At 64.7% G+C, this 56,106-nt stretch carries 52 protein-coding genes and 1 riboswitch (2 of these 53 cut by a window edge); of the genes, 16 read left to right on the forward strand and 36 right to left on the reverse strand.

Features of this window, described 5'->3' with window-relative positions:
- From QM672_RS01370 to QM672_RS01380, 3 genes are all read right to left on the reverse strand, one after another.
- Positions 1-414: the 5' portion of an ATP-binding cassette domain-containing protein gene (locus QM672_RS01370; RefSeq protein WP_394310576.1), read on the reverse strand. 402 nt of this gene lie to the left of the window's left edge; only the first 414 of its 816 coding nucleotides appear in the window; its start codon is at positions 412-414; its stop codon lies off the left edge, out of view.
- Positions 415-698: 284 nt separating this feature from the next.
- Positions 699-1,640: a substrate-binding domain-containing protein gene (locus QM672_RS01375; RefSeq protein ID WP_311942541.1), complete on the reverse strand. Its 942-nt coding sequence runs from the start codon at positions 1,638-1,640 to the stop codon at positions 699-701.
- A gap of 137 nt (positions 1,641-1,777) precedes the next feature.
- Positions 1,778-2,398, reverse strand: a complete 621-nt coding sequence (locus QM672_RS01380) for a cupin domain-containing protein (protein WP_415080406.1) — start codon at positions 2,396-2,398, stop codon at positions 1,778-1,780.
- Positions 2,399-2,535: 137 nt separating this feature from the next.
- Positions 2,536-2,717, forward strand: a riboswitch (cobalamin riboswitch).
- A 42-nt stretch (positions 2,718-2,759) separates the two neighbouring features.
- On the opposite strand from QM672_RS01380, the gene bluB reads away from it, so the two are divergent.
- Both bluB and QM672_RS01390 read left to right on the forward strand, forming a co-directional pair.
- On the forward strand, positions 2,760-3,497 hold the full coding sequence (gene bluB / locus QM672_RS01385; protein ID WP_415080407.1) for a 5,6-dimethylbenzimidazole synthase: 738 nt from the start codon (positions 2,760-2,762) through the stop codon (positions 3,495-3,497).
- 68 nt (positions 3,498-3,565) lie between these two features.
- On the forward strand, positions 3,566-4,201 hold the full coding sequence (locus QM672_RS01390; protein WP_415080408.1) for a TerB family tellurite resistance protein: 636 nt from the start codon (positions 3,566-3,568) through the stop codon (positions 4,199-4,201).
- Here the strand turns inward: QM672_RS01390 and QM672_RS01395 are convergent.
- Positions 4,194-5,453 (reverse strand): hypothetical protein, encoded by a 1,260-nt coding sequence (locus tag QM672_RS01395; protein ID WP_415080409.1) that lies wholly within the window; start codon positions 5,451-5,453, stop codon positions 4,194-4,196. The two genes, QM672_RS01390 and QM672_RS01395, sit on opposite strands and share 8 nt — an antisense overlap.
- 135 nt (positions 5,454-5,588) lie before the next feature.
- Positions 5,589-6,404, reverse strand: a complete 816-nt coding sequence (locus QM672_RS01400) for a DUF975 family protein (protein WP_367624297.1) — start codon at positions 6,402-6,404, stop codon at positions 5,589-5,591.
- Between the two features lie 427 nt (positions 6,405-6,831).
- Between QM672_RS01400 and QM672_RS01405 the strand changes: the two genes are divergently transcribed.
- Positions 6,832-7,485, forward strand: a complete 654-nt coding sequence (locus QM672_RS01405; protein ID WP_311942524.1) for a tetratricopeptide repeat protein — start codon at positions 6,832-6,834, stop codon at positions 7,483-7,485.
- Between the two features lie 61 nt (positions 7,486-7,546).
- On the opposite strand, the gene QM672_RS01410 is transcribed toward QM672_RS01405, so the two are convergent.
- A complete protein-coding gene (locus tag QM672_RS01410) occupies positions 7,547-9,724 on the reverse strand; it encodes a malate synthase G (RefSeq protein ID WP_415080410.1) in 2,178 nt (725 codons plus the stop codon).
- Positions 9,725-9,988: 264 nt separating this feature from the next.
- Positions 9,989-11,437 carry an MFS transporter gene (locus tag QM672_RS01415; RefSeq protein ID WP_415080411.1) on the reverse strand — a complete coding sequence of 483 codons (1,449 nt, stop codon included), beginning with the start codon at positions 11,435-11,437 and terminating at the stop codon, positions 9,989-9,991.
- Positions 11,438-11,560: 123 nt separating this feature from the next.
- On the opposite strand from QM672_RS01415, the gene QM672_RS01420 reads away from it, so the two are divergent.
- Positions 11,561-11,905, forward strand: a complete 345-nt coding sequence (locus tag QM672_RS01420; protein WP_394310559.1) for an ArsR/SmtB family transcription factor — start codon at positions 11,561-11,563, stop codon at positions 11,903-11,905.
- Positions 11,906-12,047: 142 nt separating this feature from the next.
- Here the strand turns inward: QM672_RS01420 and QM672_RS01425 are convergent, their stop codons facing one another.
- From QM672_RS01425 to QM672_RS01475, 11 genes are all read right to left on the reverse strand, one after another.
- Positions 12,048-13,091, reverse strand: a complete 1,044-nt coding sequence (locus tag QM672_RS01425; RefSeq protein ID WP_415080412.1) for an alpha/beta hydrolase — start codon at positions 13,089-13,091, stop codon at positions 12,048-12,050.
- 99 nt (positions 13,092-13,190) lie between these two features.
- Positions 13,191-14,486 carry a glycolate oxidase subunit GlcF gene (glcF, locus tag QM672_RS01430; protein WP_415080413.1) on the reverse strand — a complete coding sequence of 432 codons (1,296 nt, stop codon included), beginning with the start codon at positions 14,484-14,486 and terminating at the stop codon, positions 13,191-13,193.
- A 135-nt stretch (positions 14,487-14,621) separates the two neighbouring features.
- Complete coding sequence (gene glcE / locus QM672_RS01435; RefSeq protein WP_415080414.1) at positions 14,622-15,797, reverse strand: glycolate oxidase subunit GlcE; 1,176 nt, start codon at positions 15,795-15,797, stop codon at positions 14,622-14,624.
- On the reverse strand, positions 15,794-17,260 hold the full coding sequence (locus QM672_RS01440; protein ID WP_311942501.1) for an FAD-linked oxidase C-terminal domain-containing protein: 1,467 nt from the start codon (positions 17,258-17,260) through the stop codon (positions 15,794-15,796). Before QM672_RS01440 ends, glcE begins: the two co-directional genes overlap by 4 nt.
- A gap of 120 nt (positions 17,261-17,380) precedes the next feature.
- Complete coding sequence (locus QM672_RS01445) at positions 17,381-18,094, reverse strand: type 1 glutamine amidotransferase (RefSeq protein WP_415080415.1); 714 nt, start codon at positions 18,092-18,094, stop codon at positions 17,381-17,383.
- A gap of 90 nt (positions 18,095-18,184) precedes the next feature.
- Positions 18,185-18,841: a hypothetical protein gene (locus QM672_RS01450; protein WP_415080416.1), complete on the reverse strand. Its 657-nt coding sequence runs from the start codon at positions 18,839-18,841 to the stop codon at positions 18,185-18,187.
- A gap of 74 nt (positions 18,842-18,915) precedes the next feature.
- Entirely contained in the window at positions 18,916-19,797 is an 882-nt protein-coding gene (gene copD, locus QM672_RS01455) for a copper homeostasis membrane protein CopD (RefSeq protein WP_415080417.1), read from the reverse strand.
- Entirely contained in the window at positions 19,797-20,186 is a 390-nt protein-coding gene (gene copC, locus QM672_RS01460; RefSeq protein WP_415080418.1) for a copper homeostasis periplasmic binding protein CopC, read from the reverse strand. Before copC ends, copD begins: the two co-directional genes overlap by 1 nt.
- A 93-nt stretch (positions 20,187-20,279) precedes the next feature.
- Entirely contained in the window at positions 20,280-21,650 is a 1,371-nt protein-coding gene (locus tag QM672_RS01465; RefSeq protein WP_415080419.1) for a PepSY-associated TM helix domain-containing protein, read from the reverse strand.
- 88 nt (positions 21,651-21,738) lie between these two features.
- Entirely contained in the window at positions 21,739-22,140 is a 402-nt protein-coding gene (locus tag QM672_RS01470) for a DUF2946 family protein (RefSeq protein ID WP_415080420.1), read from the reverse strand.
- A 158-nt stretch (positions 22,141-22,298) separates the two neighbouring features.
- Complete coding sequence (locus tag QM672_RS01475) at positions 22,299-24,395, reverse strand: acetoacetate--CoA ligase (protein ID WP_415080421.1); 2,097 nt, start codon at positions 24,393-24,395, stop codon at positions 22,299-22,301.
- Positions 24,396-24,648: 253 nt separating this feature from the next.
- Here QM672_RS01475 and QM672_RS01480 point away from each other — a divergent pair, with 253 nt between their 5' ends.
- Positions 24,649-25,323 carry a hypothetical protein gene (locus tag QM672_RS01480; protein ID WP_311942476.1) on the forward strand — a complete coding sequence of 225 codons (675 nt, stop codon included), beginning with the start codon at positions 24,649-24,651 and terminating at the stop codon, positions 25,321-25,323.
- 278 nt (positions 25,324-25,601) lie between these two features.
- Entirely contained in the window at positions 25,602-27,467 is a 1,866-nt protein-coding gene (locus QM672_RS01485) for an AsmA family protein (RefSeq protein WP_311942475.1), read from the forward strand.
- Between the two features lie 8 nt (positions 27,468-27,475).
- Here QM672_RS01485 and QM672_RS01490 read toward each other — a convergent pair whose 3' ends face one another.
- The 7 genes from QM672_RS01490 to QM672_RS01520 all read right to left on the reverse strand — a co-directional run bounded on the left by QM672_RS01490 (position 27,476) and on the right by QM672_RS01520 (position 35,317).
- Positions 27,476-28,381 carry a sugar ABC transporter permease gene (locus tag QM672_RS01490; RefSeq protein ID WP_311942472.1) on the reverse strand — a complete coding sequence of 302 codons (906 nt, stop codon included), beginning with the start codon at positions 28,379-28,381 and terminating at the stop codon, positions 27,476-27,478.
- A gap of 63 nt (positions 28,382-28,444) precedes the next feature.
- Entirely contained in the window at positions 28,445-29,740 is a 1,296-nt protein-coding gene (locus tag QM672_RS01495; RefSeq protein WP_415080422.1) for an extracellular solute-binding protein, read from the reverse strand.
- A 73-nt stretch (positions 29,741-29,813) separates the two neighbouring features.
- Positions 29,814-30,647 carry a carbohydrate ABC transporter permease gene (locus QM672_RS01500; protein WP_394310538.1) on the reverse strand — a complete coding sequence of 278 codons (834 nt, stop codon included), beginning with the start codon at positions 30,645-30,647 and terminating at the stop codon, positions 29,814-29,816.
- Positions 30,644-31,792 (reverse strand): ABC transporter ATP-binding protein, encoded by a 1,149-nt coding sequence (locus QM672_RS01505; RefSeq protein ID WP_415080423.1) that lies wholly within the window; start codon positions 31,790-31,792, stop codon positions 30,644-30,646. Before QM672_RS01505 ends, QM672_RS01500 begins: the two co-directional genes overlap by 4 nt.
- A 574-nt stretch (positions 31,793-32,366) precedes the next feature.
- Positions 32,367-33,185, reverse strand: coding sequence for an ABC transporter permease subunit (locus QM672_RS01510; protein WP_311942460.1), 819 nt, complete (start codon positions 33,183-33,185; stop codon positions 32,367-32,369).
- On the reverse strand, positions 33,182-34,120 hold the full coding sequence (locus QM672_RS01515) for an ABC transporter permease subunit (protein WP_311942457.1): 939 nt from the start codon (positions 34,118-34,120) through the stop codon (positions 33,182-33,184). The genes QM672_RS01510 and QM672_RS01515 overlap by 4 nt, the downstream gene beginning before the upstream one ends.
- 9 nt (positions 34,121-34,129) lie before the next feature.
- Positions 34,130-35,317: an ABC transporter ATP-binding protein gene (locus tag QM672_RS01520; RefSeq protein WP_367624277.1), complete on the reverse strand. Its 1,188-nt coding sequence runs from the start codon at positions 35,315-35,317 to the stop codon at positions 34,130-34,132.
- Positions 35,318-35,786: 469 nt separating this feature from the next.
- Between QM672_RS01520 and QM672_RS01525 the strand changes: the two genes are divergently transcribed.
- The 3 genes from QM672_RS01525 to QM672_RS01535 all read left to right on the forward strand — a co-directional run bounded on the left by QM672_RS01525 (position 35,787) and on the right by QM672_RS01535 (position 40,206).
- On the forward strand, positions 35,787-37,220 hold the full coding sequence (locus tag QM672_RS01525; protein WP_415080424.1) for a glutamine synthetase family protein: 1,434 nt from the start codon (positions 35,787-35,789) through the stop codon (positions 37,218-37,220).
- A 91-nt stretch (positions 37,221-37,311) separates the two neighbouring features.
- On the forward strand, positions 37,312-38,601 hold the full coding sequence (locus tag QM672_RS01530; protein WP_415080425.1) for an NAD(P)/FAD-dependent oxidoreductase: 1,290 nt from the start codon (positions 37,312-37,314) through the stop codon (positions 38,599-38,601).
- 387 nt (positions 38,602-38,988) lie between these two features.
- The gene (locus tag QM672_RS01535; RefSeq protein WP_311944752.1) at positions 38,989-40,206 is read left to right on the forward strand and encodes an SGNH/GDSL hydrolase family protein; all 1,218 of its coding nucleotides are present in this window, start codon (positions 38,989-38,991) and stop codon (positions 40,204-40,206) included.
- Positions 40,207-40,565: 359 nt separating this feature from the next.
- Here QM672_RS01535 and QM672_RS01540 read toward each other — a convergent pair whose 3' ends face one another.
- The 3 genes from QM672_RS01540 to QM672_RS01550 are packed head-to-tail and all read right to left on the reverse strand — an operon-like array spanning position 40,566 to position 43,085.
- Entirely contained in the window at positions 40,566-41,813 is a 1,248-nt protein-coding gene (locus QM672_RS01540; RefSeq protein WP_415080426.1) for a Zn-dependent hydrolase, read from the reverse strand.
- A complete protein-coding gene (locus tag QM672_RS01545) occupies positions 41,810-42,340 on the reverse strand; it encodes an L-2-amino-thiazoline-4-carboxylic acid hydrolase (protein ID WP_311944749.1) in 531 nt (176 codons plus the stop codon). The genes QM672_RS01540 and QM672_RS01545 overlap by 4 nt, the downstream gene beginning before the upstream one ends.
- A 25-nt stretch (positions 42,341-42,365) precedes the next feature.
- The gene (locus tag QM672_RS01550; protein WP_311944748.1) at positions 42,366-43,085 is read right to left on the reverse strand and encodes an aspartate/glutamate racemase family protein; all 720 of its coding nucleotides are present in this window, start codon (positions 43,083-43,085) and stop codon (positions 42,366-42,368) included.
- 182 nt (positions 43,086-43,267) lie between these two features.
- Here QM672_RS01550 and QM672_RS01555 point away from each other — a divergent pair, with 182 nt between their 5' ends.
- Positions 43,268-43,732, forward strand: a complete 465-nt coding sequence (locus tag QM672_RS01555) for an Lrp/AsnC family transcriptional regulator (RefSeq protein WP_415080427.1) — start codon at positions 43,268-43,270, stop codon at positions 43,730-43,732.
- A 5-nt stretch (positions 43,733-43,737) separates the two neighbouring features.
- Here QM672_RS01555 and QM672_RS01560 read toward each other — a convergent pair whose 3' ends face one another.
- The 5 genes from QM672_RS01560 to QM672_RS01580 all read right to left on the reverse strand — a co-directional run bounded on the left by QM672_RS01560 (position 43,738) and on the right by QM672_RS01580 (position 46,918).
- Positions 43,738-44,298, reverse strand: coding sequence for a TetR/AcrR family transcriptional regulator (locus QM672_RS01560; protein ID WP_367624321.1), 561 nt, complete (start codon positions 44,296-44,298; stop codon positions 43,738-43,740).
- 96 nt (positions 44,299-44,394) lie between these two features.
- On the reverse strand, positions 44,395-44,868 hold the full coding sequence (locus tag QM672_RS01565; RefSeq protein ID WP_415080428.1) for a DUF1348 family protein: 474 nt from the start codon (positions 44,866-44,868) through the stop codon (positions 44,395-44,397).
- A gap of 147 nt (positions 44,869-45,015) precedes the next feature.
- Positions 45,016-46,086: an Ldh family oxidoreductase gene (locus tag QM672_RS01570; RefSeq protein ID WP_367624275.1), complete on the reverse strand. Its 1,071-nt coding sequence runs from the start codon at positions 46,084-46,086 to the stop codon at positions 45,016-45,018.
- A complete protein-coding gene (gene yacG, locus QM672_RS01575) occupies positions 46,083-46,298 on the reverse strand; it encodes a DNA gyrase inhibitor YacG (protein WP_394310521.1) in 216 nt (71 codons plus the stop codon). The genes QM672_RS01570 and yacG overlap by 4 nt, the downstream gene beginning before the upstream one ends.
- A complete protein-coding gene (locus tag QM672_RS01580; RefSeq protein ID WP_311944740.1) occupies positions 46,295-46,918 on the reverse strand; it encodes a Maf family nucleotide pyrophosphatase in 624 nt (207 codons plus the stop codon). Before QM672_RS01580 ends, yacG begins: the two co-directional genes overlap by 4 nt.
- Before the next feature lie 301 nt (positions 46,919-47,219).
- On the opposite strand from QM672_RS01580, the gene QM672_RS01585 reads away from it, so the two are divergent.
- Positions 47,220-47,714, forward strand: a complete 495-nt coding sequence (locus QM672_RS01585) for a hypothetical protein (protein ID WP_415080429.1) — start codon at positions 47,220-47,222, stop codon at positions 47,712-47,714.
- Positions 47,715-47,793: 79 nt separating this feature from the next.
- Here the strand turns inward: QM672_RS01585 and QM672_RS01590 are convergent, their stop codons facing one another.
- The 3 genes from QM672_RS01590 to QM672_RS01600 all read right to left on the reverse strand — a co-directional run bounded on the left by QM672_RS01590 (position 47,794) and on the right by QM672_RS01600 (position 50,733).
- Positions 47,794-48,645, reverse strand: coding sequence for an oxidoreductase (locus tag QM672_RS01590; protein ID WP_415080430.1), 852 nt, complete (start codon positions 48,643-48,645; stop codon positions 47,794-47,796).
- A 136-nt stretch (positions 48,646-48,781) separates the two neighbouring features.
- The gene (locus QM672_RS01595) at positions 48,782-49,768 is read right to left on the reverse strand and encodes a Gfo/Idh/MocA family protein (RefSeq protein ID WP_367624272.1); all 987 of its coding nucleotides are present in this window, start codon (positions 49,766-49,768) and stop codon (positions 48,782-48,784) included.
- Positions 49,765-50,733 carry a Gfo/Idh/MocA family protein gene (locus tag QM672_RS01600; protein ID WP_367624271.1) on the reverse strand — a complete coding sequence of 323 codons (969 nt, stop codon included), beginning with the start codon at positions 50,731-50,733 and terminating at the stop codon, positions 49,765-49,767. The genes QM672_RS01595 and QM672_RS01600 overlap by 4 nt, the downstream gene beginning before the upstream one ends.
- An 89-nt stretch (positions 50,734-50,822) precedes the next feature.
- Between QM672_RS01600 and QM672_RS01605 the strand changes: the two genes are divergently transcribed.
- From QM672_RS01605 to QM672_RS01625, 5 genes are all read left to right on the forward strand, one after another.
- On the forward strand, positions 50,823-51,563 hold the full coding sequence (locus tag QM672_RS01605) for a FadR/GntR family transcriptional regulator (protein ID WP_367624320.1): 741 nt from the start codon (positions 50,823-50,825) through the stop codon (positions 51,561-51,563).
- Positions 51,564-51,608: 45 nt separating this feature from the next.
- Positions 51,609-53,186: an ABC transporter substrate-binding protein gene (locus QM672_RS01610; RefSeq protein WP_415080431.1), complete on the forward strand. Its 1,578-nt coding sequence runs from the start codon at positions 51,609-51,611 to the stop codon at positions 53,184-53,186.
- Positions 53,187-53,480: 294 nt separating this feature from the next.
- Complete coding sequence (locus QM672_RS01615; RefSeq protein WP_415080432.1) at positions 53,481-54,440, forward strand: ABC transporter permease; 960 nt, start codon at positions 53,481-53,483, stop codon at positions 54,438-54,440.
- Between the two features lies 1 nt (position 54,441).
- The gene (locus QM672_RS01620) at positions 54,442-55,323 is read left to right on the forward strand and encodes an ABC transporter permease (RefSeq protein ID WP_415080433.1); all 882 of its coding nucleotides are present in this window, start codon (positions 54,442-54,444) and stop codon (positions 55,321-55,323) included.
- 18 nt (positions 55,324-55,341) lie between these two features.
- Positions 55,342-56,106, forward strand: partial view of a dihydrodipicolinate synthase family protein gene (locus QM672_RS01625; protein WP_367624268.1) — the 5' portion only. Its footprint extends 165 nt past the window's final position; only the first 765 of its 930 coding nucleotides appear in the window; it begins with the start codon at positions 55,342-55,344; the stop codon falls past the right edge of the window.

A 56,106-nucleotide genomic window follows, 5' to 3' on the forward strand; every position in this document is an offset into this window, starting at 1 on the left:
GCCGAGCTTGTCGAGCATGTCACGGGCCTCCCCATGCATGCGGCGCTGGTCGAGGAAGGGCACGCCGAGGATGCGGTGCCGGGGCTCGCGGCCGAGGAAGAGATTGCCGGCAACGTCGACGCTGTCGCACAGCGACAGGTCCTGATAGACCATCTCCACCCGCGCGGCGCGGGCATCGGCGGGGGAGGCGAAGGACTGCACCTTGCCGTCGATCTCGATCGTGCCGGAATCGGGGATCACGGCGCCCGAGAGCACCTTGCTCAGGGTCGATTTGCCGGCACCGTTGTCGCCGACCAGTCCCAGCACCTCGCCGGGCCTGAGCATCAGCGATACGTCGTCCAGGGTCTGGATCGTGTTGTATCGCTTGGAGATACCGGTCATCTTGACGCGGTAGGGTTCGCCACTGTCCATCATGGTTCCGCCTGGCAATGAAAAGTCCGTCCCGAGGCTTCGGAAATGAGACTTCACAAATCTCGAAAGCTCGTGCTGCCCCTCACCTTACCTCTCCCCGTAAGAACGGGGCGAGGGCGCGCAAGCGTTGTGATCGATTCTTGAGCCCTGTCATCTCGCCCAACGGTTGGGCGAGATGAGATCTTTTCGGTATGAAATGCGCGATCGAAGTCCCCTCGCCCCGTTCTTACGGGGAGAGGTAAGGTGAGGGGCAGCGCGACCTTAATCAGGAAATCGCCGTCGGCCCGTTACTTGAACATGCCCCGGAACTTGTCGACGTTCTCCTTGGTGACGATCGTCACGGGAACGTTGATGATCGGCTCGATCTTCTCGCCCTTCTTGAGCTTGGTCAGGGCTTCCACCGCAGCCTTGCCTTCACCGGCCGGGTCCTGCTGGATCACGCCGGTCACCCAGCCCTGGTCGATGCCTTCGATGGCCTGCTTGGTCAGGTCCCAGCCGAAGACCTTGACGCCGTCGGTGCGCCCCTGGCTGGTCACGGCGGAGACGGTGCCGAGCAGGGCGGGCTCGCCGGTGGCGTAGAGCGTGGTCATGTCGGGGTTGGCCGTCATCAGGTTCTCGGCGGCACTCAGCGCCACGTCCTGCACGTTCTGGCCGTCGACGGTGTCGAGGAAGGTGACCTTGAGGCCGCTCGCCGTCACCGCCTTCTTGAAGCCGTCCAGCCGCTGGTTCTGGATATAGGAATTGAGGGCGCCGACCACGCCGATCTTGGCGGTGCCATTCAGCTTGGCCTTGACGTAGTCGGCATAGAACTTGCCGATGTCCTCGCCCGCCTTGAGATTGTCGACGCCGACGAAGGAGACATTGTCGCCGTCGGGAATCTGGGCATCGATGGCGATGACGGGGATGCCGGCCTTCTTGGCGGCGGTGATGGCGGGCTTCACGCCATTGACGTCGATGGCGATCAGGATGATGCCGTCGACCTTCTGGGTGATGTAGTTCTCGATCGCGTCGTTCTGGGCGCTTGGAACATTGTTGGCGTTGAAGATGACGAGCTTGGCGCCGGCCGCCTTGGCGGCGGCTTCAGCGCCTTCGTTGATCTGGTTGAAGAACAGGGCCTGCTGGTTGATGGTGACCAGGGCGAAAGTGTCGGCCGAAGCGGACACCGATCCGAGGGACAGCGCCAGGGCTGCCGCCGCCGCGCAGCCGGCGAGATATTTTGAAAGCCGCATTTCAATTCCCTTCATGGATGGCCCGTGCCGGGCTCATTCTCAGTTCTGACATCCGCATCATTCAAGAGACTTGAATTCATGTCAAGTTACTTGAATGGCGGTTTCGGGGATTCTTGAAACGCCGACGGCGTAAAGCCTCAGAAGGTGGCGGGCGTGTTGACCCAGAAGATGCTGGCGCGCTCGGTTCCGGTGTTGCGATACCAGTGCGGCAGTTCCGACTTGAACACGAAGGTATCGCCGGCGGAGAGCTTGAAGGTGCGCTCGCCGACCATCAGCTCCACGGTTCCGGCCAGCACATAGCCGACTTCCTCGCCCTGGTGCTGGATCGGCCCGGCGCTCTCGCCGCCGGCCTCGATATGGTGGATGTTGCACTGGAGAAGGTGGCCGGGCGAATAGGGGATCACCCGTTCCAGCGAAATGCCTTCGCCGCGCCGGAGCGGGTCCAGCGAGATCAGCGGGCGCGTGCCGGCGCGAAAGACGATGCCCTCTTCGCTATCCGATTCCTCGAACATCCAGCCGATATTGGTGCCGAGCACCTCGACGAGGCGATGCAGCATGGGCAGGGAAGGGGAAGCCTTGCCGTTCTCGATCTTGGACAACAGGCTTTCCGAGCAGTCCGCGGCCGTGGCCAGGGCCTTTAGCGTCAGCCCCCTTGTCTGCCGGGCCAGGCGAAGGCGGGTGCCGAGCCGCACGGGATTGGCCTGTTCCAGGGGATCGGGCTGATCGCCGGCGCGCCGTTTGAGATCGATTTTGTTCATTTCGCGATTGCCAGGATGCGTCATTGCCCGAAAGCCTAGCCGACGATTCTAGGCCACAAGCCTGCACCCTGTCCACTTCGCCGCTGGCAGCTCGGCATCGGCGCCCCAAACGGCTGGGCAGCCGGCACCTGCCATGCTACACCCGCAAGACCTTCGGTGCCCGCTTGCGGGAGAATCGGGAACGCGGTTTGAAGCCGCGACGTGCCCAACGCTGTAAGGGGGACTATCCGGGCAGGTTTCAGGCCACTCGTTCTGCGGGGAAGGCGTCCGGATGGGTGGATCCCGAGTCAGAAGACCGGCCGGAGGCGATAGATCGGCGTGCGCGGACGGCGCGGCGATTGCCATCGCAAGGGGAATGACGATGGACCCATCCAACGAGGCGCTCGCGCCCTCGGGGCCGTTTTCGCCGGCCGAACGTGAAGCCGTCTATCGCGCTATCTTCACCCGGCGGGACGTTCGCAGCCAGTTCAGCCCGCAGCCTGTGCCGGATGATGTCCTCGCCCGCATCCTCACGGCCGGGCATCACGCGCCCTCGGTCGGCTTCATGCAGCCCTGGAGTTTTCTCGTGCTGCGCTGCCCCGAAACCCGGCGCAAGGTGCAGGCTCTGTTCGAGGAAGCCAATGCCGAGGCCGTGGCAATGTTCCCGCCTGAAAAGCAGGCGCAATATCGCGCGCTGAAGCTGGAAGGCATCATCGATGCCCCGGTCAATCTGTGCATCACCTGCGATCCCGACCGCGCCGGCCCGGTGGTGCTTGGCCGCACCCATGACATGGCGATGGACCGCTATTCCACCGTCTGCGCGGTGCAGAATATCTGGCTGGCTGCACGGGCCGAGGGGGTCGGGGTCGGCTGGGTCAGTATCGTCGATCCGGCGCGCCTGCGTGAGGCGCTGGGCATTCCCGCGCGGGTGGTGCCGGTCGCCTATCTGTGCCTGGGCTATGTGCACGAAGCCTATGCCCGGCCCGAACTGGAGGTGAAGGGCTGGCGCCAGCGCCTGCCGCCGGAGGCTGTGCTGAGCTTCGACGGCTGGGACGGCCGGCAGCCCGGCCATCCCTTGCTCGCCGCCATGCGGGCCGCTATGGGAGATGCAGCTTCATAGAGCAAAGCACAAAATGCTTTGGGGTGGCCGGCGCAGATATGCGCCGTCCCGATCGGATGATACGGGCGATGGATTTCCTGCGTAAGAATGCGATCTGGATCATTGCTCTGCTGATCACCAGCCTGGTCCTGCTGGAGGGGCCGAGGGCGATCCTGATCGGAGCGTTCGTGGCCGCCGTCGTCGGCCTGTTCTGGCTGTTGCGCGGCAAGGCCCGCAAGCCGGCGGCAGCACGCCGGCTCGAGGCCGTCCCGAAGGTGGTTCCCCTCCCGCTCGACCGGGGTGCCGACACGGTCCGGCCTCAGGCGCTGGAGCGTGTCTCGCTCAAGGCCATCGATGATCCCAGGCTCGCTGCCGTCGTCCTGATGATCCAGCTCGTCCGCACCAATGGGTTGCTGACCCGGGCCGAACGGGACACCATCCTCGCCCTGATGAGCGACCCGCTCGGGATCGGCGACCGCGAGCGTATCTATGAGCAGGCCTTGCAATTGACGGATCGCGGCCGGGTGTTCACGCCGGTTGCCGAGGAATTGGTGCCGCTTTTCCGCGCCCGCCTGTCTTTGCCCGAGCGCCAGCAGCTCATCGACATGCTGACCGAGGTCGCCAATGCCTATGGTGAGGCCAGCGATTTGCAGCGCGAGGCGATCGTTCGCCTGAAGCGGCACCTGCTCGCGCCGGATGCCGCAGCCGGGCGCTCGCTCAATTGAAATAGAAGGCGTAGCTCGCGACGTCGCCGCCGAAGATGCGCGTGGCCTGTCCCCAGGCCTCGGCGTCCATCACCTTGCCATTGTCGAGGTAGGGCAGGGCCCCCGGGCCGGTGATCCACAGCACCAGGTCGAAGTTGCCGGGCTGCTCGAACACCCTGGCGAGATTGATGCCCTTGGCAAAGCGCCAATGCGGCATCAAAAGCTTGCCGTCCAGCACCTCGTCGACCTGCCCGAGCAGCGCGAGCCACGAGTCGATGCGCTCCTGCGTCACTTCGAGGGAGGGGAGCACGCCGCTCTTCTGCCGTGGGCCGGGAAGCCATTCGTGGTCGTCGTCGGTTTCCTTGGCGATCAGTCCCCAGGTCTCACGATTGAGCCGGATCACCGTCTTGAAATGGCCGCGCACTTCCAGCCACATCGCCTTGTCGGCCACCGGCCAGTCTATGGTGTGCACCAGGCTGATCAGGTCGGCGATGGCATCGGTATCGCGCTTGCTGGTGCCGAACAGGGTCATGCCCAGTCCGTCGTCACCATCGACGCCATTGGCCTTGGCAAGGCCGCTGACGGCGCGCGGAAACAGGCTGCCGAAGCCGGCGTCCCAGCTGCGCGACATGTCGTGTGACAAGAGGGTCTTGGTCAGGGCCATCAGGAAGTTGCAATAGCCGCGCAGCCATTTGGCGTCGGCCGTGTCGAAGGCGACGATGAAGGGTTTGGGCTTGCCGGCATCGTCGAGGCCCGAGATCGCTGCGCCGATATGGTCGCGTTCGTCGATGGTGCCGTCGCCGTTCCAGTCGAAATGGGTGACGGAGAGATCGACCGTCAGCTTGGCCTCGACATCGCCGACTTCAGCCAGGGTCTGGTCCGCCCTTTCGAGATCGGCCAGGAACGTGGCGAGGATGCCGCGAAAATCCTGATAGGTGATCGGCTGCGGCTCGGGATTGGTGCTGAAAACGGTCCCGGACAGGCCGAGCAGGCGCATGGCCGGTATTTCGGTGGCGAAGCCATATTTGTAGAGGGCCTGCGACAGATGTTCGAGCGCGCGGGCGGTGCGTACCATGCCGAGGCCGAGCCTAGCGTCGGCATTGCCGCTGGCCTTGGTGGCGAGGGCCAGCATCTGTTCGTCCGCCTCGCTGATGCGGCCCTTGCCGAGATAGCTCTGGAACAGGGCCGAGGCCGTATTGTCGGCCTTGGCCGGCACGAAAGAGACCGCCACCGTCATCGCGGCGGCCATGGCCCATGTCAGCAGATAGCGCATCGTCATTCCCGTGCAGGCGCGGCATTCACCGGGAATCGGATGGAGCCTGCCTGAAAGATCGTTGGATAGGGCAGAGGCCGCGAACGCCGCAACGGCTTTGCGGCGCCGGGGATAGAGCTTTTTCAGTACGGGGCCTCAGTCGAACACATCAGCCACGCTGCCGGTCAAATCGACGCCATCCTTGAGCACCCGCAGGCGATAGGCGGCAATGGAATAGACCCCGATCAGCCAGGCATACATCAGCGGCAGGACGAGCAGCATCATGATCAAGGCGGCAATGCCGCCGCTGGGCCCGAATATCCGCGCCAGAACATTCACGATCAGGAGGTAGGCGAACCAGATCACCCAGGTCAGCAGCATCATGCCGAACAGAGGCCAGCGATATCCCGCGCTGAGATAGCGGCTGCGGCCAAGCGCGCGGATCGGTCCGATATCCTCGTTGATGCAGATGACGAAGGAAAGCAGATAGGGAAAGACCAGATAGAGGGCGAAAATACCGGCGATCAGCATGGCGACGATGACGAAGCCGGGCGGGGCGCCAATGCCGAAGAAGACCAGTCCGAGCAAAGCGGCAACCAGGTAAAGCGCGATATAGGCCAGCAAATAGATCAGCAGCAGGCCAAGGGCTGGCAAGAATCGCCTGGCACCGGCGATGCAGGCCGCCATCACGGGCTTGGCCGGATCCACGTGGCGATCATGGATCAGACGGATCAATGCACAATAAAAAGCGAGCGACAGGAAACAGGCCGCGAGGAGCAGGAGGTAGAATATTCCGATGCTTCTTGCGATAGCCGACTCGACGGCGAGCTGGTCACCATACAAGGCGGACCAGAAGAACGAGCCAAGCAAGCCGAAGAATATGGCGAAGACTGCCAGCTGCAGCAGGAGAGACCAGCCGTAGTTTCGCAGGCTGACGCCAAAGGCATCGGAGATGATCTGCCCGATGCCCAAGGGACTGCTTCCTGGATGTTCGGATGATGGCGAGGCGACTGACATGAGAGCTCCCCTTGCTCATGATCAACACAATCGGATCTTCGATCCGGCCGGCACGATTGAAAGGTCAAGGCTTCAACAGAAATGGCTGTCCTTTTCGGCAAGTAGAGTGCAATGACGCACGCTATCCTAGCGGCCTCGATTCAGAAACGGAGTCCCGTGCGTCACACCTGATACTGCGGGGAAAACCGATCTGTGTCGTCATGGCAAGACGCGCTCCAACGTTTGCGCCTGTCTGCTCCAACGCCTTGTTTGGCTGTGCCTTTGCGTTTCTCAGGGAATCCACCAGATCGCAAAACGCCTTGATGCGGGCCTGGATTGACCTTTGTAGCCCGATCCGCCACAAGGTCCGGCAATTCCTCCCGCCCCATCCGGACAACGCAGCATGGCCGCCGAAGCAAAGTTGAAGAAAGCCGTCGAGCATCATCGCGCAGGCCGGCTCGATGCCGCCGAGGCCGCTTATCGCGAGATCCTGGCCGGTCGCGCCGGGGACTTCAACGCCCTGAACCTGCTCGGTACGCTCCTGCTGCAGCGGGGCGCCAATGACGAGGCCGAGAAGGTGCTTCGCCGGGCAGTCGAGGTCAATCCCGGCAGCGCCGACGCTCAGATGCGGCTGGGGCTCGCCAATCGTGGCCTCGGCAATGAGTCGCGTGCGGAATATTGCTTCCGCTCCTCCCTGAAGCTCGACCCCAAGGCGGCCGATACCCATTATAACTACGGTAATTTGCTGGCTTCGCTCGAGCGCGGTGACGAGGCGCTGCAGGCCTATCTGACCTGCCTGAAGCTCGAGCCGAACCATGTCGAGGCCCATATCGGCCTGGGCGACCTCCTCCTGCACAACCAACGGGCCGAGCCGGCCGCTGCCCATTACCAGCAGGCCGTGGCCTTGAGGCCCTCCTCGCCGGAGGCCCTTGTTGGCCTTGGCCGTTCGGCCCGCGCTCTCGGTAAAACCGAGGAGGCCCGCAAGATTTTCGAAAGACTGGTCGAGCTCGATCCCGAGCATGCCGAGGCCAGGCACACCCTGGCCGAACTGGGGTAATCGTCGTTCCTCACCCTCCCTTTCAGGGGAGGGTGAGTTCTCATTTTACAGCTCGACGGAACTAGGCCTGCGCCGCCTTGAATTCGCGCCGGCGCGCGTGGAGCAGCGGTTCGGTATAGCCCGATGGCTGCGAGCGGCCCTCGAAGACCAGATCGCACGCCGCCCGGAAGGCCACCCCGTCGAAACCAGGAGCCATCGCACGGTAGTGGGGATCGCCGGCGTTCTGGCGATCCACGACCTCCGCCATGCGACGCATGATCTGCCTGACCTCATCTTCATCAACGATGCCGTGGTGGAGCCAGTTGGCGACATGCTGCGCCGAGATGCGGCAGGTCGCGCGGTCCTCCATCAGTCCGACGTCGTTGATGTCAGGCACCTTCGAACACCCGATGCCCTGGTCGATCCAGCGCACCACATAGCCGAGGATGCCCTGCGCATTGTTCTCGACCTCGCGGCGGATCTGCTCGGGCGTCCACTTCTGGTAGCTTGCGACCGGGATTTCGAGGATCGTCTCGACATAGGCCCGCCTGCCGCCTTTCGCCAGCGCGGCCTGCACCGCGAAGACGTCGACCTTGTGGTAATGCAGGGCGTGGAGCGTGGCAGCCGTCGGGCTGGGGACCCAGGCGCAATTGGCGCCCGCCTTGGGATGCTCGATCTTGGCTTCCAGCATGGCCGCCATCTTGTCCGGCATCGCCCACATGCCCTTGCCGATCTGAGCCTTGCCCGAAAAGCCGCATTGCAGGCCGATGTCGACGTTCTGGTTCTCGTAGGCGCCGATCCAGTCCTTGCGCTTGATGAAGTCCTTGCGGCTGAACGGGCCGGCCTCCATCGAGGTATGGATCTCGTCCCCGGTACGATCGAGGAAGCCGGTATTGATGAAGACGATGCGATGCTTCGCCGCCCGGATGCACTCCTTGAGGTTGACGCTGGTGCGCCGTTCTTCGTCCATCACCCCCAGCTTGACGGTATGCTTGGGCAGGCCGAGCACCGTTTCGACATGGGTGAAGACCTCGTCGGCGAAGGCGACCTCGGCAGGCCCGTGCATCTTGGGCTTGACCACATAGACCGAGCCGGTGACCGAATTGCGCAGGCCCTCGGACTTCTTCAGGTCATGCATGGCGATCAGCGTGGTCACCATCGCATCCATCAGGCCTTCGAAGATCTCTCCGCCATCCTGGTCGAGGATGGCCGGATTGGTCATGAGGTGGCCGACATTGCGCACCAGCATCAGCGCCCGGCCCTTGATCGAGACTTCGCCGCCATTCGGTGCGGTGAAGGTCAAGTCCGGGTTGAGCTTGCGCGTCATTTCGACCCCATCCTTGCGGAAGGTCTCCGTCAGGCCACCCTGCATCAGTCCAAGCCAGTTGCGATAGGCGACCACCTTGTCCTCGGCATCGACGCAGGCAACCGAATCCTCGCAATCCATGATCGCCGAGATGGCGCTTTCCAGCCGGATGTCGGCGAGGCCCGCCTGGTCGCGGCTGCCGATCGAGTGGGCCCGGTTGAAGATCAGTTGGACGTGCAATCCGTTGTTGCGAAGGAGCACGGCGTCGGGCGCGCGTGGATGGCCGCGATAGCCGATGAATTTCTCCGGTTCGAGCAGCGGCATGTCGTCGACCAGAAGTGCGCCGTTGCGGATATGATAGCGCCGGGCATCCGCATGGCTCGTACCCTCGAGCGGGAAGGCCTCGTCGAGGAAAACTCGCGCCCTTGCCACGACGCGCGCGCCGCGGCCGCGGTTGTAACTGCCGGCGGGCGGCGGGCCGCCGCCCGCGTCGGTGCCGTAGAGGCTGTCATAGAGGCTGCCCCAGCGCGCATTGGCGGCGTTCAGCGCGAAGCGTGCATTGGTGATCGGCACCACGAGCTGGGGACCTGCGACCGTGGCGATCTCCGGATCCACATTCTCGGTCGCGATGGTGAAATTGTCGCCCTCGGGCAAGAGATAGCCGATCTCGGTGAGGAAAGCCTTGTAAGCATTGCGGTCATGGGGCTGGCCATGGTGGGCGAGGTGCCAGGCATCGATCTGGGCCTGCAGTTCGTCGCGCCGCTGCAAGAGCGCCTTGTTGCGCGGTCCGAATTCACGAACCAGCGCAGAGAAGCCATCCCAGAAAGCCTGTGCCTCTACCCCCGTGCCGGGCAGTGCCTCCTGCTCCAGAAAGGACACAAGCTCGGGCGCGACGAGCAGGCCGCCGCGTGCCACGCGTGTGGCCGAGTGTCCGGCTTCAGCCTTGTCGTTCATGGTGATCCCTTATCAGTCAGCAATTGTCATGATCATGGCGAGTCTGGTTGTGGATACGCCAAACATCCCCGGTTGGGTATCGAATTTCCATCTGATGGCAATGCTGAGACGGTCACACTTTCACAGACCCAGAACAATAGGCGTTGCGGCCAAACGGCCTCTTGGCAACGGATTCGAGGTGGGCTTCATCCAGGCTGCCCACCCTTTTCTCACGGTTTGCCGGTGCGGCGGGACGCTCGCCGTCGCACATGACTGGAGGCTGCCTTACGATGTCGGCATGCGTTTGATGCACAGCGCGCCGAGCAGCAGGGCGATGAGGAGACCGAACGCGGCGACCCACATGGCCGTGCTCATGCCGGAAAGGGAACTGCCGCCGGCACCGATCACGCCGAACACCGCAACGCCGACCGCGCCTCCGGTCTGGCGGAGGGCGTTGAGAACGCCGGAGGCGATACCGGCCCGGGTTTTCTCTACGGTGGCGAGCAGGGCGCCGATCATGGCAGGCACGGCGAGCGCCATGCCGAAGCCGATGAGCAGCAGCGGCCACCAGATATGAGCGTAGCCGGCATCCCCCCGCAGCTGCAGTGCCAGGGCGACGAAACCGAAGGTGTCGATGGCGAGGCCGAGCACGATGGGCAGCCGGTTACCCCAACGCACGGCGACGCGTCCGGACATGATGTTGGTGATCGCGATAAGGCCGGTCATCGGCAGGAAGGCAAGTCCAGCGCTCAAGGGAGACATGCCGAGCCCATCCTGGAAATACAGGCTGAGCAGGAAGATGGCGCCGTAGAAGCTGACATTGAGCAGAGTGCCGATCAGGGCTGCAGCCGTGAAGATCGGGTTGCGGAACAGGCTCAGCGGCATCATGGGCTCGGCCGTTCGGGATTCCACGGCCAGGAATAGCGCGCCTGCCAGGAGGAAGACGGCGATGGCGCCGAGAATGGCGGGATGGCTCCAGCCCAGGGGCTCGCCCTCGATGATCGCAGCCGTCAGCGCCACCACCGTAAGGATGCCGAGAATCTGGCCCGGCAGGTCGATGGCGCGCACATGGCGCTCGGTCGTCTCCTCGGTGAAACGCAGTGCCATCCACAGTGCGAGCAGGCCGACGGGCAGATTGATCAGGAAGATGCTGCGCCAGCCGAACAGGGCGATCAGCAGGCCGCCGAGCACGGGGCCTGCCACCATGGCCAGGCCACCGACGGAGCCCCAGACGCCGATGGCCTTGGCGCGCTCGGACGGGTCGCGATAGGCATGGACCACCAGGGCCAGCGACGGCGGCATCAGCAGAGCGGCGCCGATGCCTTGCAGAACGCGCGCGGCAATCAGCGCTGTGCCGCTCGGCGCAAGGCCGCAGGCCAGCGAGGCGAGGGTGAACAGCGCCAGGCCGAGAAGGTAGAGACGCTTGGCTCCGAACCGGTCCCCGAGCGCACCGCCGGTGAGGAGCAGGCCGGCGAAGGCGAGCGTATAGCCGTTGACCACCCATTGCAGCCCGGCGACGCCGTCCGCCATCAGGCCACGCATCTGGTCGAGCCCGACATTGACGATGCTGACGTCGAGCTGCACCAGCGCGACGCCGAGGCTGAGAGCGGCCAGGCGGGCCGCCGGACGGACCGGCCTTCGCAGGCCGGAACCAGCCGGTTCCGCCGCGGAGGTCCAAGTCGTCTCGCTTCCCGTGCTGCATGGTTCCGGTACGGCCGGCTGCAGACTGGTCATGATGAAATCTCTTCTTGGGTAATTATCGCGTCGGCGATGTCATTTAAGTATGATATTATTCATACCTAGAAGCGGTTCGATTGGCAATCGACCAATGCAGGATCCCCTCTCGACAGGGAGCGGATGGCAAGGGAGGCGGCAATATCCGACCAGGACGATCACCCCAGCCGGGAGGAGATCACTCTCGGCCCCATCTTGGCAGCGCTTGCCGATCCGCATCGGCGGCGCGTGGTGGCGACCCTCGTGCTCGCCCCCGACGGCACGGAGATCGGCTGCTCGTCCTTCGGCCTGCCCGTGACCAAGGCCACGCGCACCTATCATTTCCGCATGCTGCGTGAGGCGGGCCTGATCGGTATGATCGACTATGGCAATTGCCGCAAGACCTATCTGCGCCGGGCGGATATCGAGGCGAAGTTCCCGGGCTTGCTCGCCTGGGTCGTTGCCGAGGCGGAGGCTGCATCGGGTTGAGAATCCGCCTTCGAGAGCTGGGCGGAGATTTGAGGCTGGGTCCATCCATGGGGCAGCTCCGAGAGCGCGATGCGCTTGAGACACCCTGATTTAGCAGCATGGAGGCCAGGATGCTTCGGCGGTAGCCGAAACATGCCTGTCGTCAGGGCGAGGCCTTCGCCGTGGGGCAGCCCGGCTGGTCGAACAGGGCAGCGAGCCCGCAGGACGAAGTCAGCATCTTGTCGCCGTTATGGCCCACGCCCTCGACCAGCCACAGGCTGTGGCGGGGCGTGCCGCCGTCGCGCTGGCGCATCGCCGAGACATAGGCCTCGCCACGAGCCAGGCGATAGGGGCCTTGGGCTTCGGCCATGCAGGTCTTGTCGAGTGCGGGGTGGTTGGGATCGGTGTCGGCGGTGCCAAGCAGGTAGATGACGCGCCGGGCGGTATAGGTCTTCTCCAGCGCATCCGGCGAGGGCGAGGCGAGATAGGACGGGCGGGCCTGCATGCCGTATTTCCAGTCGTCGAAGCCCCGGCAGGCGGCGGCAACATCAGGCGCCGGCCGCTTGGGAGAGAAATAGGCATAGGAGGAGGGGTTGGCGACGACATAGCGTACGCCGATGCCAGCGGCGGCGAGCGTGCTTTCGCCCTTGCCGGCAATCGCGTAGCGCTGCACGACCTGCCCACCGCCGGAATGGCCGGCGACCACCACCTCCCGCAAATGCGGGAACAGGCGGCGATCGGCAAGGCGGGCGAGAATGGCGTCGAGGGCGGCAAAGGAACTCACAGGCTTGGGGGCGAGGGCGTCCTCGCCCCCCTGCCAGCTCGTCAGGGTCCAGCGCAGCACTTCAGGCGGCAGGCCGAAGGCCTCGACGTCCACCTTGGCGAGGAATTGCGGCGCGACCATCAAGGTGGTTTGCCCGGCGGCGCCCGCAGCGGCCTGAGCCTTGAGAGCCGAGCGGAAATAGACGTCGGCGTCCCGCAGCCGGCCATGCAGCACCAGGACGGCGCGATCGACCTGCGGCAACGGCTTGGACCAGTCGGCCGAAACGTAGAGCGGCAGTTCGCCGCCACCGGGCACGGCGATACGCCCGTCGGCGATGACTTTCACCGGCTTTTCGTTGGGCGCCCGCTCGTCCTGGGCAAGGGCCGGGTTCGGCAACGTGAGGAATAGGGCCAAGAGGAGGCCACCGGGTTTCAGAATCGGCATCTCCGTTGATCTCCTGGGACCGCAGGCGTCGCGCCTGCTCTTGGAAGCTCTGAGCGTGTCGGAAAGGAAGAGCAGGCGAGACGCCTGCGATCCCAGGGGTCACAATCCTCTCGGTTTTGGCCCTCCTGTCGCCCAATCCAGGAGTTCCACGGTATGCACGATCGGCGTCGTGGTCCCCTGCGCCAGTTGCGTCATGCAGCCGATATTGCCGGCAGCGATGATCTCGGGCTTGGTGGCGGCGATATTGCCGAGCTTGCGCTCGCGCAGGCGCTCCGAGATCTCAGGCTGCAGCATGTTGTAGGTGCCGGCCGAGCCGCAGCACAGATGGGCTTCCGCCGCCTCCTTCACCTGGAAGCCGGCGCGCTTGAGCAAGGTCTTGGGCGCCGTCTTGATCTGCTGGCCGTGCTGCAGCGAGCAGGCGGCGTGATAGGTCACGCTCTGTCCGGTCTCGACCGTCACCGGCAGGGCCGGCAGGGTTTCCAGATATTCGCTGATGTCCCTGGCGATGGCCGAGACGGCGGCGGCCTTCTGCGCATAGGCGGGATCGCCGCGCAGCATGAAACCGTAATCCTTGATGGTGGTGCCGCAGCCCGACGTGGTGATCAGGATGGCGTCGAGACCTTTGGCCATCTCGGCGGTCCAGGCGTCGATATTGGTCTTGGCATAGGCGAGGGCGTCGTTTTCCTTGCCCATGTGGTGGACGAGAGCACCGCAGCAGCCTTCGCCCTTGGGCAGCACCACCTCGATGCCATGGCGATTGAGCAGGCGGATCGCGGCCTCGTTGATGCCTGGGGCGAGTTCGGCCTGGGCGCAGCCGGTGAGGAGCGCGACGCGGCCTTTCCTGGCCGTCTTCGGCGCGAAACTGCCGGGGCGCGTGGCGGAGGAGGCGGAGGGCAGCGAGGCCGGGGCCAGGGCCAGCATGGCAGCGAGACGCTTGCCCTGCGGCAGCCTGGCTGCGAGGCCCGCGAAGGGACGGCCGAGCCGCGCCAGCGCCATGCTCCAGCGAAAGGCCCGGCGGTTGGGCAGGACCTTGGCCATCAGCGTGCGCAGCAGGGCTTCGCTGGCCGGGCGGCGATAGGTCTTGTCGATATGGGCTCGGGCATGGTCGACCAGATGCATGTAGTTGACGCCCGAGGGGCAGGTCGTCATGCAGGACAGGCAGGACAGGCAGCGGTCGACATGCTTGACCACCTCGGCGGTGGCCGGCTTGCCGCCTTCCAGCATGTCCTTGATCAGGTAGATGCGCCCGCGCGGGGAATCGAGCTCGTCGCCGAGCAGCACATAGGTCGGGCAGGTGGCGGTGCAGAAGCCGCAATGCACACAGGTGCGCAGGATCTGCTCCGATTCCTTCATATGCGGATCGGCGAGCTGGGCCGGGGAGAAATTCGTCTGCATGCGTTGATCCGGTCCAGTTATGCCGTCATTGCGAGCGCAGCGAAGCAATCCACGGGCCTGCAAGCACCGTATCCGGGGCTGCTGGATTGCTTCGCTGCGCTTGCAATGACGCGATACAGATTATGTTTTTGCTGCTCATCCCAGCCGCCCGGTATTGAGGATGTTGGCAGGGTCGAAGGCCTGCTTCACCCTGGCGCTCAGGGCGGCGAGCGGCCCCTCCTGGGCGCCGAAATGGAAGGAACCGGCCCGGAAATCGGCGCTGGCCTTGATCAGCATGGCATGGCCGCCCTCGGCCTTGGTGGCCGAGACGATCGCCTTGGCAAATTCCGCCGTCTCGGGCGCCAGCAGCCAGATCAGGCCGCCGCCCCAATCGTAGAACAGCTTGATCTCGCCGAGCCAGCGCAGCGAGGCGCCCAGCGCGGCAGCCTTGGAGGGAGCCACCGAGAGACGCCAGATCATGCCGTCCTGCTGGGCCAGCGGCGCGACGTCGGCGATGTCGAACCAGAAGCTGCGGCAATCCTGCTGCTCGAGCACGGCATGGTCGCCGAAGCGCTTGAGCAGGCTGCCGAGCCGTTCCTGCCGATAGGCGATCGAGCTTTCGAAATTTTCGAGACGCAGCACCGTAAGAGCCGTACCGGAGGCGAGATCGGCCGGCACATGCGCGGCCGCCGAAACCTCGAAGGGGCTGCCGAGGCCCGAGGACATCAGGGCGATGGCCTGGCCATCGTCGAGGCCCTGCCAGACCAGGCTGGTGCTGGCCTCGGGCTTGGGCAGCACCTTGAAGATCGCTTCGGTGAGGATGCCGAGCGTGCCCCAGGAGCCCGCCATCAACTTGGTCAGGTCGTATCCGGTGACGTTCTTCATCACCCGTCCGCCATTCTTGACGGTCTCGCCCTTGCCGTTGACGAAGCGCACGCCGATCAGGCTGTCGCGGCAGGCCCCGGTAACGATCCGGCGCGGCCCGGAGAGATTGGCGGCGACCAGGCCTCCGACCGTGGGATCATTCGGGGCGGTATCGAGGAGCCGCCGCCAGTCGCCCGGCTCGAAGGGCAGCATCTGGCCGCGGGCGTCGAGTGTCGCTGTAAGCTCCGCCAGCGAGGTGCCGGCCCGGGCGCCGATCACCATCTCGGCCGGTTCATAGAGCGTGATGCCGGTAAGGCCCCGCGTTTCCAGGATGGCGGAGGCATCCACGGGCCTGCCGATGCCGGCCTTCGAGCCGCCGCCGGTCACGGCGAGCGGGATCTTGTTCCGAAAGGCTTCGGTAACGATGCCGGCCATTTCCGCTTCGCTGGTAGGGGAGAACACCGTCATGCCGCCCAGCCTCCAGGCCGCATGTCGAGCGGGAAGACCTTGGCTGGGTTGAGCAGCCATTTCGGATCGAAGGCGAGCTTGAGGTCGCGCTGCTGGTCGAGATCGATCTGGTCGAACTGCTCGCGCATCAGGTCGCGCTTCTCGATGCCGACGCCGTGCTCGCCGGTCAGGCAGCCGCCGGCCTCCACGCAGAGCCGCAGGATGTCGAAGCCGCAGGCCTCGGCCTTCTCGCGCTGGTCGGCATCGTTGACGTTGTAGAGCACCAGGGGGTGCAGATTGCCGTCGCCGGCATGGAAGACGTTGGCGACGCGCAGGCCGTGGCTTTCGGTGATCTCGTCGATGCGCTTGAGCACCATCGGCAACTGGCCGGTCGGAATGGTGCCGTCCATGCAGATATAGTCAGCGATGCGGCCGGTGGCGCCGAAAGCCGATTTGCGGCCCTTCCAGATCGCCGCGCTCTCGGCCTCCGATTTGGAGATCTTGATGGTGGTGGCGCCGTGCTGGCGCGCCATGGTGGAGATCAGGCCGAGCAGGCGGTCGATCTCGGCGTCCGAGCCTTCGACCTCGATGATCAGCATGGCGCCGGCGTCGAGCGGATAGCCGGCATGGGCGAAGCCCTCCGTGATTTCGATGGCGAGCTTGTCCATATATTCGATGGCGACGGGAATGATGCCGGAGGCGATGATGGCGGCCACGCAGCGCCCGGCCTCCTCGGGGGTGGCGAAGCCCACCAGCATCGGGCGGGCGCCCTCGGCCATCGGCAGGATGCGCACCACCGCCTCGGTGACGATGCCGAACTGACCTTCCGAGCCGATGACGATGCCGAGCAGGTCATAGCCGTCGGCATCCATGGCGTCGCCGCCGATGTCGAGGATCTCCCCCGCCATGGTCACCAGCCTGACGCCGAGGATGTTGTTGGTGGTGACGCCGTATTTCAGGCAATGCGCGCCGCCCGAATTCATGGCGATGTTGCCGGCAATCGTGCAGGCGAGCTGGCTGGAGGGATCGGGCGCATAGAAGAAGCTTTCATGCGCCACGGCGCCGGAGATGCCGAGATTGGTGATGCCCGCCTGCACGCGTGCCAGCCGGTCCTCGAAACGCAGTTCCAGCACCTTGCTCATCTTGGAGAGGCCGACGACCACGGCGTCTGCCTGGGGCAAGGCGCCGCCGGCGAGCGAGGTACCGGCACCGCGCGGGATGACGGGAACGCCCTCCTGGTTGAGGAATTTCAGGATCGCCGCCACTTCCTCGGTGGTCTCGGGCAGCACCACGGCAAGCGGCACTGCGCGATAGGCGGTGAACGCATCGGTCTCATAGGCGCGGCGCTCGTCCTCGCTGACGATCAGGTTCGCCGCAGGCACCAGCCCGGCCAGCCCGTCGACGATCGCCTGCCGCCGCGCCATGATGGCGGGATCGGGCGGCGGCATCGGAATGCCGGTGGTCGATGGGGTGCCTTCAGGCATGGTCGGTTTCCTCCTGCAGCGCCGAATCCGGCACCGCGCCGATGCATTCAGCCTCACCAGGGGCCATTTTTACGGCCTCAAGGTAGTAATCATGCATGTCCTATTGAATTTTTGCCGCCATTATCGCGCGAGCCGCATGAAATTTCGATAGACAATGGCGGCGTTGGCCTCGAAGCCTTCGGCATGAGCCGCGATGTCGGCCTGCAGGCGCTCCATGGCGCCTTCGCCATTGGTGCGCTCCAGGGCGGTCCTGTATTCGGGCACACAGCCCCATTGCTGCACGGCGGCGTTCTCGGCCTCGACATGATATTGCATGCCCCAGGCCCGCGGCGCGGCACGAATAGCCTGGACGGGGCAGAGCGGCGAAGAGGCCAGCACCGCGGCGCCCTCGGGCGCCTGGGCGACGCGCACCGAATGCCATTGCAGGGCCCGAAAGCGCGGGGCGAGCCCTTCGAACAGCGGATCAGTCTGGCCGGCTTGCGTCACATCCACATCGAAGACGCCGACTTCCGGTGGGATCTGCGGCCCGCAGGTGCCACCGAGCGCATCGGCCAGGAGCTGATGGCCGAGGCAGATGCCGAGATAGGGCTTGTCGAGCTGGAGCACCCAATGGCGGATGATGCGCTTTTCCTCCACCAGCCAGGGAAACTGGTCGACGTCCCACACATCCATGGCGCCGCCCATGACCCAGAGCGCGTCATAGGGGTCGAGTGCGGGGATGGTACCGCCCTCGTCGAGTTCGACCGCGTCCCATTCGACACCGTCGCGGGCGAAGAAGGAACGGAAAATACCGGGATGCTCGGAAGCGAGATGCTGGAGGACGAGAATACGCATGGCGGGATGAAAGCCGTCGAAAATCGAATGGTCAGACCATCCGACAGGCAATCACCGCTTCGTGCAAGCCCTATTGTCGCCCGCAAACCCTCATCCGGCTGGCAGGGGACCCGAAACGGGCGCGGTGCGTCGCCGCAGGCCAAGCCAGACGGCACCGCCGATCAGAAAGGCAAGGCCGCCGAAGGTCGCCAGGCTTGGCGGATGTCCCGGCACCTCGCTCCAGCGCGGCGACACCACGTCCGCGGTATTGAACGCCTCGCCGCTGAAGCGGCAAAGAACCAGCGAGGCATTGTTCCTGACCATGTCGAGCCCGACCTTGTCGACCAGGGCACGCACCTCCGCGCGATCTCCGCGGGTCTGCCGGAGCTCGAGCAGCAGGGCCTGCGTGCCGGCGAGATAGGCATGGCTGCACTCGTTGAAGGGGCTTTCCTCGTCCTTCAGGCTACCCGGCACCAGGCCGCGGAAGCAGAAGAAATACTGCCAGTCGACGAAGGCGCGCAGCCGGCGCGCGGTCTCGTCGAGCCCGGTCTGGCGGTCGGCGAGGGCAAGGATATCGGGCATGTTGGCGGCGATCACCGCCATCTGGCCATGGGTGAGGTTGGGGATCGGAATGCCCGCTCCCGTACCGTCGCCGTCCGAGGCCTGGCGATGGGCGAAGGCGGAATTCGCCAGCAGGACCAGCAGCAGCGCACCGACGAGGCGGCCGGTGAGGCTGAGCACTCCGCTGATTGTATTCCTGCCCGGCATCTGGCCCTGCCTTCGATCGCCTCTGCCCCCGAGGGCACCTTTCCGGCAAGGCAAACCGCGATACGGCGTGCCTGTCAAGTCGGCTCGATCATGCCGAACAGGCTGACGAGGATGAGCACCCCGGCCCCGAGCACGAGCTCCGCGGCGGTGAGACAGCTCAAGAGCCACAGCGACCTCGCTCGCGCCAGGCGGATGCGAGGGACAAGGAAGTAACGGTTGGTCAGGGCGAGGGCGATCATGACGCCGACGAGGCCGATCTTGGCTGCGAGCAGGGCCTGGTAAGGCGAAGACCAATCCGCCGGCGGGTGCCCGAGCACGAAGGCCGTGTTGGCGATGCCGGTGACGACCACGAGCGAGACGGCGACGTGGCCGGCGGTCGAGAAGCGGCGCAATGCCCGGCCGGCGCTGGCAGAGGGAGGCGCCCCTTCGAGCATGGCCAGGCAGGGCAGAAGCGGGATGAGGGCGCCGAGCCACGCGCCGGCGGCCAGCAAATGGAGCATGTGATTGCCCCTCTGCAGAAGGCCGGGCCAGCCGCTGAGCATGGCGGCATGGCCGGTCAGGGCCAGGCTGGCGAGCAGCAGGCCCGAACAGCAGGCGATGGCCGGCAGGCGACGTTCGCCGAGAAGGAACACTACCGGCAGGCATATCGCGAAGGCCAGTCGCCATTGCCAGGCCCGGCCGAAGCTGCTGTCGGTCAGCACCGAGGCCAGCAGGGACGGATCGAGCGTGTCGGCCCAGCCATCGCCGATCTCGCCGGTCTTCAGCATGAGCCAGGCCAGGGTGGTCGTGGCGGCGAGGCCTGCCGCCGCCGTCAGCAAAAATCTCAACCGCACCTCGAGCCGGCCGGCCAGCTCCTTCGGCGCCAGGACGGCGAGGAAGGCGCTGGTGCCGAACAGGGCCATCGCTGCGGCATAATGCAGGAAGCGGCAGGCCTGGAGAGCGGTTTCGAGATCCATCAGGGCTTCACGTCGAAGGAATAGCTGCCCTTGACCTTGTGGCCGTCCTTGGAGAGGACGTGCCACTGCACCGTATATTTGCCCGGTGCGAGCTTGGCCGTGACCGGCACAGAGAGGCTGGCCTCGTCATTGCCGGCATGGGCGGTATCGCCGGTCGCGATAGCCTTCTGGTCGGGGCCTGTCAGGCTGACGCCCGAGAATTTGAGATCGACGCCTTCGCTGAAATGTAGCTCCAGCGTTGCAGGCGCCGCGACCGCGCTGTCGCCGGCCGGGGCCGCGGATTTCAGATGGGCATGGGCCAGAGCCGATCCGGCTGCCGTCAGGCTGAGGGCGGCAGTGAGCGAAAGACGCGAGAGATTGTGCATGAGCGACATGGTGTGAACCTTCATGGTTAGTCCGCCATCATCGGCGGGGGAAGGATGGGAGCAATAGGGAGGTGGCGAAGACAGGCCCCGCTGCCTCCAGGCTGCGAAGGGTGCCGTTCAGGCAAAGGCGCGGCGCAAAGGCGGCACGGTGCGGATGACCAGGAGATCCAGTGCCACCATCACGGCGATGGCGAGCCCCGTGATCGGAAAGGCAAGGCCGACGGCGATAGCCACGATCCACAGGCCGCGATAGACGCGTGGATCGCCGGGATAGGGCGGCACGCCGAGCCTGCCGCTCGGGCGGCGCTTCCACCACATCATCACGCCGGAGACGCTGGCGAGGATGATGGCAAGGCAGGTCGCCAGCATCACCAGCTGGTTGGCGAGGCCCCATTGCTGGCCCTGATGCACGTTGATGCCGAATTCGATCGCCTTGGCGACGCCGCCGAAATCCGCGAATTTGAGATCGACGATCGGTTTGCCCGAATATTGGTCGATATGGATGGTGCGTTCCTTGGCGAGTTCGTCCGGAAAGATCGCCGCGGTGTAGACGCCGTTTTCTTCGGTCGGCAATGCCATCTCGAAGCCGGGCGCGATGCCGAGGCCGCGGGCGACGGCAACCGCGCGGTCGAGCCCGATCGCATGGGTGTAGGGCTGGGCCGACTGGGGCACCGGCGAATTCTCCACCGTCCAGCCGGCCTTGCCGACGACGTCCTGCAGCGGCACGGTGGAACTCGGCGTCTCGTCCCAGAGCTGGGTGGGATAGCCCAGGCCCGCCTGCGTCGCGAAGCCATTGAGCTGCTTGCCCCAGAAACCGGCCCAAGGCAGGCCGCTCGCCGCCAGGAAGAAGATCACCAGCCCGGCGAAGGCGCCGGTGACGGCATGGAGGTCACGCCACCATACCCGGCGTGCCGGCGTGCCGCGGACAGTCACCACGCCGCCGCTCTGGCCGCGGGGCCACCACAAATAGATCCCGGTGATCACCAGGATGAGGGCGAAGCCGCCGACGGCCTCGATCAACCGGTTGGTCAAGGTGCCGAACAGCTCCAGGCTGTGGATCTTCTTGATCAGCCACATCGGCTCGCGGTCGGCGCGCACGGTGTCGAGCACCGCGCCGCTATAGGGATCGAGGTAGACGTAGTGTTTGCCGCCGTCGTCCTTGTAGGTGACCTTGGCCGAAGCGGTGGCGTCGGCGGGCTCGGCATAGGCGGTGGCAGCGGCCTCGGGGCGGCCTTCCAGGGCCTTGTCGACCAGCTCTTCCGGCGACAAAGCGGGCGTGCCGGGATTGATGACGACGGTACGGTAGGCAAAGAGCGTGTGGTTGATCTCGTCCTTGAACAGATAGAGCGAACCGGTGACGGCCAGCAGGATCATGAAGGGGACGCAGAGGAGGCCGGCATAGAAATGCCAGCGCCAGATCGCGCGCTGCAGCGACAGGCGCGTGGGCGGAGCGACCGCGAGGGCGTCCGCGCCGTGGGAGATGGTCATGGCTGTGTCCTGAGTTGCCGTCCGCCTGCTCGCAACAGGACGTTGCGGGCGGCGTCAGGCGGAAAACAAAAGGGGAGTCGTTCTCAGGTCATGCCATCGGCGGTCCGCGCGGCTGGGCGGCCGCGTGATGGAGGGATGGGAGGATGCGGGTGTCCGCCGCCCAGGGGGCGAGGGCGGCCACCACGGGCAGGCGCCGCGGCAGGTCGATGCCGGCGGGTGAGGCCGGACCGCCGAAGCCGGGGCAGAGGATGCAGCACTCGGCCTCATGACCACGATGGTCTGCGGGTGGGCCCGATCCTGCATCGGTGATGCCCATGCCGTTGCCGGCACAGACGATTTCGAGTGCGGCGAGGTTGCGGTCGAGCGTATCGGCACGCAATTGCGGCGCCATCAGCACGCCCATCAGCAGGGTGTTGACGAGCAGCGCATAGACGGCAAGGGCCGTGATGGCGGCCCTCGTGATGTCCCTGCCTATGCGCAAAACCTGCACCGTCGCTGTTTCCTGATGTGTCCTGTCAAGGCGCGCCGAGGATGGCTACCGGCGCGATGATCATCTTGTCATTGCCGGGCTGGACCCGGCAAGAAACAACATTGTCGCGATTTTGGACCCGCCGATGCGATCGGCCCGGGAAGCGGCGGGCCTCTTGCTCAATCCTTCAGTGCCGGCAGGTCCTTGTAGAGGGCCAGCGCCTCGGGATTGGCCAGGGCCTCCTGGTTCTTGACGCTGCGGCCGGCGACGATGTCGCGCACGGCAAGCTCGGTGATCTTGCCGGACTTGGTGCGGGGAATGTCGGCAACGGCGATGATCTTGGCCGGCACGTGGCGCGGCGAGGCGCCGGTGCGGATCTGGCGCTTGATGCGGTCGACGAGGGCGTCGTCCAGGGTCACGCCTTCGCGCAGGCGTACGAACAGCACGATGCGCACGTCACCTTCCCAGTCCTGGCCGATGGCGAGCGATTCCAGCACGTCCGGAATCTTCTCGACCTGGGCATAGAGTTCGGCGGTGCCGATGCGTACCCCGCCCGGATTGAGCGTGGCATCGGAGCGGCCATGGATGATCAGCCCGCCATGGCGGGTCCATTCGGCAAAATCGCCATGGTGCCAGACATTGTCGAAGCGTTCGAAATAGGCGGCCCGGTATTTGTGGCCCCCTTCATCGTTCCAGAACTTCACCGGCATGGAGGGGAAGGGGCGGGTGCACACCAGCTCGCCCTTTTCTTCGCGCACGCTCTGGCCATCGTCGTTCCAGACGTCGACTGCCATGCCGAGGCCCGCCGCCTGGATCTCGCCCGACCAGACCGGCGAGGTGGGATCGCCCAGCACGAAGCAGGAGACGATGTCGGTGCCGCCCGAGATGGAGGCGAGATGGAGATCGGCCTTCACGTCCTCATAGACCCAGCGGAAGCCTTCCGGCGACAGGGGCGAGCCGGTCGAGGTCATTAGCCGCAGCGAGGACAGGTCGTGGCTCTCGCGCGGCGTCAGCCCGGCCTTGTGGGCCGCATCGATATATTTGGCCGAGGTGCCGAGCATCACGCCCTTCTCGCGCGTGACGAAATCGAACAGCACGCCGGCTTCGGGATGGAAGGGCGAACCGTCATAGAGCAGCAGCGTCTCGCCATTGGCGAGGCCCGCGATCAGCCAGTTCCACATCATCCAGCCGCAGGTGGTGAAGTAGAAGCTGCGCTCGCCCGGCCGCAGGTCGCATTGCAGGCGGTGTTCCTTGACCAGCTGCAGGAGCGTGCCGCCGGCCCCGTGCACGATGCATTTCGGCACGCCCGTGGTGCCGGAGGAATAGAGGATGAACAGGGGCTGGTTGAAGGGCAGCGCCTCGAACGTCACCGGCTTGGCCCGGTAGGGGGCGGTGAGGATCGCCAGCGTGGTGCCTTCCGGGATCTTGGCGGCCACCGCCTCGGCCTCGCCGAGATAGGGCACGATCACCGTCTTGCAGCCGAGCTCGGCGGCGATGGCGATCACCTTGGGGCCGTTGTCGATGCGCTTGCCGGCATACCAGTAGCCGTCGATGGCGAAGAACAGCTTGGGCGCGATCTGGCCGAAGCGGTCCAGGACGCCGCGCTCGCCGAAATCGGGCGAGCAGGACGAGAAGATCGCGCCGATCGAGGCGGCGGCCAGCATGATCGCCACCGTCTCCGGCCGGTTGGGCATCATCGCGGCGACGCGATCGCCCATCTGCACGCCTTCGGCGCGCATCGCCTGCTGCAGCCGCGAGACGAGGTCGGTGAGTTCGCGCCAGCTCAAGGTGAGGCTGGCCTTGTCCTCGCCCTGGAAGATCAAGGCGGGCTCGTCGTCGCTGCGCGGCAGCAGGTTCTCGGCGAAGTTCAGCCTGGCGTCCGGAAAGAAACGGGCCTGGAGCATGTTGTCGAGATCGCTGGCTAGACGCTCGCCTTTCTCGCCCTTGATGCCGCTGTCGTCCCAGATCAGGTTCCAGAAGTCGGCTGCGCTTTCGACCGACCAGCGGTGCAGGTCGGCATAGGTCTTGAGGGTGAGGCCGTGGCGGGCGTTCGCAGCCGCGATGAAGGCCGAGACCTGCGTTCCCGCGATACGCGCGGGGGAGGGTACCCACAACGGCTTGTCGTCGGCCGGCTCGGCAGCGGCTTCGGTGGCATCCGCCAGCGCCTCGTCGGACACGGGCGTGACTGTCTTGCGGTCCTTGGCGGTCTTGCCGGTGGTTCCCTTGGCAGTGCTTCCCTTGGCAGTGGCTTCCTGGGCAGTGGTTTCCTTGGCCATGTCCTCGGCTGTTTCCCTTTGCTTCGGCGCTTCCCTTTGCAGAGTTTCCGGCATTGCCGCGTCGCTCTTCGCAACTGCAGTATGACGATTTCGCGCTCTAAGGAAGAGGGTAATGCACCAACCCGTCTCAGCCGGGATCCGGGCTTCGGTTCGAAAGCGGTCGGTCATCCGGACGATCGCGGTCCTTGGAAAGGCTGAAGCCTTTGCCGTAGCCCTGCTATAAGACCGTCGCGTGCGTGAGGGAGCGGGGGTGATGGAGATCTGGACGGAACTCGACAGCCTGGTGACGGCGGAGGGCGACCGGATCGCCTTGCGCCGGCGCGGCGGTCTCTTCGACATCCGCTTCAACGGTTGGGAATTGATGTCGAACCATGATCCCCGCTCGGAGATCGTGCTGGCGAGAACCATCTGCCGCCATCTGGATGCGCAAGCCCCGCGTATCCTGATCGGCGGCCTCGGCATGGGCTATACGCTGAGGGCGACGCTCGACGCCACTGGCCCGCAGGCGCGCATCCTGGTCAGCGAACTCCTGCCCGAGATCGTCGCCTGGAACCGGGGTGTGCTCGCTCCGCTCGCCGGTCATCCGCTGGCCGACCCCCGCGTTGAGGTCCGCACCGGCAGCGTCGCCGAGATCATCGCCGCCGAGCCCGGCGGCTTCGACGCCATCCTGCTCGATACCGACAATGGCCCCGATTATGTCGTGCACGCGCCGAACCACTGGCTCTATTCGGGCGAGGGAATTGCCCGCATTATCAGCGCCCTCGCACCGGGAGGTGTCGCCGGCCTGTGGTCGGCCACCCAGTCGAAAGCCTTCGAGGCCAATCTGGCTGCTTCGGCGCTGCCCTGGAGGCGCGAACGAGTGTCGCTCGGGGAGCCGGGACAGGAGCCGTTTCATATGGTCTATCTGATCGGGGTGCCGGCAGGATAGAACCGAGCGGTTTCACGGAAGGTGGGCGCGCCGGCCTCTTCCGGCTTTCTTAACCATGATGGTCCATGATAGGGGACTGGAGGCACGCGATTGTATCGTACCCGTCATGGCCAGCGACCGCCGCTTTTCCCGCATGGCGGCTTTGCCACAACCAAGCCTCGCTTTTACCATGATGGACTGCCATTTATAATGGATCGAGTTTGTGATTCAGCTCCGTCGCCTGGGCGCATGGCAGAGGTCACCAACCACCTTTTGATCGAGCGAGGCGCGGAAACGGCATGAAGCGTATTGGGCTATCCCTGGCCGCTATCGCTGCTGCGCTCATTGCACTGGTGCTCACCGTGCCATGGCTGACGCCGGAAAGCGTGCTACGCGATACCTTTACCCGCGAGATCGTTGCCCTGACCGGCCGGACGCCCGTCATCGAGGGGCAGGTGCATCTGGCCTGGGCACCGTTGCCGACGCTGATGATCGAGAAGGTCACCATTCCCGCCGCCGAAGGCCTGCCGCCGCTGCTGGTGGCCGACAAGATGCAGGGGACGCTGCGCCTGGCGTCTCTGGTGATCGGGCGCATCGAGATATCGGGCCTGATGCTCAAGCGCGCCAGCATCGGCCTCACCGCGGGCAAGAACGGTATACGCTCGTGGGACTTCAAGGAGGGCGTGCTGGCCGAGGCCGCCGCCGGGCGCTTCGACAAGCCGATGCCGGTCAAGACCATCCGCCTTGTCGATGGCACTATCCGCTATGACGACAGCGCGCTCGGCCGGGCCACCTCCGTTTCGGTCGACGACGTCACGTTCGCCTGGGCTGGTCGGAGCGACGCAATGTCGGCGGCCGGCGTGATCAATTGGCGCAACCGCGAGGCCGAGATTGCCGTCGCACTCGCCGATCCCGCCAGCCTGATCGCAGGCGGCAAGTCGGATATGCGGGCGCGTATCAAGGGGGATACGCTCAACCTTGCTACCAGCGGTACGCTGGATGGGGCGGGGCGGCTGGACGGCAAGGTCTCGGCCAGCGGCACTTCGCTGCGCGATACGCTGCGCTGGTTCGGATTCGGCCTGCCGGCCGGGCGCAGTCTCGCCGCCTATGACCTGCAGTCGCCCCTGACGCTCGATCACAGCGCCATTTCCCTCAACGAGGTGCAGCTCTCGCTCGACGGCAACGAGGCCGAAGGCTCGCTCACCGTCGAATTCGGCAAGGAGCGTCCCAAGGTCAGCGGCACGCTTGCCGCCGATACGCTCGACCTCAGCGCCTATTCCGATGAACTCCAGCTCGCCGATGGCCGGCCGCGCAAATGGCGTGCTGATCATATCAGCATCAACAGCCTGCTGGTCAGCGACCTCGATCTGCGTATTTCGGCCGGCGAGACCACCATCGACAAGGTCCGTCTCGGCCGCGCCGCGGCAACGGTGTCAACCCGCAACGGCCAGCTCGAGCTCGCCCTCGGCGAGGCTGTCGCCTATGGCGGCACGCTCAAGGGCAATATCGCGCTCAAGCCTTCCGACAAGATGACCGAACTCGCCGCCGCGGCCAGCTTCGAAGGCGTCGATATGGGCAGCGCGCTCGGCGATCTCTTCGGTTTCCGGCGCCTGGAAGGAACCGGCACGGGCACGATGGCCGTGAACGGTACCGGCGCCTCCATCGCCGAGCTGTCGCGCTCGCTGCAGGGAAGGGCCGACATCAGCGTCGCCGGTGGTTCCCTGGTCGGTATCGACCTCGCCAGCCTGATGCAGAAGATCGAGCGGCGGCCACTCTCGGCCCGTTTCGAATCCTCCTATGGCGGCCGCACCACCTTCGACCTCGCCAAGGCCAGCTTCAAGATCGCCGACGGCATGGCCAAGACCGCCGATTGCCGCATGGAGAACGGCTCTCTTTCGGTGTCGCTGACGGGGGATGCCAATATCGCCCTGCGCAGCCTCGACATGGCTGGCGTGGCCAATTGGAGCGACGCCGATGCCGCCAATCCCTTCCGCCTGCCTTTCCGCGTCTATGGGGGCTGGGAGGTGCCGGTGGTCGAGCCCGATACCGAGGCGTTGATCCGCCGTTCGGGTGCCGCCGCTCCGCTGCTGCGCAGCTTTATCCGGCCGGGCCGTGACGTCACGCAGGAAACTGGCAAGACGCCGCCGGCCTCGGCGGCGCAGTAGGAACCGCTTCAGCGCCCGCCTTCGCCGGCCTGTGAGCGTTCCAGTACGGCGAAGAAGATCACCGTGAGGACGAGCACGATCACCAGGAGCACGAAGGCCGCTGCCGCTCCCTCGTTGAGCGACAGGCCGAGAAAGGCCCGGCGATAGGCGAAGAAACTAAGCACCTCCGTGGCGTTGCCCGGCCCCCCCTTGGTGAGCACATAGGGCAGGTCATAGGTGCGGAATTCGTTGATGAGCTGGATGATGACGGTGATGGCCGCCACCGGCCGCAGCATCGGCAGGGTGATGTAGAAGAACTGCTGCCAGGCCCTGGCACCGTCGACCTCGGCGGCCTCGTAGGGGTCGCGCGGCAGGGCGGCAAGGCCCGCAGCCAGGATCAGCACCACGAAGGACATCTGCTGCCAGATGTCGATGGCCGCCATCGTCCACAGTGCCATGCCCGGCGTGCCCAGCCAATCGAGCCGGGGCAGGCCGAAGCTCTCCATCAGATGGTTGGCGATGCCGAGATTGGGCTGCAGCAACATGCGCCAGATCAGGGCGACCGAGATCGGCGACATCGCCATCGGAATGGTGAGGATGGCGAAATAGACCGGCTTCATGTGCACGGTGCGGTTGAGCATCAGGGCGATGCCGAGCCCGATGACGAACTCGCCGATCACCGTGATGGCCGAATAGCGTACGGTAAGCCAGAGGGCATTCCAGAACAGCGGATCGGCCAGCATCGACGCGAAGTTCTTGAAGCCGACCAGCGGCATCAGGCTGGGCTTGATCAGCGTCATCGATGAGATCGACAGGATGCAGGCATAGACCAGCGGAAAACCCATCACGATGGCGAGCAGCAGGAGGCCGGGCAGGGCGAAAGCCCATCCGATCCGCCATTCCCGGCTGCGTCCAGCCAATCCCATCACGCTCATCTGTCGCACCGTTCTGTCAATTGGGCAGAACCGACGCGGCTCGAAGGCCGCGCCGGGGCAAGGTCACTTGTCGAGCAGTTGTTGCAAGCCATCGGAGGCTGCCTTCAGCGCCGCCTCGGAGGTCGCCTGGCCGCCGGCCGCAAGCGAGAGCTGCGTGCCGAGCACATCCTCGTACTGGGCCGAATAGGTGAAGATCGGGAAGGACTTGCCGCTCGCCACCACGGACTCGGCCGTCTGGTAGAAGGGGTATTTCTTCAGCACCTCGGCATCCTTGTAGACGTCGGAGCGCACAGGGGCGTGGCCCTGCAGGGCCCGCTTCACCGAGACCTCCTTGCTCTGCACCCACTGGATGAAGGTCCAGGCCGCTTCCTGCTCTTCCGGCGTGGTGTTCTTGGGAATGCCCCAGCCCCAGCCCCCGCTCTCGCCATGGCCGCCAGGCATCACCGCAAGGCCGACCTTGCCGGCAACCGTCGGGCATTTGGCGGCATCGTCCATCTGCGGCAGCATCCACCAATAGGTCACCATCGAGAAGGCCGCGCCCGAGCACATCAGCCGCATGGTGTCGTCGAGCGTGGCCGAGGTCGCGCCTTGCTGCGCGCCGTTCTGGATGTTGTCGACATAGAGGTCGAGCGCCTTCTTGGCTTCCGGCGTGTTCAGGCTGGCCTTTCCGGCGGCATCGCGATAGGCCCCGCCCGCCGAGAACAGGTAGTTGGAAAATTCCATGCTGTTGGGATCGCCGCGCTGGCCCTGCATCGCCGCGCCGGCGACCTTGGCGTTGGCCTTCATGAATTTGGAGATCGCGACGTAGTCTTCCAGCGAGGTCGGCAAGGCGAGCTCCTTGCCGGTGGCGCTCTTATAGGCCGCCTTCAGCTTCTCGTCGGCGAGAAGATCCTTTCGATAGAGCAGGCCCATCGAATAATTGTACATGGGTACCAGGTTGAGCTTGTCCTGGCTGCCGCCGAGCAACTCGATGGTGGAGGGGATGAAGGCTCCGAGGTCGTATTTGCTCTTCTCGACCAGGGGCTTGAGGTCCACCAGCCAGTTCGCAGCCGGGAATTCGCCGGCCCAGAGGAAGTCGACTTCGAGCAGGTTGTAGTAGCTTTGCGGCCCGGTGAGCTGGGCCACCAGCTTGTCGTGCATATCGGGATAGCCGATCTTCTCGAACTCGACCTTGATGCCGGTCTTCTGCTCGAATTCCGGCAGCAGCGCCTCGATGATCTTGGTCTCCGGCACGTCTTCCATCAAGGCGCGCAGGGTGACGGTCTCGGCGGCGGCCGACGACAGCGATGCCCCCAGCAGCATCGCCGCGCCGGCGGCCGCCAGCAGGGTCGTCTTCAGGCGGTTCTCGTTCCAGATCATGGCTCTATCCCTCTCTCTGTAATGTGCGGCCATCCTTATTTGAGATTTGGCCGCCGCTCTCCGTGTTGCCGGTCTATTTGACGCTACCGAAAGTCAGGCCCTGGACGATGAAGCGCTGGATGAAGCGCGAGGCGATCACCAGAGGCAGGATGGCGAGGATGACGCCGGCCGAGACCTTGGCGATCTGCACGCCGTTGGAGGTCTGCAGCGCGGCGAGCGCCACCGGTATCGTCGCCGTGGTCGGGCCGCTCAGCACCAGGGCGAACAGGAATTCGTTCCAGGCCAGGATGAAGCCGAGCACGCCGGCGGCGGCGATGCCGGGCAGCGACACCGGCAGCACGATGCGCCAGAACGCGCCCCAGGCGGTGGCGCCGTCGGTCATGGCGGCCCATTCGAGATCAACAGGCACGCCCTCGAAGAAGCCCATCAGGATCCAGGTCAGGAAGGGCAGGTTGAGGGCGGCATAGACGATGATCAGCCCGGTCAGCGAGTTGGAGAGTTCCAGGCTGCGGAAGAGCGTGAAGGTCGGCAGCACGAGCGCCACCGGCGGCAGCATCTGGGTGGCCAGGACGATGAAGCGTGCCCAGCGCCCGCCAGTGCGGAAGCGGGCGAAGGCATAACCGGTGGTCGCCGCGAAGGGCAGGGCGACCAGCACCGAACCGAGTGCCACGACGAGGCTGTTGAGATAGGAGCCGCCGAAGCGGCTGGAGATCAGCGCCGCATAATTCTCGGTGGTGAAGGCCGGCATCAGCTCGCTGCTGTAGGAGAGCTGCTCGGGCAGGAAGCTGGTCCTGAGTACCCAAAGCGGCGGCAACAGGATGAGAGCGCAGACGAGGCAGAGGCCGAAATGCAGGCCGAAGCGCCGGCGGAAGGGAATGGTCTCACTGTCGCTGCGCATCGTCGTCATGCCCCTCCCGTCAGCGCCGGCCTGGCGATCACCTGCTCGGTTTCGGGATCGAACAGATGCATCGGCAGGGCGTCGACATAGAGCTCCACCGTCGAGCCGATCGGGGCGGTGAAGTTGCGCCCGAGCCGGGCCGCGATCTCCAGCGGCTTGTCCCCGGTCCCGCCTTCTCCGGCGATCTGGCCGATCAGGATGTTCTCGGCGCCGAGGGCTTCGATGGCGACCACGCGGATCGTGATTTTCTGCCAGTCGGGATGCTGCCGAGTTTCGTAGAAGTCCTCGGCCCGGATGCCCAGGATCACCCGGTGGCCGGCATGATCGCCATAGGCGACATGGTGGCGGGCCGGCACGGCTAACCTGGCGCCGGCATCCGTCACCGCCACAAGGACTTCCGCCGACACGCTCTCCAGCCTGGCCGGAATGAGGTTCATGGGCGGGGTCGCCAGGAAGCGGGCGACGAAGGTGTTGGCCGGATTGGCGTAGACCTCGAGCGGGCGTCCGGCCTGGACCAGCCGGCCCTCGCGCATGATGCAGATGCGGTCGCCCATCGTCATCGCCTCGACCTGGTCATGGGTGACATGCACGATGGTACGGCCGAGGCGGCGATGGAGCTTGATCAGTTCGAGCCGCATCTCGGCCCGTAGCTGGGCATCGAGGTTGGAGAGCGGTTCGTCGAGCAGGAAGGCGGCGGGCTCGCGCACGATGGCCCGTCCCAGGGCGACGCGTTGGCGCTGACCGCCCGAAAGCGCGGCCGGCTTGCGGCCGAGCAGGTTCTGCAGGCCGAGCAGCTGGGCGGCGTCGGCGATCTTGGCATCGATGGTGGAGGCGTCGACGCCGCGCATCTTCAGGCCGAAGGCCATGTTCTGGCGCACGCTCATATGCGGATAGAGGGCGTAGCTCTGGAACACCACGGCGATGTTGCGGTCGCGCGGGGCGACATGGGTCATGCTCTTGCCGCCGATACGCAAATCGCCGGAGGAAATACCTTCGAGCCCGGCGATCATGCGCAAGGTGGTCGACTTGCCGCAGCCGGATGGGCCGAGAAAAATGACGAACTCGCCGTCCGGAATCGTCAGGTCGACATCGCGTACGCCATAGGCGCCATTGGCGTAGAGCTTGGAGACGTGGTCGAGTTCGATGGACGCCATGGTGCTTCCTAGCGCGCTGCGAGAGGGGCAAGCATCGTGATGCGGAAAAGAACAGAATCAAACATGATCAATAACTGTTTCCAACGCCAATGTTCAGTTTCCCCATGGCGATCAAACCCGTCATCTCTCGGCTGGACTGCGCCAATTCTGAGAGAAAAGGCAATAACCACTGAGAAAATGACGGATATGATCGCTTTTTTCTGGTCTGGACTCGAATGCGCCTACGGAAAGGCGTGTCGATTCCGCCGATTGAGTGCCATGCTATTCAACAAAATATAACATCGCAAGAGCGATTGTGTTAGAAAATGTTTGATTGGAGTCGTTAATTGACAGGTGCCGACGCGGATCGAGCCAGACCGTTTTGCGATTTGGTGGAATCACCAAGAATCGCAAAGACGCCTTAGCCAATCCTTTGGATTGGCTTGGGAACAAGGAGTTGGAGCACATAAGCGTTCACGCTTGAACGCGCTTTGCTCTAGGGATGGGCCACATGCCCGGAAGGGGCAAACGAGAAGGCCCCCGCCCCGTGGATGGGGCGAGGGCCTGAACCTCTCGGATAATGGATTGGACGGGGTCAGCCGGCCGCGGCCAGCCTTTCCGCGCGCTCACGCTCCCTTTCGGCCCGGCTGGTATAGATGGCGGCGGCCACCACGCCGAGGGCGACCACGGCCAGCATCAGCGTGCAGGCGGCGTTGATTTCCGGCGTCACGCCGAGGCGGACGGAGGAATAGATGCGCATCGGCAGCGTGTTCCAGCCCGGACCCGAGGTGAAGCTGGCGAGCACGAGATCGTCCAGCGATAGGGTGAAGGCCAGCATCCAGCCCGAGATCACCGCCGGCGCAATGATCGGCAGTGTAATCAGGAAGAAGGCCTTGAAGGGATGGCAGCCCAGATCCAGGGCCGCCTCCTCGATGGAACGGTCGAAGCTGAGCAGGCGCGATTGCACCACCACGGTGACGAAGCACATGGTGAGCGTGACATGGGCGAGGGTGATGGTCCAGAAGCCGCGATCGACGCCCATCGAGATGAAGAACAAGAGGAGCGACAGGCCGATGATGATCTCGGGCATCACCAGCGGCGCATAGACCATGGCCGAGAAGGTCATGCGGCCACGGAAGCGCCCCATGCGCACCAGGACTACGGCGGCGAGCGTGCCGAGTATGGTGGCGATGGTGGCCGAGACCGCGGCCACGATCAGGGTGATTTTGGCGGCGTTCATGAAGGCTTCGTCGTGGAAAAGTTCGACATACCAGCGTGTCGACCAGCCGCCCCAGACCGTCACCAGCTTGGAGTCGTTGAAGGAGTAGATCACCAGGATCACGATCGGCAGATAGAGGAAGGCGAGGCCGAGGGCGACCGAGGTCATGTTGAACCAGGAAGAGCCTTGTTTCATCGGTCGGTCTCCAGCGCCTTGGCCTGGCTGTGCTGATAATAGGTGATCGGCACGACCAGGATGATCAGAAGGATCACGGCAACGGCAGAGGCCGCCGGCCAGTCGCGGTTCGAGAAGAACAGGTCCCACATCTGCTTGCCGATCATCAGCGTGGATGAGCCGCCGAGCAGGTCCGGGATGACGAACTCGCCCACGGCCGGGATGAAGCAGAGCATACAGCCGGCGATCACGCCGGGCAGGGAGAGCGGGAAGGTCACCAGCCAGAAGGCCTTGATCGGCTTGCAGCCGAGATCGGCAGCCGCTTCCAGCAGGGTGTGATCCATCTTCTCCAGGGTCGAATAGAGCGGCAGGATCATGAAGGGCAGATAGGAATAGACGATGCCGATGAAGATCGCCCAATTGGTGTTGAGGATCTGCAGGGGCTCGGAGATGATGCCGAGCTTGATCAGCACCAGGTTGAGCAGTCCTTCCGGCTTGAGAATGCCGATCCAAGCATAGACGCGGATCAGGAACGAGGTCCAGAACGGCAGGATCACCAGCATCAGCAGGGTCGGGCGGATGCTCTTGGGGGCGCGCGCCATGCCATAGGCGATGGGATAGCCGATGATCAGCAGAAGGATCGTCGAGACGAAGGCGATCGCCACGCTGGACAGGTAAGCCTTCAGATAGAGCGTATCGCCATCCTCGCCCCAGATGTTGAACATCGTCCAGTAATTGTCGAGGTTCAGCTCGGAAACGAAGCTGGCAATGCTCTGCCAGGTCCAATCGAAATCGAAGGTCGGCGTATAGGGCGGCTGTCCCAGCGCAGTCTGGCTGAGCGAGATTTTCAGCACCATCAGGAAGGGCAGGGCGAAGAAGATCGTCAGCCATAGATAGGGGATGGCGATCACTCCGGTGCGCCCGGAGAAGAAGCCCTTGCGGGTCTTGTCAGCCATGTCGCCCTCCTATTTGGTCAGGACGACGCCGGCATCCGGCGCAAAGCTGACATGGACCTTGTCTTCCCAGGTGATCGGGCGCTCGACGAAGCGGCTCATATTGGCCTGCGACACCCGGATGCGCTGGCCGGTGCCGGCAATGTCGACGAGGTAGTTGGTCCAGTCGCCGAGATAGCCGATGTCGAAGACCTCGCCTGCCAGCGAATTGCCGGGCGTCGCGGGCGGATCGAGCGAGATCCGCATCTTTTCGGGACGAATGGCGAGGAAGACGTTCTGGCCCACCGAGCAGGCCTCCGCACTGTCCACGCTGAAGCTCTGGCTGGCGTGGGAGGTTATGGTGAGGGAACTGCCGTTCTGCGAGGAAACCTTGCCCTCGAGGATGTTGATATTGCCGATGAAGTCGGCGACATAGCGGGAATTGGGCTGCTCGTAGATCTCACCGGGCGGAGCCACCTGTACCAGCTTGCCATGGTCCATCACGGCGATGCGGTCGGACATCGTCATCGCCTCTTCCTGGTCGTGCGTGACGATGACGAAGGTGATGCCGAGCTCGACCTGGATGTCCATCAACTCGAACTGGGTTTCCTCGCGCAGTTTCTTGTCGAGGGCGCCGAGCGGCTCGTCGAGCAGCAGCACTTTGGGCTGCTTGGCGACGGCACGGGCGAGGGCGACACGCTGCCGCTGGCCGCCCGAGAGCTGGTGCGGCTTGCGGGTGGCGAATTTCTCCAGCTTGACCAGTTTCAGCATCTGCCCGACGCGGGTCTCGATCTCGGCCTTGGGCATCTTGTCCATCTTCAGGCCGAAGGCGATGTTGTCAGCCACGCTCATATGCGGGAACAGGGCATAGGACTGGAACATCATGTTCACGGGCCGCTCATAGGGCGGCACGCCGGCGAGATCCTTTCCCGCCAGCGTGATGCGCCCGCTCGTCGGCTGCTCGAAGCCGGCCAGCATGCGCATCAAGGTGGTCTTGCCGCAGCCCGATGGACCGAGCAGGGAGAAGAATTCGCGGGGGTGGATGTCGAGCGAAACCTCGTTCACTGCCACGAAATCGCCGAAGCGTTTGGTGACGTTCTCGAAGCGGATGAGGGGGACTTCCTTTGGATCGGCCCAGGGCTGGAATTTGCGGCGAACGCCCCCGATCGCCTTCTGCGACTTCACGGGCGCCGTGGCGCCGCCCCCGCCTGTATCAGACATGGTATCCCATCTGTTTGTGGTGATTGATTGCAGCCTAAACCGGGAAGTCGGCGGCGGTCTACAGGGGAAATGCGATTCCGAGCAAAAATGTGATCACATTTTTTGTGATCACATTTTTTGGCCGTTCCGATTGACTTTTACATGCCGCTAAAGGCAGTGTGGCGCCAGCGTCGGTCCACCGATGCCTCTTTTGCGCGTCTTCCCCGATGCGCGGCGCGTGCGCCTCCGCCCTCCTAAACCAAGGGCCCGAACCGGAGGTTAGTCGCGTGATGGCTTCCTAGGCAGAGTTTCCCGGTAAGGCCCTCGGATGGGCCTTGCCGGGAAACTCTGCAAATATTTGATATCTTGCAGATTTCTCTCGATCGGGCCGCTGGCTCGATCAAGAGAAATCTGCCTGGTGGGCCGTCAAACAGGTCGCCGGCGCGTGTTTCGGGTCGCCGCTCCGCACTTCCTGCGGGGTGGAAGCCGCATGTGTGCGACGATGAGCAAAAAGAAGAAGTCAGACAAGCCCGAGCATTCTGGCGTGCCGGATATCGAATCCGCGCGTGGCATCTCCGGTGTGGAGAGCGCGAAGGATTGGTTCCGCGCCCGGGACATCGAGGAGATCGAATGCCTGGTTCCCGACCAGGGCGGGGTGGCCCGCGGCAAGATCATGCCGGTGTCGAAATTCCTGACCTCGCCGGTGATGAACCTGCCGCTTTCGATCTTCTATCAGTGCATCACCGGCGAATATCCGGCCTATGACGGGCTGGTCGATGCCGTGGAAGCCGATACCGACATGTTCATGCAGCCGGATTGGTCGACCCTGACCGCCGTGCCCTGGGCGATGGATCCGACCGCCCAGGTCATCCACGACGCGATGACGCGTGACGGCCGTCCCGTCGAGCAGGCGCCGCGCCAGGTGCTGCGCCGTGTCCGCGAGCTCTATCGCAAGAAGGGCTGGCAGCCGGTGGTGGCGCCCGAGATCGAGTTCTATCTGGTCGAGCCCAACACCGATCCCGATTATCCGCTCAAACCGCCGATCGGCCGTTCGGGCCGCCCGGAACTCGGCCGGCAGGGCTATTCGATTTCGGCCGTCAACGAATTCGACGCCCTGTTCGAGGACATCTACAAATATTCCGAACATCAGGGCCTGGAGATCGACACGCTGATCCACGAGGACGGCGTGGCCCAGATGGAGATCAATCTGCGCCATGGCGACCCGCTGGAACTGGCCGACCAGGTCTTCCTGTTCAAGCGCACCATCCGCGAGGCCTCGCTCCAGCACAAGATCTACGCCACCTTCATGGCCAAGCCCATGTCGGGCGAGCCGGGCTCGGCGCTGCATATCCACCAGTCGATCGTCGATGCCGAGAGCGGCCAGAACATCTTCTCCGATCCGGAGACCGGCGGCCCGACCCCGCTGTTCTTCTCCTTCCTGGCCGGCCAGCAGAAATATCTGCCGGCGATCATGTGCATGCTGGCACCCTATGTGAACTCCTATCGCCGGCTGACGCGCGATTCCATGGCGCCGATCAACGTGCAGTGGGGCTACGACAACCGCACGGCGGGCCTGCGCGTGCCGCCCTCGGGCCCCGACGCACGGCGCGTCGAGAACCGGGTGCCTTCCTCGGATGCCAATCCCTATCTCGCCATCGCCGCGAGCCTGGCCGCCGGCTATCTCGGCATGACCGAGGAACTGGAGGCGACGTCACCGATCGAATCGGATGCCAAGAACCGCGATTTCGAACTGCCGCAAAGCCTGCTCGAGGCGGTCGCGGAGATGGATGAGAGCGAGGAGATCCGGCAGGTGATGGGCTCGTCCTTCGTCACCGCCTATGCCGCGATCAAGCGCCAGGAATACGAGACCTTCATGAAGGTGATCAGCCCCTGGGAACGCGAGCATCTGCTCCTGAACGTCTAGCATGGCGGCGGGTCTTCGGACCCGCCTCTTCGCCGGAAATCGCCAAAGGCTGCTGGAAAGGCGGGTCTGAAGACCCCGCCCCTGAGAGATCATGACCGACAACACCGGCCATCCGGCCAATTCCTATTACACCGCCACCGCCAACCGCCTGCCGGTCCAGCCTCGGCTTCTGGGCGAGGAACGCGCCGATGTCTGCATCGTCGGTGCCGGCTATACCGGGCTCGGTGCTGCGCTCGCCTTCGCCGAAAAAGGGCTGTCGGTCATCGTGCTCGAGGCGGCCGAGATCGGCTCGGGGGCCTCGGGGCGCAATGGCGGCCAGGTTCATTCGGGCCAGCGCCGTGACCAGGACTATCTGGAGAAACTGGTCGGCCTGGACGGCGCCAAGGCGTTATGGCGCATGGCCGAGGACGCCAAGGCCCATCTCAAGGGCCTGATCTCCAGGCACCGGATCGCCTGCGACTACAAGCAGGGCATCCTGATCGCCGACCACAAACCAAACTATGTGGCGATGTCGCATGCCTATGCGGAGAAGCTGAGGACCGTCTATGGCTATGACAAGGTCGAGGCGATCGGCAAGGCCGAACTGGATGCCGTCCTCGGCGCCAGCGGCTATTATGGCGGCTTCGTCGATCATGATGGCGGCCACCTGCACCCCCTGAACCTGGCATTGGGGCTGGGGGCGGCGGCCCTTGATGCCGGGGTACGGATTTTCGAGCGCTCGCGAGCCGTCAGCTATCGGGCGGAGGGCAGCAAGGCGGTGATCCGCACGGCGCAAGGCAGCGTTTCCGCCGACTGGCTGATCCTCGCCGGCGATGGCTATCTCTCGGGGCTGGACGCCCATACCGAGGCGCGGGTGATGCCGATCAACAATTTCATCCTGGCGACCGAGCCTTTCTCGGACAATGAAGCCAGGGCCTTGATCGCCAACGACTATGCCGTCGCCGACAGCCGCTTCGTGGTGAACTACTATCGCCTGTCGGCGGACCGGCGCCTGCTCTTCGGCGGCGGCGAGAACTATCGCTCGGGCTTTCCGTCGGACATGAAGGCCTTCGTGCGCAAGCGCATGCTCAAGGTCTTCCCGCAGCTCGAAAACAAGCGCATCGACTATGCCTGGGGTGGCACGCTCGGCATCACCACCACGCGCCTGCCCTTCGTGCGGCGGCTGGCGCCCAACGTACTGACGGCCTCGGGCTATTCCGGGCAGGGCGTGATGCTCGCGCCCTATTTCGGCAAGATCCTGGCGGATGTCACCGCCGCGACCCTGGGCGAATTCGATCGCCTCGCCGCCCTGCCGACGCCGCCTTTCCCAGGCGGGCGCCTGCTGCGCTGGCCGACCCTGGTCGCCGGCATGAGCTATTATGCGCTGAGAGACCGGCTCTAAACCCTTGCAAAGCGTGTTCAGGCGGGGGCGCGTATTTGCCTGGTTCCCGTTCCGACGCGGTTTTGCCGTTACCGTCGAGCCAATTCTCAAAGACGCTTTTGGCGATCGGGCGATCATGAGCATGCCGCTCGGTATCCGGCTTGCAAGATCCAGGAAAAAATCACAGTCTCCCGGTGCTTCGGAAGTCTTCCGCGCTGCGATGTCGGATGCTTCTTCTCTATACGCAATCAAGACAACGTCACTTTACAATATTGTCAAAGCGGGATGGAAAGCGCCATGGTTTCCTATTTGGATTATTATGAGACTCGATCGAGTATGCATCGGATTTTGCCTGCGCGATTGATCGGATGGGCAGTCAGGACTTCATTTGTCGCGGGGGCGCTGACCTTGGCTGCGGTCCCGGCCCATGCGCAAGGCTCCGAGCCCTGGATCACCACCTGGGCAGCCACGCCCGCCCCGCGCTGGGCGGAGGAATTGCCGGCGCCCTTCGACGTGCCCGAAGTCCTGGGCGATCAGACCGTGCGCCAGATCGCCCGCATCAGCGTCGGCGGCGAGCAGGTGCGTGTGGTCATCTCCAACGAGTTCGGCACGCGCCCGGTGACGATCGGTTCGGCCAGCGTGGCCCTGTCCAAGGGAGGCAGCGCCATCGACGAAGGCTCGGTGAAGCCCTTGACCTTCGGTGGCAAGCCCTCGGCCGTGATCCCGCCCGGTGCACCGCTGGTCAGCGACCCCGTGGACCTGTCGGTCAAGGCCCTGTCGAATCTCGCGGTCAGCTTCTATTTGCCCAAGCGTGCCGGCATCACCTCGGTCCATTGGGACGGCGTGCAGACCGGCTACGTCTCTGGACCGGGCGACAAGACCAAGGATGCCGATTTCACCGCCGCCAGCACCAACAAATCGCGCCTGCTGCTCAGCCGCATCCTGACCACGGCCAAGCCGGAGTCGAAGGCGATCGTGTTCTTCGGCGATTCCATCACCGACGGGGCCTGCTCCACGCCGGACAAGAACAATCGCTGGCCCGATCATATCGCCGAGCGCCTGCAGGCCGAGGGTCATGCCGATGTGGCCGTGGTCAACGAGGCCTATTCCGGCAATCGCGTGCTGTCCAACGGCATGGGCACCAATGCGCTCAGCCGCTTCGACATGTCGGTGCTCAGCCATCCCCGGGTTTCGACCGTGGTGATGATGATGGGGATCAACGATATCGGCTGGCCGGGCAAGGACGCCATCACCCCGGCCGATCCCGAGCCGACGGCCGAGGATGTGATCGCCGGCTACAAGCAGATCATCGACCGGGCTCACGCCCATGGCATCCGTTTCGTCGGTGTGACCCTCACGCCCTTCGTCGACACCTTCAAGGGGCTGCCGACCTCCGGCTACTACACGCCCGAGAAGGAGAAGATCCGCCAGGAGGTCAATGCCTGGATCCGGACCAACAAGATGGCGGATGGGCTGATCGATTTCGACAAGGTGCTCGAAGATCCGAGCAAACCCAACAATATCAATCCCGCCTATGATTGCGGCGACCATCTGCATCCCAACGATGCCGGCTATCAGGCCATGGCCAAGGCGGTCGATCTTGGCGTACTGGTGCCCAGACCATAGCAGGACGGCGCGAAACCCCCGGCAAATCTTGCCGGGTTCCGCGGCCAGGGGGCTGGTCTTCAGGCGCACCCCTTTCAAGGTGTTTGACACAGTCGAGTCAGGTCTGATCGTCGAGGTCGCGCTGCCCCTCACCTTACCTCTCCCCGTAAGAACGGGGCGAGGGGACTTAGATGTCCAGTCATGTTCGGTGAATCTTTGGTCTCGCACGATGATTGGGCGAGACGAATGCGACGAGAACGAGTCGCAACGCTTGCGCCTCCTCGCCCCGTTCTTACGGGGAGAGGTAAGGTGAGGGGCGGCATTATCCTGCGTATACAAACCTTTCCGGGTTTGTTCGAAACACCCTGAAAGGGTGGTCTTCAGGCCAGTCGTCGGTCGAGCTCGAGAAGGGTTCGCAGCAGTACCTCGGCGCCATCGGCGCATTGCCGGGGCGAGGAATATTCCCGTTCATTGTGGGAGAGCCCGTCGCGGGACGGGATGAAGATCATCGCCGTCGGGGCGAGGGCCGCCAGATGGGCGGCGTCATGACCGGCGCCGGACGCGATGTCGCGGCAGGACAACCCGCAGTCCACGGCTGCCTGGCGAACAGCCTCGATGCAGGCGGGATCGAAGGCCACAGGCTGCTTGGCCCAGATCCGCTCGATGCGGCTGTCGGCCTGGCCGGCGACGGCCTGCCGCAGCGCCGTTTCCATGGCGTCCAGCCCGGTTTGGCTGGGATGGCGCATGTCGATCTGCAGGTTGACCCGGCCCGGAACGACATTGCGGGAATTCGGGGAGATGCCGGCATGGCCGACCGTCAGCACGCCGGGGGCATGGGCACGGCCGATCGCCTCGACAGCAAGGATGAGCCGGGCGGCGGCGGTCAACGCGTCGCGTCGGTTCGCCATCGGCGTCGAACCGGCATGGGATTCGGTGCCTTCGATCACCACGTCGAACCAGCGCAGGCCCTGTACGCCGGTGACGGCCCCGATCGCGGTGCCCTCCGCTTCCAGTACGGGTCCCTGTTCGATGTGGAGCTCGACATAGGCAGCCGGCGTTTGCCTGTAGGCCTGGCTGCCGCGATAGCCGATGGCGTCGAGAGCCTCGCCGACGCTGATCCCGGCACGGTCGCGCACCGCGAGCGCCTCGTCGAGCTCGATGGCGCCAGCATGCACGCCCGAGCCGAACATGGCCGGGGAAAAGCGCGAGCCTTCCTCATTGGTCCAGTTCACCACGGTCAGCGGGTGTTCGGTGACGATGCCCGAACTCTTCAGGGCGCGAAGGGCGGCGAGGCCGGCCAGCACGCCGAGGACGCCGTCATAGCGCCCGCCGCCCGGCTGGGTGTCGAGGTGGCTGCCGGTCATGATGACGGGCAGGGCGGCATTGCGCCCTGGATAGGACGCGAACAGGTTGCCGATCGGATCGACGTCCACGCGGCAGCCGAGCTCGATGCAGCGGGCAACAAACCAGTCCCGGACGGCCTTGTCTTCCGGCGTGAGAGTGAGGCGGGAGACGCCGCCATTGCCGGTGCCGCCGAAGCGGGCGGTGGCCTCGATATCGGCATTGAGCTGCACCGCATCGATGCGGGGCGTCGGGGCCGTCCGGCTGGCGAGAGGCTGGTCCATCATTCCGCCTTGGCGGTTTCTTGCAGCTTGTAGCGGAAATTGCAGTGGCTGGAGCCGTCCATGATCGTCTGCGTGCGCTCGAGCGTGATACGCGGATCATAGCCGGTGCAGAACACCCCGTCGCGGTTGCAGGACAGCAGGTGCCCGATCTTGCCGAGCCCCATTTCCTTGTAGGTCTCGGCGTAGCGGCAGCGATGGACATTGTAGTCGAACTCGGTGTCGGTGGCCTTGACCACTTCGATCACCAGCGCGTCGTCCTGGGTCCACAGCGCTTGCAGGTCCTGGAAACTGCGCAAATCGGTGCCACCCGGCGTCTTGGCGGCAAAGCTGCGTCCTGCCTCGATGGCGGCCTTGCGGATGGCGGAATCGAGGATCGACTGCGCCAGCTCCTCGCCGAGGCGCTCACGCATTTCCTCATAGATCGGCGCGATGATGCCGGCCTCGATCCGCCGGCGCGCGAGAATGCCGATCTCGCCCTCCATCACCGCCTTCGCGCTCTCCTCCCGGCCGGGATCTGCCGCCTGACTCATGACCTGTCTCCTGCTCGTTGATCGATCATGCTGCCAGTTGGGCAGCGTCCGGCCCGGAGGCAAGCGAAAAATCGACGGCGGCGGCCGCATGGATCGTGGTGGAGTCGAAGCCGGGCAGGCTGAGGCTGCCGGGGGAGAGGATCAGGCAGATCTCGGTGCAGCCGAGGATGACGCTGTCGGCACCTTCGGCCTTGGCCCGCTCGATCAACGCCTCGAGCTTTTGGCGCGAGCTGTCCTTCACCAGCCCGGCGCAGAGTTCGGAGAAGATGACGTCATGCACGACGGCCCGGCCTTCGGCATCGGGCACCATCACCTCGATGCCATGCCCGCGCATGCGCTCGGCGTAGAAGCCCTGTTCCATGGTGTAGCGGGTGGCGAGCAGGAGCGGGCGGCTGCGGCCGGCTGCAGCCAGGGCCTTGGCGGTTTCGTCGATGATGTCGATCAGCGGACAGGCGATCGCCGTCTGCACCGGCTGGGCGACCAGATGCATGGTGTTGGTGCAGATCAGCACGCAGCCGGCTCCGGCGGCTTCGAGGTCACGGGCCACGCCGGCCAGCCTTTCGGCCGCCGCATCCCAACGGCCAGCCTTCTGCATGTCGACGATATCCTGGAAGTTCACCGAATGCAGCATGACCTCGGCCGAATGAAGATCGCCGCGCCGGGCGCGCACCGCTTCGTTGATCAGCTTGTAATAGATCGCCGAGCTCTCGAAGCTCATGCCGCCGATCAGGCCGATTTTCCGCATGTCCGTCTCCCATCTAGGGTTTGATTATCATGACGGGATGATGCCTTGAAATCCGCGAAAATGGGTTGCATTCTTTAGGCGGCTTTAGTTGTTTTTGAACAAATAGATTGCGAGTATTGACTACATGCGCAAAAATTTTGCGTATATGAATTTGGATGCACAAGCTGAATGCGCGAGGAGATATGAAGCTGGATCAGCGCGACAAGCAGATCCTGGCACTGCTGCAACTGCAGGCGGATCATCCGCTCGCCGATCTCGCCGAGAAGATCCATCTGTCGCCCTCGGCCTGCTGGCGGCGCATCAAGCGCCTGGAGGAGGAGGGCTATATCGCCAGGCGCGCCGCACTCCTCGACCGCAAGAAGGTGGGCCTGCCCACCACGGTCTATGTCATGGTCCGTACGGCCAACCACTCGCTGGAGTGGCTGGAGCGCTTCCGCGCGTTGGTCGCCGACACGCCCGAGATCGTCGAGATGCATCGGCTCACCGGCGATATCGACTATCTGCTCAAGATCGTGCTGCCGGATGTCGAAAGCCTGGACTTGGTCTACAAGAAGCTGGTGGCCAAGCTGCAGTTCAACGACATCTCCTCCTACATCTCGATGGAGATGTTCAAGGACACCACGGTACTGCCGCTGTCCAACGCCTGATGAACTCAGTCCAGCGGGATGAGGGTTTTCAGCCGCGCCAGCCGGCGGCCGAACAGGGCGGGATCGCCGAGGGCGCGCGCGGTGACCAGCGCTCCCTGGATGCCGGCGACGATGTCTTCGGCAAGTGCGTCCGCGAGATCAGGCTCCTTGCCGAGGCGCCGGAGTGCCTCCGCCAGGGCGTCGCGCCATTCGGCGAAATAGGCGTTGATGGCGTCGGCAAAACGGTCGCGCACATCCGACAGGGCGAATATGCCGACGATGCAGACCCGTCCTCCCGAGTGGAAATAGCGATCCGTCGCCTCGAACATCGCTGAGATCGCGGCAGCCGGGTCCGTCGTCGCGCGTAGCGATTCGAAGACATGGCTGCGGAACCAGCCGTCGATATGCTCGAGCACGGCAGCCGCCATCTCCTCCTTCCCGCCCGGGAAGAAGTTGTAGAGGCTGCCCTTGCCCAGGCCTGTCTGCTGGCCGATGAGGGCAAGGCTGGCGCCCTCATAGCCATGGCTGCGGAAGACCTCGGTGAGGGCCGGTATGATATCGGCGCGCTCGCGGACCGTTTTCATCAGGGCGCCTCACTTTCAGGCTGAATTGCCAGAAATGGCAAAATGCCCGCTCTTCAGTAAGTTCAATCGAAGAATTGGTCCAACCGGACGCATTTTGTGTCAGAGGCCGAGATCGCTAAGGCCCGGATGGTCGGCGGGACGGGGAGCGGAGCGGTCCCAGTGGAACTTGCGCTCACTCTCGGTGATCGGCACGTCGTTGATGGAGGCATGGCGCACTGCCATCAGGCCGTTCTCGTCGAATTCCCAATTCTCGTTGCCGTAGGAGCGGAACCAGTTGCCGTCGGCATCGTGCCACTCATAGGCGAAGCGCACGCCGATGCGGTTGTCGCCATAGGCCCACAATTCCTTGATCAGACGGTAATCCTGCTCGCGCTGCCATTTGCGCGTGAGGAAGGCGATGATCTCGGGGCGTCCCTTGAGGAACTCGGAGCGGTTGCGCCAGCGGCTGTCCGGTGTATAGGCGAGCGAGACGCGCTCGGGATTGCAGCTGTTCCAGCCATCCTCGGCGGCGCGGATCTTCTGGATCGCGGCCTCGCGGGTGAAGGGAGGCAGCGGTGGGCGTTGTTCGGGCATGGCGACATCCTCTTTGTACCGATCGCTCCATCATGGACCGATCGGTACAAGAGTCAAGAGTTTCCTTGGAGCGCGGACATCCTGTCCGCTCTTGCTTTCCTGAGAACGGGGCATTTCCAAGAGCGGACAGGATGTCCGCGCTCCGCCTCACGCCTTCTGCGGCAAAGTCAGCCCATATTTGCTGCCGAGTTCGACGAAAGCCTCTTCGCTGACGGGATCTACCGGCACGCCCTTGCGCGCCCGCTCTTCCTCCACCGCCCATTCGCGATCGCCCGGCGCCATTGGCTTGCCGCCGGCGCCTTCGGCCGGCACGGCGGCGCGGATATTGGCGAGATAGCGGGTCATGATCGCCCCGTAGATCTCCGGGGCGATGAAGGCCGAGGGGTTGATAGCCAGGGCAAAACCGCCCATGTCGCGCGGAGCGCCGGTCGAGGGCTGGCCATACATCGGCACCAACTCGGTCGAAAGCGCCATGCCGGTGAGGGGAGCGGACAGGATCTCCACAAGGCCGGCGAGCGCCGCACCCTTGAAGCCCTGCTCGCCGCCCACCGGCGAGAGCACGCGGGCGGCTTCCGGATCGGTGGTGTTGACGCCCTTCTCGTCCACGGCGACGCCCTGCGGCAGGGTGAGGCCGAGCGAACGGTAGAGCAGCACGCGGTTTTGCGGAATGGCGCTGGTCGCCATGTCCATCAGCCAGGGGCGCTGGCCGGGGACCGGGGCGCCGATGGCGATCGGGCTGGTGCCGTGGAAGGCGTCCCGCCCGTCGAACAGCCGCACGGCCGCGTCGGAATTGGCAGTGAGCAGGCCGATGAAGCCCTGTTCGGCGGCCCACATCGGATAGGCGCCGGCGGCGCCCATATGGGAGGAGCGCCGGATGGTGACGGCGCCGATGCCCTGCGTCCTGGCGATGTCGACGGCCACTTCCATGGCCCGGTAGCAGGCCAGGTGTCCGATGGCGCCATCCGCATCCAGAACGGCCGTGGCGCCTTCGCCGCGCGATACTTCGAGCTGGGGATGCCCGTTGATCTCGCCGCTGGCCAGCACCGAGAGATAGTAGGGCAGCAGCCTCACGCCATGGCTGTCCACGCCTAGGCGCGAGGCATGCATCATGGCGCGGGTGGCGGCTTGTGCCGAGGGGACATCGGCCCCGCCGGCCAGGAGGGCGGATTCGAGAAAGGCTTCGAGGCTGCTACTCGTATAACGCTGCGGTTCGCTCATCGGTCACGCTCTGTCTTCGGATAATCATCCCGGTTATCAGGATCGATCTGGTCGGCTTCCTCGCCGGGAATGGCATAGACGCCCTTGAGCCAGCGCGACAGATCGATGTCGGCGCAGCGCTTGGAGCAGAAGGGCTTGCTGGCCTCGACGCTGGGCTTGCCGCAGATCGGGCATTTGCGTTTGACGAGAGGGGTCGGGGTCGGTTCGCTCACAATTCGTCCCTCCAGGTGCCGCGGACCGGAAAGCCCGCACCTTCGAGAAGGCTCACCGTCTCATAGAGCGGCAGGCCGACGACATTGGTATAGGACCCGACGAGGCGCAGCACGAACACGCCGGCCAGGCCCTGGATGGCATAGCCGCCCGCCTTGCCGTGCCATTCATTGGAGTCGAGATAGGCATTGAGTTCGTCACGCGACAGATGCTTGAAGCGCACCCGCGTTTCCACCAGTCGGGTCCGGATGGTGCCCTGCGGGTCGGCGACGGCGACGCCCGTCATCACGATATGGCTGCGGCCCGACAGCAGGCTGAGGCAGGCTTCGGCATCCTCGCGCGTCTCGGCCTTGGGCAGGATGCGCCCGGTGCAGGCCACCACCGTATCGGCCGACACCGTGTAGGCGCCGGCGAGATCGGGGCGGCTCCCAAGGGTGGTCAGGGCCGCCTCGAGCTTACCCCTGGCGAGGCGCTGCACCAGCATGCGCGCCGCCTCGCCGCGCCTGGGCGTTTCATCGATATCGGTGGGCAGCAACGCATCCGGTTCGCAGCCTGCCTGCTCGAGCAGGGCATGGCGGCGCGGGCTGGCGGAAGCGAGCACGAGCTTGGGACGTTCAGTCATGACAGGCGCAATAGCAGGATTCGTCGTGTTTGGACCAGAGTCGGCTGAGAAATAGAACCGGCCCCGTTGGATCGCGGCCTGCCTCCGGGAGGAGGGCATCCTTCGAGAAGCGCCGCCGGCTTGCAAAAAGTTCCGTAGGGAACACAAGTTGATGTCGCATCTATATTAAGCCATCCGGCAGTTATAAATGCCGTGTTATGTATTTCATTGCGAGGGGCCGAGGACAATTTGCGCGGCATGTCAGCATGCCCGAATGACCTCCAATGATTTCGATTGAATCGTGAATGGGGAAGGGGCTGGCATGCAGCATAGAGGTTGTATCGCTTTGGCGGCGGCGAGTATTGCTCTGCTCGTGGCCGGAAGCGCGAGAAGCGAGGTCATCGGCCGCTACGACATGGGGCAATGGGTGATCGAAGCCAATGCCAGCAATGGCCGCTTTGAATATTGTGCTTCCAGCGGCAAATATTCGAGGGGCGCGGCGGTGCATTTCCTGCTGACGCGGGAAGCGGCCTGGGGCATGGTCATCGAGAATCCCAACTGGAACTGGGTCAGGGATTCGCGAGGCGATGTGACCTATTGGGTCGATAATTACCGTTCGCGTGCCAGCGGCGCCAAGGCAACGGCGCCGACCCGGCTGCTGATTCCGCTGGCCGATTCGACGCAGCTCTTCCAGGAGATCCGGGCCGGGCGGGTTCTCTATTTCCAGCCCCGCGGCAACAAGTCCTTCTCGGTTACCTTGAACGGCACGTCTTCGGCCCTGAGTGCGCTGATGCAATGCGTGGCGCGCTACCGCTAGATCGTCGAGAAGACGCGTCCGGCTTCGACGCGTCTTCGCCATTCAAGGCTGGCGGCGAAACGTGGCGCTACCGTTTCGCCTATTGCCCTTCAGGATAGTCGGCACCCTCGGTCACCGCGGCCCAGGCGTCGAAGTCCTGTGCGAGCTGGGCGAGCTTGATGCGGGCGCCTTCGAGCGCCGCCTTGCCGAGCAACAGCCGCAGGGGTGGATTCTCGGCTTCGACGGCCTTGACGATCGCCTGGGCGGCTCGGACCGGATCGCCGGGTTGCTTGCCGCTATTGCCCCGGATCTGGCCCTGCCGGACGCCCGCCGTTTCGCGATAGGCCGCAATGGTCTGCGGTGCCTCATTGGCCGAGCGGCCCGCCCAATCGGTCCGGAACGGGCCTGGCTCGACGATCAGCACCTTGAGGCCCAGGGGCGCGACTTCCTGGGACAGCGATTCCGACAGGGCTTCGACCGCGAATTTGGTGGCGGTGTAGAAGCTGACGGAGGGCGGGGCGCGCAGGCCGCCGATCGAGGAGATGTTGACGATGGTGCCCGAACGCTGCTGGCGCATCGCCGGCAGCACCGCGCGCGTCATCGCTGTCAGGCCCCAGACATTGATGTCGAACATCTTGTGGACTTCGGCCATGTCACTCTCTTCGAGCGAGCCGAAATAGCCGATGCCGGCATTGTTCACCAGGACGTCGATGCGGCCGAACCGGTCCAGCGCCACGGCCAGGGCAGCATCGATATCGGCCTGTTTCGTCACGTCGAGCTTGAGCACCAGCGCCGTATCGCCGAACTCCATGACGAAGTCCTCGAGCTGGGCGGGATTGCGGGCGGTGACGACGGTCGGATAGCCCAGCGAAAGCGTATGGCGCGCCAGTTCGCGGCCGAAGCCGGTGGAGCAGCCGGTAATGAACCAGACGGGCTTTGCAATTTCTGACATGGCAATCTCTTTGGAAAGCAAAGGTGGGGCATCTTACATAGAACCAACGCCCCCGCTCAATAACCGGGGTAAAAACATACAGGCCGTATAGCCTGCCTGATGAATAGCCGGCTCTTTATCTCATTTTCCAGCCCATTCAGGCCAGTGCTATCTCCCGCCTTTCGGCATTGGCTCGACCGGCGGCGTCGAGGCAGGCAATCAGGTGGCGCGCATAGGTCCCGTCGACGGGAACCGGTGCGTTCGCCTCGATGGCAGCCGCCATGGCCCGCCATTCGGCTTCGACCGCGCGCTGCATCCAGTCCGGATCGGCGGAATGGGCGATCGGCGTCCAGCTGCCGCCGCGCCCGATCGAGACGCCATGCTCGAAATCGATCCTGAGGGTGCCGCCCTCGCAGACGAGGTCCATGGCAAAGCCTACGGCGCCGTCGCGATAGCCGACGCTGGCGACCTGGCCGATGCGCCCATCCGCAAAACGCAGCAGCATCAAGGCACTGTCATCGGCTTCCTGCTGGTGGAACCAAGTGCCGGAGAGAGCGCTCACCGTGGCCACTTCGCTGCCCATCAGCCAGACGAGGCGATCGAGAGCGTGGATGCCGGCCGTCATCAGCATGCCGCCACCCGTGACGTTGGAAAGATGCCAGGGACGCCGATTGGCTTCCATCCACAATTTGATCATCCAGCTCGAGCCGAGCATCGGTCGGCCGAGCGTGCCGCCGTCGAGGATCTCCCGGGCGACGAGGCAGGGGCGGGCGAAATGCATGACATGGCCGACCATCAGCTTGACGCCGGCCTTGGCCACAGCGGCGTTGATCGCATCGCATTCGGCCAGCGTCGGCGCCATCGGTTTTTCCAGCAGGACATGCTTGCCGGCCTGGGCCGCCGCCACCGCCATTTCAGCATGGAGATGATGGGGGGTGGCGATGACGACGGCGTCGACCGCGGAGTCGTCGAGCACGGCGCGCCAATCGGTGTGGGCATGGCCGCCATGTTCGTGGGCGAATACCCGGGCGGCTGCGGCGTCTTCCCGGCATATGGCCGCGACACGCAAGCCCTGCGTCGCGGCAATCGCCCTGGCGTGAACCGCGCCGAAATGGCCGGCCCCGATGATGCCGATACCGATCATGCTGCCACCCTCTCATAGGCTTCGTCGATCAGCGTCATGGCCCGCCAATAGTCTTCGATCCCGACGAGAGGAGCTTCGCCGCGTGCCAGCCGGGCCAGCGTATCCGCCATGAAGGCCTTGTAGCGCTCGCCGGGCAGCAAGGGCGGTTCCTCGCGCGTGGCCGCATCGTCGAGCGTCGTGATGCGGCAATGGTCCCCGTGGTCGACGAGATAGGCGTTCGCGCTGGAGACGCGCCATTCGAAGTCGCCGCCCGGCGCCATCGAGGCGTAGGTATAGCCGGCCTCGATGGTGACGATCAGCCCCCGGCCATTGCGCAGGGTCAGGATGGCGTAGTCCTCGACGGCCTCGCCATGGAGATGGCCGAGAGAGGCGGCAACCAGCTCCAGCCCGTCATCGCCCGCCAAAGCCAGTGCGGCATCGACGCCATGGATGCCGAGATTGCGCAGGGCGCCGCCGCCGCTGGTCTGCGGTGCCAGCAGCCAGGGCACGCCGTCGATCCGGTAGCGCTCCGGTGGCCCGTTCACGATGCGGAACTGGGCGTGAGAGAGCTCGCCGAGCCGGCCGGTAGCGGTCAGTTCGGCGATGCGCGGCCAGATCGGGCTGCAGCGATTGGGAAGCGGCACGGCGATGAAGGCGCCCCGCCGGCCGCGATCCCTGAGTGGTTCGAGTTCGGATGCTCCCAGTGCAGCCGGCTTTTCCAGCATCACGGCGAGCCCCGCATCGACAAGCGAGATTGCGCGCTCGACCAGACCCGTTGGACTGCCCATCAGCACCACCAGGTCCGGCCGGGCCCTGGCCAAGGCCTCGGGAGAGGCCTGGGTCTCGAGGCCGTTTTCCCGGGCAAAGCGCGCCGCGACATCGGCATCCTCGTCCCACACCCCGGTGATGGTTGCCCCGGCCTGGTGGGCGGCCTCCCGGTGCATGGCCGCATGCCAATGTCCAACGCCGGCCAGGGCGACGCGCATGGCCATTTCCTCCGTCCTCCAAAGATTGACTTGACAGATATCCTACAAGTCAATCACTATCAAGCCACGGACAACGAGGGCTGGTGGCTGTGGATGCGGCAGGGGCAGGCAAGGTGAAGTCGATCAAGCCGCTCGACCGGCCGCCGCTCCTGCATGTTTCCGTGCAGGAGAGCCTGAAGAGCTACATTGCCGACAACCAGCTCGGGCCCGGCTCGGCGCTGCCGCCGGAAGGGTTCCTCGCCCAGCAATTGGGTGTCAGCCGCAATTCGGTGCGCGAGGCGATCAAGGCGCTGGAGTCGGTCGGTATCCTGGAGACGCGCCGTGGCATCGGCGTCTTCGTCAAGGCCTTCTCCTTCGCGCCATTGCTCGACAATCTCGCTTATGGCCTGGGCGGGGCCCTGCGCGAGGTCGAGGAGGTGCTGGAGATCCGCCGCGTGCTCGAGGTCGGCTTGATCGCCAAGACGGTCGCGCTGATCGGCGAGGACGACATCGAGGAATTGCGCCACACGGTCGAGCAGATGCGGCAGGCCGCCGAGCGCAACCAGAGCTTTGCCGCCGAGGACCAGCGTTTCCACAATCTGCTGTTCCGCTGCCAGGACAATCGCATGCTGACCAGCCTGATCGATGTGTTCTGGCTCGCCTTCTACAAGGCATCGGATTTCGTCAACCTGGCCAATATCGATCCGATGGCCACCTGGCAGGACCATTACGACATCTATGCCGCCGTGGCGGCGCGGGACGTCGAGGCCGCTCGCAGCCGGCTCGACCAGCACTATGACGGCATCGCCCGCCTGCTTGCGACCAGGAAGACAGCGCCGACGCCCGACTGAGAGGCCTGCGGCACGACCAGACAAGAAGAGACGAGGGGAGAAATCATGGCACTGAGGAAGATCGCGCTCGCGCTTTTGGCCGCGACGATCATGGCAATGCCCGCTGCCAAGCCAGCCCGGGCCGCGGATGGCACGGCGATAACGGGGGCTTTTGATGTCGGCCCGGGCGGGTTCCAGGGCAATTTCAACCCGCTGGCAGCCACCGGCGGCTTCACCTGGCTCAATCTCTATTTCGAGCCTCTGGTGATCTATGACGGCAGACTGGAGAAGATCGAAGGGGCGCTCGCCACCAAATTCGAGGTCGGCGCCGACAGGCTCTCCTACAGCTTCACCCTGGCCGATACCAAATGGCATGACGGCCAGCCCTTCACCTCGGCCGACGTGAAATTCACCATCGAGACGGCCAAGAACGGCGCGACAGGTTCGGTCTTCGCTGCCCGCCTCAGCGCGATCCAGGCGATCGAGACCCCCGACGCCCATACGGTGGTCCTGAAGCTGTCGGCCCCGAATGCCGGCCTGCTCGACACGCTGACCCAGCTGATGATGCTGCCCCAGCATGCGCTCAAGGACATTCCGGCCGAGACGCTCGCCAAGAATCCCTGGTGGTCGAAGGCGCCCGTCGGCACCGGCCCCTACAAATTCTCGCGCTATATCACCGACCAATATGTCGAGCTCGCCGCCAATGACGAGTATCGCGGCGGTAAGCCGGTGACGGGACGCATCATCAACCGCTATTTCGCCAATACGGCGGCGGCGGTGGCGGCCCTGCGCGCCGGGGAGATCAGCTTCAGCTATGTAGAAGCCGACGACGCCGCATCCTTCAAGGGCAACGATGCCTATCGCGTCATCGACGGCAATTCCTTCGTGGTCAATTATCTCGGCTTCAACCAGGAGGCGCCTTTGTGGAAGGACCTCAAGGTGCGCCAGGCCGTGATGCACGCCATCAACCGCGACGCGATCGTTCAGAGCCTCTATGGCGGGGCCGCCAAGACGGCCAATTGCGGCTATGTCGCCGATCGGCTTCAACCCGCCGGCCTCGATCCCTACGCTTATGATCCCGAAAAGGCCAAGCAATTGCTGGCCGAGGCGGGCTGGGACAAGATCAATGGCGACAAGCCGATCACCCTGCTGACCTATTACAACACGCCGCAGGCCACCAATGTGCTTGCCGCCGTGCAGGCCATGCTGTCCCAGGTTGGCATCAATGTGGTGCCGCGCGCCGTCGATACCCCGACCTATAACGGCACGATCTATGCCCAGAAGCCGGATTGGTCTCAGTTCCCGCTCGTCTATGCCGGCCTGCGCAACGGCCCCGATCCCGGTGGCCTCAACATGGGTCTCAACGAGAAGCAGATCCCGCCGCAGGGTGCCAATTTCCTGCGCATCAGGATGCCCTCGGTGAGCGGGGCCTTCGATGCCGCGCTGAATGAATCCGACGACGCCAAGCAGGCCGAGCGCTACCAGGCGGTGTGCAAGGCGATGAATGCCGATTTGCCCTGGGCGACGCTCTGGGTCGCCAATCGCTATGGCGTGGCGTCCAGCAAGCTGAAGAACTTCGTCTGGCTGCCGGCCCCCGGCGGCGGGCCTTACGCGGCACATCCGGAGAAATGGGCGGTGGAATAGGGAGCTTTACGGCATCCCATCAAGAAGGGCGCAACTTGCCTTCTCCGCGAAGTGGGGAAGGTGCCCAAACGAAGTTTGGGCGGATGGGGTGGGGCGAGCCGAGCGGGGAGCGAAACAAGCCTGCTCAACCGTCGTGCCAAGCTTCAAAGAACATCGCGTTGCTCGCCACACCCCATCCGACCCGGCTTCGCCGGGCCACCTTCCCCACTTCGTGGAGAAGGCAAGTTGCGCCCTCCGTTGTTGGACCTCTGTCGAGATATCGGATGTGTCCGCACATCCTCCATGAGGAACGCCATGCTGCGCTATTACCTCAATCGCCTGCTGGTCGGGGCGGCCATGCTCGTCGCCTTGAGCCTGCTGGTCTTCATACTGCTGCGCCTGGCGCCTGGCGATCCGATCGACGCCTATATCAATCCGAATGTGGCGATGTCGCAGGAGGAAATGGCGGCCGTGCGCAGCCGGCTCGGCCTCGACCAGCCCTTGCCGGTGCAATATGCCGCCTGGCTTGCCAGCGCCGCCAGAGGAGACCTCGGCTTCTCGCTGCAGCGCAATGGCGACACGGTGCTCGGCCTGATCGGCGAGCGTATCGGGCCGACGCTCTTGCTGATGGGGGCGGGGCTGGCGATCGCCATCGTCATCGGCATCGCCACGGGCATTCTCGGCGCCGTCAGGCGCAACTCGCCGACGGATGTGGGCCTGTCGATCGCCGCCTTCTTCGGCATCTCCAGTCCCGCCTTCCTGACGGCCCTGGTCGGTCTCTACGTCTTCTCGGTGCTGCTGCGCTGGGCGCCGTCGGGCGGCATGCTCACCCCGGGCGCGCCCTTCTCGGTGGCGGACCTGCTGCGCCACCTCATCCTGCCGGCTCTCCTGCTCTCGATCGGCCATGCCGCGCTGATCATGCGCTATATGCGCGCCTCGCTGCTGGAGGTACTCAACCAGGACTATGTGCGCACCGCCCGCGCCAAGGGGGTCAAGGAATTCTGGGTCATCGTCAAGCATGCGCTGCGCAACGCTCTGCTGCCGGTGGTCACGCTGATCGGCTCCACCATCGGCATTGCCGTGGGCGGCGCGATCTTCCTGGAAAGCGTGTTCAACTGGCCCGGCATGGGGCTGCTGCTCGTCAATGCGGTGTCGACGCGTGACTATCCGGTGATCATGGGCGCGACCCTGGTGGTGGGCGCCTGTGTCATCGTCGTCAACATCCTCACCGACGTCGCCTATGCGGCCGTCGATCCGCGCATCAAGGTTGCCTGAGATGGCGATTTCGACACAGCTTCGGTCCCGTGGCAACGGTCCGCTCGCGCGGGCGATGAGGCGCTTTGCCGCCAACAACGTCACGCTTGTGGGCCTTGCCATCCTGCTGGTCATGCTGGCGCTGGTGGTCTTCCATCCCTGGCTGCTGCGCTACAAGCCCAACGACATCGACCTCCTGGCCATCAACAAGGGCCCGAGCGCCGCCCACTGGTTCGGCACGGATGGTGTCGGGCGCGACATTCTCGCGCGCGTCCTGCGCGGCGGCCGCATCTCCCTGCTGGTGGCAGGCAGCTCGGTGGTGATCTCGCTGGTCATCGGTTATGTCGTCGGAGCGCTCGCCGCCATGGCGGGGCGTGTCGCCGATGCGGTGATCATGCGCCTGGTCGACCTCGCCATGACGCTGCCGCCGGTGATCCTGCTCCTGGTGATCGCCTCGATCACCGGCGCGGGCATCCTCTCCACCATCGCCGTGATCTCGCTGCTGTCCTGGCCGGTGCTGGCACGCATGGTGCGGGCGCGGCTGATGGAACTGCGCGAGCGCGACTTCGTCATCGCCGCGCGCGGCATGGGGGCCACGCTCGGCCACCTGCTCTGGCGCCATGGCCTGCCCAACACCATCGACATCCTCGTCGTCTATGCCGCGCTGCAATTTGCCGCCGCCATCCTGCTGGAAGCGGGCCTCTCCTTCCTCGGCCTCGGCATCCCGCCGCCGGAAGCGAGCTGGGGCAACATGCTGAACGCCGCCCGCAGCACCGTCGTGCTGGAGCAATACCCCTGGCAATGGCTGTTCGCCGGCGCTGCCCTCGTCCTCACCGTGCTCGCCATCAATTTCGTCGGCGATGGCCTGCGCGATGCCTTCGATCCTCGTTCCGAACTCAACTGACTGCAGAGAAGGTTCTCCATGTCTTCCGCATCCCCCCTGTTCCACGGCGTCGTGCCGCCGGTCGTCACGCCCCTGACCGCCGATCTCCAAGTGGACTATCCCTCCTTCGCGCGGGTGATCGAGCACCTGATCGCCGGCGGCGTGCATGCCCTGTTCGTGCTGGGATCGACCAGCGAGGTCGTCTTCCACGACGAGGCCACGCGCCGGAAGGTGCTGGAATTCGCGGTCGAGACCGTCAATGGCCGGGTGCCGGTGCTGGCCGGCGTCGTCGATCCCACCACCGATCGCGTCATCGCCCATGCCAGGACGGCGCAGTCGATCGGGGTGAGTGCGGTGGTCGCCACCGCGCCCTTCTATGCCCGCACCAGCGCGCCGGAGGTGATCGATCATTTCCGCTATCTGCGGGAAGCGATCGACGTGCCGGTGGTCGCCTACGACATTCCGGTCTGCGTGCATTTCAAGCTCGACCGCCACACCGTGGTGACGCTGGCCCGCGAGGGCAGCATCGTCGGCCTGAAGGATTCCAGCGGCGACGACGGCAATTTCCGCTATGCCCTGATGGACCTTGCCGATCGTCCCGAGATCATGATGATGACCGGCTCGGAGATCGTCTGTGACAGCGCCCTGCTGATGGGCGCCCACGGCATCGTGCCCGGCCTCGCCAATGTCGATCCTGCCGGCTATGTCCGGCTCTACGACCTCTGCCGCAAGGGGGACTGGGCAGGCGCGCGCCAGGAGCAGGAGCGCCTCTGCCGCCTGTTCGAGATGGTCTGGGTCGCCGCG

It is taken from the genome of Labrys sp. (in: a-proteobacteria), assembly GCF_047605565.1.
In the GTDB taxonomy this organism is placed as follows: domain Bacteria; phylum Pseudomonadota; class Alphaproteobacteria; order Rhizobiales; family Labraceae; genus Labrys; species Labrys neptuniae.

What these genes read in the sequence shown, in the direction of transcription:
- QM672_RS01610 (WP_415080431.1), top strand. Translation starts at nt 51,609, where the DNA reads ATGGCACTGAGGAAGATCGCGCTCGCGCTTTTGGCCGCGACGATCATG.
- QM672_RS01595 (WP_367624272.1), bottom strand. Translation starts at nt 49,768, where the DNA reads ATGATCGGTATCGGCATCATCGGGGCCGGCCATTTCGGCGCGGTTCAC.
- QM672_RS01500 (WP_394310538.1), bottom strand. Translation starts at nt 30,647, where the DNA reads ATGACGACGATGCGCAGCGACAGTGAGACCATTCCCTTCCGCCGGCGC.
- QM672_RS01585 (WP_415080429.1), top strand. Translation starts at nt 47,220, where the DNA reads ATGCAGCATAGAGGTTGTATCGCTTTGGCGGCGGCGAGTATTGCTCTG.
- QM672_RS01565 (WP_415080428.1), bottom strand. Translation starts at nt 44,868, where the DNA reads ATGCCCGAACAACGCCCACCGCTGCCTCCCTTCACCCGCGAGGCCGCG.
- QM672_RS01510 (WP_311942460.1), bottom strand. Translation starts at nt 33,185, where the DNA reads ATGAAACAAGGCTCTTCCTGGTTCAACATGACCTCGGTCGCCCTCGGC.
- QM672_RS01485 (WP_311942475.1), top strand. Translation starts at nt 25,602, where the DNA reads ATGAAGCGTATTGGGCTATCCCTGGCCGCTATCGCTGCTGCGCTCATT.
- QM672_RS01410 (WP_415080410.1), bottom strand. Translation starts at nt 9,724, where the DNA reads ATGAACGACAAGGCTGAAGCCGGACACTCGGCCACACGCGTGGCACGC.
- QM672_RS01480 (WP_311942476.1), top strand. Translation starts at nt 24,649, where the DNA reads ATGGAGATCTGGACGGAACTCGACAGCCTGGTGACGGCGGAGGGCGAC.
- QM672_RS01465 (WP_415080419.1), bottom strand. Translation starts at nt 21,650, where the DNA reads ATGACCATCTCCCACGGCGCGGACGCCCTCGCGGTCGCTCCGCCCACG.
- QM672_RS01475 (WP_415080421.1), bottom strand. Translation starts at nt 24,395, where the DNA reads ATGGCCAAGGAAACCACTGCCCAGGAAGCCACTGCCAAGGGAAGCACT.
- QM672_RS01600 (WP_367624271.1), bottom strand. Translation starts at nt 50,733, where the DNA reads ATGCGCGTCGCCCTGGCCGGCGTTGGACATTGGCATGCGGCCATGCAC.
- QM672_RS01515 (WP_311942457.1), bottom strand. Translation starts at nt 34,120, where the DNA reads ATGGCTGACAAGACCCGCAAGGGCTTCTTCTCCGGGCGCACCGGAGTG.
- glcF (WP_415080413.1), bottom strand. Translation starts at nt 14,486, where the DNA reads ATGCAGACGAATTTCTCCCCGGCCCAGCTCGCCGATCCGCATATGAAG.
- QM672_RS01445 (WP_415080415.1), bottom strand. Translation starts at nt 18,094, where the DNA reads ATGCGTATTCTCGTCCTCCAGCATCTCGCTTCCGAGCATCCCGGTATT.
- copC (WP_415080418.1), bottom strand. Translation starts at nt 20,186, where the DNA reads ATGAAGGTTCACACCATGTCGCTCATGCACAATCTCTCGCGTCTTTCG.
- QM672_RS01395 (WP_415080409.1), bottom strand. Translation starts at nt 5,453, where the DNA reads ATGCGCTATCTGCTGACATGGGCCATGGCCGCCGCGATGACGGTGGCG.
- QM672_RS01450 (WP_415080416.1), bottom strand. Translation starts at nt 18,841, where the DNA reads ATGCCGGGCAGGAATACAATCAGCGGAGTGCTCAGCCTCACCGGCCGC.
- QM672_RS01405 (WP_311942524.1), top strand. Translation starts at nt 6,832, where the DNA reads ATGGCCGCCGAAGCAAAGTTGAAGAAAGCCGTCGAGCATCATCGCGCA.
- QM672_RS01525 (WP_415080424.1), top strand. Translation starts at nt 35,787, where the DNA reads ATGTGTGCGACGATGAGCAAAAAGAAGAAGTCAGACAAGCCCGAGCAT.
- QM672_RS01415 (WP_415080411.1), bottom strand. Translation starts at nt 11,437, where the DNA reads ATGACCAGTCTGCAGCCGGCCGTACCGGAACCATGCAGCACGGGAAGC.
- QM672_RS01530 (WP_415080425.1), top strand. Translation starts at nt 37,312, where the DNA reads ATGACCGACAACACCGGCCATCCGGCCAATTCCTATTACACCGCCACC.
- QM672_RS01580 (WP_311944740.1), bottom strand. Translation starts at nt 46,918, where the DNA reads ATGACTGAACGTCCCAAGCTCGTGCTCGCTTCCGCCAGCCCGCGCCGC.
- QM672_RS01540 (WP_415080426.1), bottom strand. Translation starts at nt 41,813, where the DNA reads ATGATGGACCAGCCTCTCGCCAGCCGGACGGCCCCGACGCCCCGCATC.
- glcE (WP_415080414.1), bottom strand. Translation starts at nt 15,797, where the DNA reads ATGACGGTGTTCTCCCCTACCAGCGAAGCGGAAATGGCCGGCATCGTT.
- QM672_RS01545 (WP_311944749.1), bottom strand. Translation starts at nt 42,340, where the DNA reads ATGAGTCAGGCGGCAGATCCCGGCCGGGAGGAGAGCGCGAAGGCGGTG.
- QM672_RS01425 (WP_415080412.1), bottom strand. Translation starts at nt 13,091, where the DNA reads ATGCCGATTCTGAAACCCGGTGGCCTCCTCTTGGCCCTATTCCTCACG.
- QM672_RS01490 (WP_311942472.1), bottom strand. Translation starts at nt 28,381, where the DNA reads ATGAGCGTGATGGGATTGGCTGGACGCAGCCGGGAATGGCGGATCGGA.
- QM672_RS01390 (WP_415080408.1), top strand. Translation starts at nt 3,566, where the DNA reads ATGGATTTCCTGCGTAAGAATGCGATCTGGATCATTGCTCTGCTGATC.
- bluB (WP_415080407.1), top strand. Translation starts at nt 2,760, where the DNA reads ATGGACCCATCCAACGAGGCGCTCGCGCCCTCGGGGCCGTTTTCGCCG.
- QM672_RS01420 (WP_394310559.1), top strand. Translation starts at nt 11,561, where the DNA reads ATGGCAAGGGAGGCGGCAATATCCGACCAGGACGATCACCCCAGCCGG.
- QM672_RS01505 (WP_415080423.1), bottom strand. Translation starts at nt 31,792, where the DNA reads ATGGCGTCCATCGAACTCGACCACGTCTCCAAGCTCTACGCCAATGGC.
- QM672_RS01615 (WP_415080432.1), top strand. Translation starts at nt 53,481, where the DNA reads ATGCTGCGCTATTACCTCAATCGCCTGCTGGTCGGGGCGGCCATGCTC.
- QM672_RS01590 (WP_415080430.1), bottom strand. Translation starts at nt 48,645, where the DNA reads ATGTCAGAAATTGCAAAGCCCGTCTGGTTCATTACCGGCTGCTCCACC.
- QM672_RS01380 (WP_415080406.1), bottom strand. Translation starts at nt 2,398, where the DNA reads ATGAACAAAATCGATCTCAAACGGCGCGCCGGCGATCAGCCCGATCCC.
- QM672_RS01375 (WP_311942541.1), bottom strand. Translation starts at nt 1,640, where the DNA reads ATGCGGCTTTCAAAATATCTCGCCGGCTGCGCGGCGGCGGCAGCCCTG.
- copD (WP_415080417.1), bottom strand. Translation starts at nt 19,797, where the DNA reads ATGGATCTCGAAACCGCTCTCCAGGCCTGCCGCTTCCTGCATTATGCC.
- QM672_RS01520 (WP_367624277.1), bottom strand. Translation starts at nt 35,317, where the DNA reads ATGTCTGATACAGGCGGGGGCGGCGCCACGGCGCCCGTGAAGTCGCAG.
- QM672_RS01555 (WP_415080427.1), top strand. Translation starts at nt 43,268, where the DNA reads ATGAAGCTGGATCAGCGCGACAAGCAGATCCTGGCACTGCTGCAACTG.
- QM672_RS01550 (WP_311944748.1), bottom strand. Translation starts at nt 43,085, where the DNA reads ATGCGGAAAATCGGCCTGATCGGCGGCATGAGCTTCGAGAGCTCGGCG.
- QM672_RS01495 (WP_415080422.1), bottom strand. Translation starts at nt 29,740, where the DNA reads ATGATCTGGAACGAGAACCGCCTGAAGACGACCCTGCTGGCGGCCGCC.
- QM672_RS01440 (WP_311942501.1), bottom strand. Translation starts at nt 17,260, where the DNA reads ATGCCTGAAGGCACCCCATCGACCACCGGCATTCCGATGCCGCCGCCC.
- QM672_RS01570 (WP_367624275.1), bottom strand. Translation starts at nt 46,086, where the DNA reads ATGAGCGAACCGCAGCGTTATACGAGTAGCAGCCTCGAAGCCTTTCTC.
- QM672_RS01620 (WP_415080433.1), top strand. Translation starts at nt 54,442, where the DNA reads ATGGCGATTTCGACACAGCTTCGGTCCCGTGGCAACGGTCCGCTCGCG.